The organism is Brevibacillus sp. WF146, from assembly GCF_001673705.2.
Lineage (GTDB): Bacteria > Bacillota > Bacilli > Brevibacillales > Brevibacillaceae > Brevibacillus > Brevibacillus thermoruber.
In genome coordinates this window covers 2,727,217-2,782,027 of the sequence record NZ_CP109943.1, presented here as the reverse complement: position 1 = coordinate 2,782,027, position 54,811 = coordinate 2,727,217, and the positions used below count along the sequence as shown (strand labels likewise).

The 54,811-nt window shown below is 59.3% G+C and carries 63 protein-coding genes and 1 pseudogene (2 of these 64 running past the window's edge); 54 read left to right on the top strand and 10 right to left on the bottom strand.

Translation table 11 applies throughout. The annotated features are described in order from the left end of the window. Positions 1-575, top strand: the final stretch of a protein-coding gene (locus tag A6764_RS13830) for a PAS domain-containing sensor histidine kinase (RefSeq protein WP_065066216.1). It extends 1,426 nt beyond the left edge of the window; 575 of the gene's 2,001 nt are visible here — the last part of the coding sequence; its start codon lies beyond the left edge, outside the window; its stop codon occupies positions 573-575. A 15-nt stretch (positions 576-590) separates the two neighbouring features. On the opposite strand, the gene A6764_RS13825 is transcribed toward A6764_RS13830, so the two are convergent. Beyond that, the gene (locus A6764_RS13825) at positions 591-1,622 is read right to left on the bottom strand and encodes a hypothetical protein (protein WP_029099444.1); all 1,032 of its coding nucleotides are present in this window, start codon (positions 1,620-1,622) and stop codon (positions 591-593) included. A 197-nt stretch (positions 1,623-1,819) separates the two neighbouring features. Between A6764_RS13825 and A6764_RS13820 the strand changes: the two genes are divergently transcribed. From A6764_RS13820 to A6764_RS13810, 3 genes are all read left to right on the top strand, one after another. Further along, positions 1,820-2,377 (top strand): NADPH-dependent FMN reductase, encoded by a 558-nt coding sequence (locus tag A6764_RS13820; protein WP_029099445.1) that lies wholly within the window; start codon positions 1,820-1,822, stop codon positions 2,375-2,377. 123 nt (positions 2,378-2,500) lie between these two features. Further along, positions 2,501-2,929 carry a transcriptional regulator MntR gene (gene mntR, locus A6764_RS13815; RefSeq protein ID WP_029099446.1) on the top strand — a complete coding sequence of 143 codons (429 nt, stop codon included), beginning with the start codon at positions 2,501-2,503 and terminating at the stop codon, positions 2,927-2,929. Positions 2,930-3,042: 113 nt separating this feature from the next. Continuing rightward, the gene (locus A6764_RS13810) at positions 3,043-3,990 is read left to right on the top strand and encodes a patatin-like phospholipase family protein (RefSeq protein WP_065066217.1); all 948 of its coding nucleotides are present in this window, start codon (positions 3,043-3,045) and stop codon (positions 3,988-3,990) included. 62 nt (positions 3,991-4,052) lie between these two features. On the opposite strand, the gene A6764_RS13805 is transcribed toward A6764_RS13810, so the two are convergent. Together A6764_RS13805 and A6764_RS13800 are read right to left on the bottom strand one after the other, a co-directional pair. Further along, positions 4,053-4,391: a hypothetical protein gene (locus A6764_RS13805; RefSeq protein WP_065066218.1), complete on the bottom strand. Its 339-nt coding sequence runs from the start codon at positions 4,389-4,391 to the stop codon at positions 4,053-4,055. A gap of 36 nt (positions 4,392-4,427) precedes the next feature. After that, a complete protein-coding gene (locus A6764_RS13800) occupies positions 4,428-5,363 on the bottom strand; it encodes a DUF1385 domain-containing protein (protein ID WP_065066219.1) in 936 nt (311 codons plus the stop codon). 136 nt (positions 5,364-5,499) lie between these two features. On the opposite strand from A6764_RS13800, the gene A6764_RS13795 reads away from it, so the two are divergent. From A6764_RS13795 to ltrA, 5 genes are all read left to right on the top strand, one after another. After that, the gene (locus A6764_RS13795; RefSeq protein ID WP_082059712.1) at positions 5,500-5,988 is read left to right on the top strand and encodes a YqhR family membrane protein; all 489 of its coding nucleotides are present in this window, start codon (positions 5,500-5,502) and stop codon (positions 5,986-5,988) included. A gap of 101 nt (positions 5,989-6,089) precedes the next feature. Beyond that, complete coding sequence (aroQ, locus tag A6764_RS13790; protein WP_035297963.1) at positions 6,090-6,530, top strand: type II 3-dehydroquinate dehydratase; 441 nt, start codon at positions 6,090-6,092, stop codon at positions 6,528-6,530. A 36-nt stretch (positions 6,531-6,566) separates the two neighbouring features. Continuing rightward, positions 6,567-7,637: a M24 family metallopeptidase gene (locus A6764_RS13785; RefSeq protein ID WP_044900279.1), complete on the top strand. Its 1,071-nt coding sequence runs from the start codon at positions 6,567-6,569 to the stop codon at positions 7,635-7,637. 42 nt (positions 7,638-7,679) lie between these two features. Beyond that, positions 7,680-8,237, top strand: a complete 558-nt coding sequence (gene efp, locus A6764_RS13780; protein ID WP_029099452.1) for an elongation factor P — start codon at positions 7,680-7,682, stop codon at positions 8,235-8,237. Between the two features lie 606 nt (positions 8,238-8,843). Continuing rightward, positions 8,844-10,106 (top strand): group II intron reverse transcriptase/maturase, encoded by a 1,263-nt coding sequence (gene ltrA / locus A6764_RS13775; RefSeq protein ID WP_065068426.1) that lies wholly within the window; start codon positions 8,844-8,846, stop codon positions 10,104-10,106. A 162-nt stretch (positions 10,107-10,268) separates the two neighbouring features. On the opposite strand, the gene A6764_RS13770 is transcribed toward ltrA, so the two are convergent. From A6764_RS13770 to A6764_RS13760, 3 genes are read right to left on the bottom strand one after another with little or no spacing between them, the layout of a single operon-like run. Next, positions 10,269-10,733 carry a DUF441 domain-containing protein gene (locus tag A6764_RS13770; RefSeq protein WP_029099453.1) on the bottom strand — a complete coding sequence of 155 codons (465 nt, stop codon included), beginning with the start codon at positions 10,731-10,733 and terminating at the stop codon, positions 10,269-10,271. Between the two features lie 36 nt (positions 10,734-10,769). Continuing rightward, entirely contained in the window at positions 10,770-11,486 is a 717-nt protein-coding gene (locus A6764_RS13765) for a 2-phosphosulfolactate phosphatase (protein WP_035297960.1), read from the bottom strand. Continuing rightward, positions 11,477-12,298 carry a phosphosulfolactate synthase gene (locus tag A6764_RS13760; protein ID WP_044900281.1) on the bottom strand — a complete coding sequence of 274 codons (822 nt, stop codon included), beginning with the start codon at positions 12,296-12,298 and terminating at the stop codon, positions 11,477-11,479. Before A6764_RS13760 ends, A6764_RS13765 begins: the two co-directional genes overlap by 10 nt. 157 nt (positions 12,299-12,455) lie before the next feature. On the opposite strand from A6764_RS13760, the gene A6764_RS13755 reads away from it, so the two are divergent. The 26 genes from A6764_RS13755 (at position 12,456) to recN (ending at position 33,338) form a co-directional block, all read left to right on the top strand. Beyond that, complete coding sequence (locus A6764_RS13755; RefSeq protein ID WP_029099456.1) at positions 12,456-12,719, top strand: YqhV family protein; 264 nt, start codon at positions 12,456-12,458, stop codon at positions 12,717-12,719. A gap of 84 nt (positions 12,720-12,803) precedes the next feature. Next, entirely contained in the window at positions 12,804-13,298 is a 495-nt protein-coding gene (locus A6764_RS13750) for a CD1247 N-terminal domain-containing protein (RefSeq protein ID WP_035297954.1), read from the top strand. A gap of 218 nt (positions 13,299-13,516) precedes the next feature. Beyond that, complete coding sequence (gene spoIIIAA, locus A6764_RS13745) at positions 13,517-14,479, top strand: stage III sporulation protein AA (protein ID WP_029099458.1); 963 nt, start codon at positions 13,517-13,519, stop codon at positions 14,477-14,479. Next, a complete protein-coding gene (gene spoIIIAB / locus A6764_RS13740; protein ID WP_065066220.1) occupies positions 14,467-14,985 on the top strand; it encodes a stage III sporulation protein SpoIIIAB in 519 nt (172 codons plus the stop codon). The genes spoIIIAA and spoIIIAB overlap by 13 nt, the downstream gene beginning before the upstream one ends. Positions 14,986-15,001: 16 nt before the next feature. Beyond that, positions 15,002-15,205, top strand: coding sequence for a stage III sporulation protein AC (gene spoIIIAC, locus A6764_RS13735; RefSeq protein WP_029099460.1), 204 nt, complete (start codon positions 15,002-15,004; stop codon positions 15,203-15,205). A 14-nt stretch (positions 15,206-15,219) separates the two neighbouring features. Continuing rightward, entirely contained in the window at positions 15,220-15,609 is a 390-nt protein-coding gene (gene spoIIIAD / locus A6764_RS13730; RefSeq protein ID WP_065066221.1) for a stage III sporulation protein AD, read from the top strand. 12 nt (positions 15,610-15,621) lie between these two features. After that, positions 15,622-16,812 (top strand): stage III sporulation protein AE, encoded by a 1,191-nt coding sequence (gene spoIIIAE, locus A6764_RS13725; protein ID WP_065066222.1) that lies wholly within the window; start codon positions 15,622-15,624, stop codon positions 16,810-16,812. A gap of 9 nt (positions 16,813-16,821) precedes the next feature. Then, on the top strand, positions 16,822-17,478 hold the full coding sequence (spoIIIAF, locus tag A6764_RS13720) for a stage III sporulation protein AF (RefSeq protein ID WP_264622256.1): 657 nt from the start codon (positions 16,822-16,824) through the stop codon (positions 17,476-17,478). Between the two features lie 30 nt (positions 17,479-17,508). Then, positions 17,509-18,144, top strand: coding sequence for a stage III sporulation protein AG (gene spoIIIAG, locus A6764_RS13715; RefSeq protein ID WP_065068425.1), 636 nt, complete (start codon positions 17,509-17,511; stop codon positions 18,142-18,144). Positions 18,145-18,156: 12 nt separating this feature from the next. Continuing rightward, entirely contained in the window at positions 18,157-18,837 is a 681-nt protein-coding gene (locus A6764_RS13710; RefSeq protein WP_065068424.1) for a SpoIIIAH-like family protein, read from the top strand. A gap of 232 nt (positions 18,838-19,069) precedes the next feature. Further along, on the top strand, positions 19,070-19,564 hold the full coding sequence (gene accB, locus A6764_RS13705) for an acetyl-CoA carboxylase biotin carboxyl carrier protein (RefSeq protein ID WP_029099466.1): 495 nt from the start codon (positions 19,070-19,072) through the stop codon (positions 19,562-19,564). A 16-nt stretch (positions 19,565-19,580) separates the two neighbouring features. Continuing rightward, complete coding sequence (gene accC / locus A6764_RS13700; RefSeq protein WP_029099467.1) at positions 19,581-20,936, top strand: acetyl-CoA carboxylase biotin carboxylase subunit; 1,356 nt, start codon at positions 19,581-19,583, stop codon at positions 20,934-20,936. Between the two features lie 71 nt (positions 20,937-21,007). Then, on the top strand, positions 21,008-21,418 hold the full coding sequence (locus tag A6764_RS13695; protein WP_029099468.1) for an Asp23/Gls24 family envelope stress response protein: 411 nt from the start codon (positions 21,008-21,010) through the stop codon (positions 21,416-21,418). 92 nt (positions 21,419-21,510) lie between these two features. Continuing rightward, entirely contained in the window at positions 21,511-22,074 is a 564-nt protein-coding gene (gene amaP / locus A6764_RS13690; RefSeq protein ID WP_176703206.1) for an alkaline shock response membrane anchor protein AmaP, read from the top strand. 12 nt (positions 22,075-22,086) lie between these two features. Continuing rightward, the gene (locus tag A6764_RS13685) at positions 22,087-22,299 is read left to right on the top strand and encodes a DUF2273 domain-containing protein (RefSeq protein WP_029099470.1); all 213 of its coding nucleotides are present in this window, start codon (positions 22,087-22,089) and stop codon (positions 22,297-22,299) included. Positions 22,300-22,350: 51 nt separating this feature from the next. Continuing rightward, positions 22,351-22,755: a transcription antitermination factor NusB gene (nusB, locus tag A6764_RS13680; RefSeq protein ID WP_035297949.1), complete on the top strand. Its 405-nt coding sequence runs from the start codon at positions 22,351-22,353 to the stop codon at positions 22,753-22,755. Positions 22,756-22,773: 18 nt separating this feature from the next. Continuing rightward, positions 22,774-23,736 carry a tRNA (adenosine(37)-N6)-threonylcarbamoyltransferase complex transferase subunit TsaD gene (locus tag A6764_RS13675; protein WP_065066225.1) on the top strand — a complete coding sequence of 321 codons (963 nt, stop codon included), beginning with the start codon at positions 22,774-22,776 and terminating at the stop codon, positions 23,734-23,736. A gap of 88 nt (positions 23,737-23,824) precedes the next feature. Then, positions 23,825-24,679 (top strand): bifunctional methylenetetrahydrofolate dehydrogenase/methenyltetrahydrofolate cyclohydrolase FolD, encoded by an 855-nt coding sequence (folD, locus tag A6764_RS13670; RefSeq protein WP_035297945.1) that lies wholly within the window; start codon positions 23,825-23,827, stop codon positions 24,677-24,679. 12 nt (positions 24,680-24,691) lie between these two features. After that, entirely contained in the window at positions 24,692-26,071 is a 1,380-nt protein-coding gene (gene xseA / locus A6764_RS13665; protein WP_264622255.1) for an exodeoxyribonuclease VII large subunit, read from the top strand. Further along, entirely contained in the window at positions 26,040-26,297 is a 258-nt protein-coding gene (locus tag A6764_RS13660; RefSeq protein ID WP_029099475.1) for an exodeoxyribonuclease VII small subunit, read from the top strand. Before xseA ends, A6764_RS13660 begins: the two co-directional genes overlap by 32 nt. After that, positions 26,294-27,190 (top strand): polyprenyl synthetase family protein, encoded by an 897-nt coding sequence (locus tag A6764_RS13655; protein ID WP_035297941.1) that lies wholly within the window; start codon positions 26,294-26,296, stop codon positions 27,188-27,190. Before A6764_RS13660 ends, A6764_RS13655 begins: the two co-directional genes overlap by 4 nt. 282 nt (positions 27,191-27,472) lie before the next feature. Then, the gene (gene dxs / locus A6764_RS13650) at positions 27,473-29,359 is read left to right on the top strand and encodes a 1-deoxy-D-xylulose-5-phosphate synthase (RefSeq protein WP_065066227.1); all 1,887 of its coding nucleotides are present in this window, start codon (positions 27,473-27,475) and stop codon (positions 29,357-29,359) included. Next, positions 29,356-30,168 (top strand): TlyA family RNA methyltransferase, encoded by an 813-nt coding sequence (locus tag A6764_RS13645; RefSeq protein ID WP_065066228.1) that lies wholly within the window; start codon positions 29,356-29,358, stop codon positions 30,166-30,168. The genes dxs and A6764_RS13645 overlap by 4 nt, the downstream gene beginning before the upstream one ends. Positions 30,169-30,279: 111 nt before the next feature. After that, positions 30,280-31,137: an NAD(+)/NADH kinase gene (locus A6764_RS13640; RefSeq protein ID WP_029099479.1), complete on the top strand. Its 858-nt coding sequence runs from the start codon at positions 30,280-30,282 to the stop codon at positions 31,135-31,137. Positions 31,138-31,142: 5 nt separating this feature from the next. After that, positions 31,143-31,592, top strand: coding sequence for a transcriptional regulator AhrC/ArgR (gene ahrC, locus A6764_RS13635; RefSeq protein WP_029099480.1), 450 nt, complete (start codon positions 31,143-31,145; stop codon positions 31,590-31,592). 15 nt (positions 31,593-31,607) lie between these two features. Then, positions 31,608-33,338, top strand: a complete 1,731-nt coding sequence (recN, locus tag A6764_RS13630) for a DNA repair protein RecN (RefSeq protein WP_065066229.1) — start codon at positions 31,608-31,610, stop codon at positions 33,336-33,338. A 114-nt stretch (positions 33,339-33,452) separates the two neighbouring features. On the opposite strand, the pseudogene A6764_RS13625 reads toward recN, so the two are convergent. Further along, positions 33,453-34,790 (bottom strand): annotated as a pseudogene (locus A6764_RS13625) (IS1182 family transposase); the annotation flags it as partial. 263 nt (positions 34,791-35,053) lie between these two features. On the opposite strand from A6764_RS13625, the gene spoIVB reads away from it, so the two are divergent. Further along, positions 35,054-36,385, top strand: a complete 1,332-nt coding sequence (spoIVB, locus tag A6764_RS13620; RefSeq protein WP_065066230.1) for a SpoIVB peptidase — start codon at positions 35,054-35,056, stop codon at positions 36,383-36,385. A gap of 62 nt (positions 36,386-36,447) precedes the next feature. Here spoIVB and A6764_RS13615 read toward each other — a convergent pair whose 3' ends face one another. Beyond that, a complete protein-coding gene (locus A6764_RS13615) occupies positions 36,448-36,792 on the bottom strand; it encodes a hypothetical protein (RefSeq protein ID WP_264622254.1) in 345 nt (114 codons plus the stop codon). 42 nt (positions 36,793-36,834) lie between these two features. On the opposite strand from A6764_RS13615, the gene spo0A reads away from it, so the two are divergent. From spo0A to A6764_RS13585, 6 genes are all read left to right on the top strand, one after another. Continuing rightward, a complete protein-coding gene (gene spo0A, locus A6764_RS13610; protein ID WP_029099484.1) occupies positions 36,835-37,623 on the top strand; it encodes a sporulation transcription factor Spo0A in 789 nt (262 codons plus the stop codon). Between the two features lie 194 nt (positions 37,624-37,817). Further along, on the top strand, positions 37,818-38,321 hold the full coding sequence (locus A6764_RS13605; RefSeq protein ID WP_065066232.1) for a hypothetical protein: 504 nt from the start codon (positions 37,818-37,820) through the stop codon (positions 38,319-38,321). 388 nt (positions 38,322-38,709) lie between these two features. Further along, on the top strand, positions 38,710-39,108 hold the full coding sequence (locus tag A6764_RS13600; RefSeq protein ID WP_029099488.1) for an ATP-binding protein: 399 nt from the start codon (positions 38,710-38,712) through the stop codon (positions 39,106-39,108). Further along, positions 39,077-40,609: an ATP-binding protein gene (locus tag A6764_RS13595; protein ID WP_065066233.1), complete on the top strand. Its 1,533-nt coding sequence runs from the start codon at positions 39,077-39,079 to the stop codon at positions 40,607-40,609. The genes A6764_RS13600 and A6764_RS13595 overlap by 32 nt, the downstream gene beginning before the upstream one ends. A 189-nt stretch (positions 40,610-40,798) precedes the next feature. Next, positions 40,799-41,377 carry a beta-class carbonic anhydrase gene (locus A6764_RS13590; RefSeq protein WP_065066234.1) on the top strand — a complete coding sequence of 193 codons (579 nt, stop codon included), beginning with the start codon at positions 40,799-40,801 and terminating at the stop codon, positions 41,375-41,377. Between the two features lie 34 nt (positions 41,378-41,411). Beyond that, positions 41,412-42,233 carry a metallophosphoesterase gene (locus A6764_RS13585; protein WP_065066235.1) on the top strand — a complete coding sequence of 274 codons (822 nt, stop codon included), beginning with the start codon at positions 41,412-41,414 and terminating at the stop codon, positions 42,231-42,233. Here A6764_RS13585 and A6764_RS13580 read toward each other — a convergent pair. Then, on the bottom strand, positions 42,230-43,096 hold the full coding sequence (locus A6764_RS13580) for a LysR family transcriptional regulator (protein WP_029099492.1): 867 nt from the start codon (positions 43,094-43,096) through the stop codon (positions 42,230-42,232). The two genes, A6764_RS13585 and A6764_RS13580, sit on opposite strands and share 4 nt — an antisense overlap. 120 nt (positions 43,097-43,216) lie before the next feature. Between A6764_RS13580 and A6764_RS13575 the strand changes: the two genes are divergently transcribed. The 8 genes from A6764_RS13575 to A6764_RS13540 all read left to right on the top strand — a co-directional run bounded on the left by A6764_RS13575 (position 43,217) and on the right by A6764_RS13540 (position 48,903). Beyond that, complete coding sequence (locus tag A6764_RS13575) at positions 43,217-44,005, top strand: class I SAM-dependent methyltransferase (protein WP_065066236.1); 789 nt, start codon at positions 43,217-43,219, stop codon at positions 44,003-44,005. A 1-nt stretch (position 44,006) separates the two neighbouring features. Further along, entirely contained in the window at positions 44,007-44,381 is a 375-nt protein-coding gene (locus A6764_RS13570) for a VOC family protein (RefSeq protein ID WP_065066237.1), read from the top strand. Then, positions 44,378-45,154: a class I SAM-dependent methyltransferase gene (locus A6764_RS13565; protein WP_065066238.1), complete on the top strand. Its 777-nt coding sequence runs from the start codon at positions 44,378-44,380 to the stop codon at positions 45,152-45,154. Before A6764_RS13570 ends, A6764_RS13565 begins: the two co-directional genes overlap by 4 nt. A gap of 156 nt (positions 45,155-45,310) precedes the next feature. Beyond that, positions 45,311-45,487: a DUF2759 family protein gene (locus A6764_RS13560; RefSeq protein WP_065066239.1), complete on the top strand. Its 177-nt coding sequence runs from the start codon at positions 45,311-45,313 to the stop codon at positions 45,485-45,487. A 173-nt stretch (positions 45,488-45,660) separates the two neighbouring features. Then, entirely contained in the window at positions 45,661-46,797 is a 1,137-nt protein-coding gene (steA, locus tag A6764_RS13555; protein WP_065066241.1) for a putative cytokinetic ring protein SteA, read from the top strand. Between the two features lie 12 nt (positions 46,798-46,809). Further along, complete coding sequence (locus tag A6764_RS13550) at positions 46,810-47,367, top strand: copper transporter (protein WP_065066240.1); 558 nt, start codon at positions 46,810-46,812, stop codon at positions 47,365-47,367. Next, positions 47,354-48,043: a glycosyltransferase family 2 protein gene (locus tag A6764_RS13545; protein ID WP_044897634.1), complete on the top strand. Its 690-nt coding sequence runs from the start codon at positions 47,354-47,356 to the stop codon at positions 48,041-48,043. The genes A6764_RS13550 and A6764_RS13545 overlap by 14 nt, the downstream gene beginning before the upstream one ends. Then, positions 48,028-48,903 (top strand): hypothetical protein, encoded by an 876-nt coding sequence (locus A6764_RS13540; protein WP_029099499.1) that lies wholly within the window; start codon positions 48,028-48,030, stop codon positions 48,901-48,903. The genes A6764_RS13545 and A6764_RS13540 overlap by 16 nt, the downstream gene beginning before the upstream one ends. Before the next feature lie 10 nt (positions 48,904-48,913). Here the strand turns inward: A6764_RS13540 and A6764_RS13535 are convergent, their stop codons facing one another. Beyond that, on the bottom strand, positions 48,914-49,189 hold the full coding sequence (locus A6764_RS13535; protein ID WP_065066242.1) for a DUF2627 domain-containing protein: 276 nt from the start codon (positions 49,187-49,189) through the stop codon (positions 48,914-48,916). Between the two features lie 150 nt (positions 49,190-49,339). Between A6764_RS13535 and A6764_RS13530 the strand changes: the two genes are divergently transcribed. The 4 genes from A6764_RS13530 to A6764_RS13515 form a co-directional block, all read left to right on the top strand. Continuing rightward, entirely contained in the window at positions 49,340-51,406 is a 2,067-nt protein-coding gene (locus tag A6764_RS13530) for a sigma 54-interacting transcriptional regulator (RefSeq protein ID WP_029099501.1), read from the top strand. Between the two features lie 228 nt (positions 51,407-51,634). Continuing rightward, on the top strand, positions 51,635-52,726 hold the full coding sequence (locus A6764_RS13525; protein ID WP_044897632.1) for a Glu/Leu/Phe/Val dehydrogenase dimerization domain-containing protein: 1,092 nt from the start codon (positions 51,635-51,637) through the stop codon (positions 52,724-52,726). 169 nt (positions 52,727-52,895) lie between these two features. Beyond that, the gene (lpdA, locus tag A6764_RS13520) at positions 52,896-54,317 is read left to right on the top strand and encodes a dihydrolipoyl dehydrogenase (RefSeq protein WP_029099503.1); all 1,422 of its coding nucleotides are present in this window, start codon (positions 52,896-52,898) and stop codon (positions 54,315-54,317) included. Positions 54,318-54,344: 27 nt separating this feature from the next. After that, a protein-coding gene (locus A6764_RS13515; RefSeq protein WP_035297914.1) for a thiamine pyrophosphate-dependent dehydrogenase E1 component subunit alpha crosses the window boundary here: on the top strand, positions 54,345-54,811 show its start. Its footprint extends 526 nt past the window's final position; 467 of the gene's 993 nt are visible here — the first part of the coding sequence; its start codon is at positions 54,345-54,347; its stop codon lies beyond the right edge, outside the window.

The following is a 54,811-nucleotide window of genomic DNA, read 5'->3' as shown; positions in this document are numbered from 1 at the left end:
TTATCCAGCTGATGCAGTCGTCCGCCGAAGACAAGCGGTACTGCGGGATCATGCTCTCCGAACTGGATCGGGTCAACCTGATCGTCAGCGAACTGCTGCTGTTGGCCAAGCCGCAGGCGGTCAAGTATCAGCAGCGCGAAGTGGGCAGTATCCTGAAAAACGTGCTCTCGCTCCTGGACAGCCAGGCCATTCTGAACAACATCCAGATTCACACCCGGATCGCGGAGAAGCTGCCGCCCATCACCTGCGAAGAAAACCAGATGAAGCAGGTCTTCATCAATTTGTGCAAAAATGCCATCGAAGCAATGCCGAATGGGGGACACCTCCGGGTGGAGGCGGAAGCGCTTGACAAAGGCGAGGTGCGGATCAGGATCAAGGATACGGGCTGCGGCATCGACCCGGAACGGATTCCGCGCCTGGGCGAGCCCTTTTACACCACCAAGGAAAAGGGAACCGGACTGGGCCTGATGGTCAGCCGCAGGATCATCGAGGAGCACGGCGGCCGGATCGCGATCACAAGCGAACCGGAACAGGGAACGACGGTCGACGTCATCCTCCCCGCCTTGGCCGGATGATGCGGTGGGTACCGCTCACCCGGGCGGTTCAGGACGCGGCGGCCTGTCTTTCCACAGCAGGCGCCCCAGCAGCAAAAGTCCGCAGTACGTGGCGCTGCTTGCGGCCAGATGGGCAGCCGTGCCGCTCACCAGCGGCAGCAGGGAGAACAGACTGGCCCCGGCCAGCATCGCCAGCAGCAGCGGCCCCATGTGCAGATCGTGGCGCACCGCCACGGGCACGGCCATGGCGTAGACGAGCGCGCCCAGGATGAGGCCGGCGTGTCCGAGCGCCAACAACAGGTGCAGCAGGTCGGCAAACGGCAGCAGGGAAGTCAGAATCTGCTTCAGCGGCAGGGCGGCGGAGTGGACGTCGTGCCAGTAGGCCAGCAGGATCGCCTGTCCCAGCAGGGTGGCGAAGAAAAAGAACAGCGTGCCCGCCATCACGCCCACGCGTATGGTGCTCTCCCGGGGCGCACGGGTGGCAAGCGGCAGGACGACGACCAGACAGACCAGAAAGTGCAGGGAGAGGTACAGCACGGCTTGGATCAGCCACAGGAAGTTGAGCTGGTATCCGAGTGAAGGGATCGGCACGTGGCGCTGTTCGGCAAACACAAACGCGAGCAGCAGCAGTCCGGCGGCGAGCGAGGCGGCTGTACCCCGCAGGATCGCCGTCCACCCCTGGGCGACAAACACCACGGCGAGGAGCAGGGGAGCAAGCACAAACAGCCAGCTCCACGAACCAGCCGCGTGCTGAGCCGCCTGCATGCCCGCTGACGCTCCCGCGTACGCCAAGAGGGAGAGGTGGATCAGCACGGAGAGGACGGGAGCGAGTTGGGGGCCAAACCACTGCCAGAGCAGATCGTGGAGCGTACGAACCCCCTCGCGATGGCAGGTGACCAGCACACGGCAGCCGGTCCACCCCAGTCCGATGCTGGCGGCGACGAGACCAATCGTCCCCCACGAGCCGTAATAGGCAAAAAAGCGCAGCCATTCATAACCGCTGAAATACGAACCGCCGAGCGCGGCTCCAGCGAACAGTACGGCGATTCGCCATGCGCTTCTGTCCATTGCACATCATCCTTTACCCAGCGTGGAAACCAAGAGCAGCTCATGCGTCATGCAATTCGTCATATTGGTACCAATGTATGAGCCAGGGAGGCTTGTTCAGAACAGGGGGATTAATGATACATATGTGTTTACGAACTATCAAAAAATGGATATACTGAAGGTACCCCTGACAACGACTGCCATCCGAGGTGAATGACATGAAAATCGTCGGCATTGCCGGAAGCATGAACCCCCAATCGACAACCAAACTGGCCGTACAGATCGTATTGAAGGCCGCCCGGGAAGCGGGAGCGGAAACGGAACTGATCCACCTGGCCGAATGGCCGATGCCGATCTACGACAATCGCGATGACGCCTCCACGTATCCGGAGACGGTGCACCGTTTTGTGCAAAAGGTCTCGGAAGCGGACGGACTGGTGATTGGCTCGCCGGAGTACCACGGCAGCATCAGCGGCGCCTTGAAAAACGCGCTCGATTTTTTGGAAGGGCGCCATTTGCGCGACAAGCAGGTGGCCATTCTCGGCGTGGCGGGAGGCGGCATGGGCGCGACCAATACGGTAAACACCCTGCAGGTGATCATGCGCAATCTGCACGCCTGGCCCCTGCCGTCCAGCCCGAGTGTCCCCAGCGCCTACAACGCGTTCGCGCCGGACGGGACGCTGAAAGATCCACGCCTGCAGGAACGCATGGAGACGCTCGGCCGGGAACTGGTGCGGTACGTGCGGGTGATGAACGCGGAAAAACAGCCGCAGTAGGCAGGTTTTTCTTGCAACCGTTGCGCGTTCCACGGTATTATGTTTTTACGTGCTTTTGAAAAGCCTTGGCCACAAAAGGTTTTTCTTCTCACCAGAAATACCGTTTGGAAACGAGGGATCCACATGCCAACTCCCAGTATGGAAGACTATTTGGAACGCATTTACAGCTTAATTGAAGAAAAAGGTTACGCCCGTGTCTCCGATATCGCGGAAGCGTTGGAAGTGCATCCCTCATCCGTTACCAAGATGGTCCAAAAGCTGGACAAAGACAAATACCTGGTCTATGAAAAATACCGCGGCCTGGTGCTGACGCCGAAAGGCAAAAAAATCGGCAAGCGTCTGGTGGACCGTCACAGTCTGCTGGAAGAGTTCATGCGTGTCATCGGCGTGGACGAGGAGCACATCTATCAGGACGTGGAAGGGATCGAGCACCATCTCAGCTGGGAGTCGATCACTTGCCTGGAGTATCTTGTCCAGTATTTTCATGCCGACCCGTCGCGTATTGAGGAGCTGCGCCGCATTCGACAGGAAGACGAGCAAAAGGAAGAATAGCCGAATCATAGAGATCGCACTGCACAGACGCAAGCCTGACCGGCTTGCGTTTTTTGTCGTAATCGACAAGCCATCTCCCTATATTTGATAAGGAGGAAAGGGGAGGTGAGGGCATGAAGGCGGACGCGGTGTTTGAGGGCGGCGGGGTGAAAGGGATCGCCTTTATCGGGGCGCTGCAGGTGATGGAGGAGCACGGCTATACGTGGGCGAACCTGGCCGGCACGTCGGCGGGCTCGTTTGTCGCCGCTCTGCTCGGGGCGGGCTACAAGAGCGGGGAGATCAGGCCCGTGTTTGAGCGGCTCGACTATCTGCACTTTCTCGAGCGGCGCGGCATCGGACGGCTGCCGGTCATCGGCCCCCTGTACGAACTGATGGTGCGGCAGGGAATGTACCGGACCAACCGGATTGAGCGGTTTATGGACGAATTGTTGAGGAGAAAAGGCATCCGCACCTTCGGGGACCTGCCGCCGGGCAAGCTCAGGATCATCGCGTCCGACATCACGGCGGGAAAAATGCTGGTCCTGCCGGACGATCTCGTCCAGTTTGACATCGTCCCGGAAGAATTCCCCATCGCCCGGGCCGTCCGCATGTCGTGCTCGCTCCCGTATTTCTTTCAGCCGGTCCGGTTGGAGCAGAACGGGGAACCGCACTATATCGTGGACGGCGGGTTGCTGAGCAACTATCCGGTCTGGTTGTTCGACGTTCCCGGAAAACCGCGCTGGCCGACGATCGGGTTTCGGCTGCACGGCAAACGGGTGGAGCGGGAAGCGTACCGGATCCGGGGACTTTTTTCGTTCACCCGCAGTCTGATCACCACGATGCTGGACGCCCACGACCGGCTGTATGTGGAGAGGGCGCAGGCGGTGCGGACGGTCTTCATTCCCACGCTGGGGGTGCGGACCACGCAGTTTGGCCTCTCGCCCGAGCTGCGCGCGTCCCTGCTTCGTTCGGGGGAGGAGGCGGCCCGGCAGTTTCTGGCCAAATGGAACTTCGAGCAGTACGTCGAAGTGTTTCGCAGCATACCGCCTGCGCCAAACGAAAAAACAGGCTGCCTCGTATAGGCGGCCTGTTTTGACGAAAAACGGTCTGAAAAACGAATATGGTAGGAGTGTTCTGCCTGCTGTTACCGCGAGATGTGGTTCTGCGGGTCGCTCTCGTCCTGCTTATCCTTTGCCCTGCTTTTGGCTCCTTCGATTACACGGAACGGGTGGTTTTTGCGGCCTGCCGGCGACGACTTTTTCATCGACGGGCGCGGCGCGGTTTTCGGCTTCGCCTGTTTGTGCCGGTAGGCGGAGGAGAAAACCGAGCCGCTTCGCAGGTAGTTTCGCACCGCCACAAACAGCAGCACGGACAAGCCGATCACGATCAAGGTGCCGACAGGATTGTCGATGACCTGCCTCAGAAAGCCGTAGGCGGCCAACAGCAGCAACGCGACGATGATGGGGGGAATGCGGCGTAACATAGGGCTTCACCTCAATGGTTTTCAATATGCCTCACGTTATCCGGCGGAGATCAATCGCTCTTCGCCTGCGACCTGATCCCGTTCCCGCATTTTGAGAAACGCGGCGATCGCGACTTCCACCTGGCTGTCGTCCGGTTCGCGGGTTGTGATTTTTTGCAGCCACAGCCCCGGGTAGCCCAAATAGCGGAGGACGGGTGTATCGCGCCATTTGTTGGTCCACTGCAGCACCTCGTACGACACCCCGATCACCAGAGGCAGGAGAACGATGCGCTGCACCACGCGATCCCACAGCGTTTCGTAGGTGAACAGCGAGTAGATGATGATCCCGACGATCACCGTGAAGATCAGAAAGCTGCTGCCGCAGCGGTAGTGCAGGGTGGAAAATTTTTGCACGTTCTCTACTGTCAATTCTACCCCGGATTCAAAGGCGTTAATCACCTTGTGTTCGGCTCCGTGGTATTGAAACAGACGCTTGATCAAGGGAGCCTGCGCGATGGCTGTGATGTAGCCGAGCAAGAGCAGGAGTTTGATCACGCCTTCCGCCAGATTTTGGGGAATCCCCGCCGGCACCCACTGCCCGAGCAAAAACTGGGCGAGAAAGACCGGCACCAGCGTGAAGACGAACTTGCCGAACAAGAACGAGAGTACGCCGACCACCGCCACGCCGAGCACCATTTGCAGCCTGGACGGGCCTTCGTACACGTCGTCGTCCGATTCCATGCTGTACCGTTCGGAGGCGAAGTTCAGATGTTTGGCTCCGTTTGCGCTGGCCTCGATCAAGCCGACGATCCCGCGGACAAAGGGGATTTTTTTCAAGGTGTTTGCCCATGTATATTCCGAGCGCGGAGCTTCGTAATACTCAATCTCCTGATTTTTCCTGCGGATGGCCGTGACGGTCACCCGTCTGCCGCCAAACATGACGCCTTCGATAACGGCCTGCCCGCCGTAACTGGGTACGTTTTGCTGCGCCAATCCTATCACCTTCCTTACCACATATTGTACCGGAAACGGACCGCGCAGGCTACAAGCAGTTCACCCGCTGCCTTTCAAATGTCAACAATTAGTGAAAACCGGGACCGCGGCACATACTACACCTGAGGTGATGCACATGGACGCAACCAAGACGCAAAAGGCGGAACAGCCGGGCGCGGCAGGCTTGTCGGCCGGGCAGCAGGGCGGGACAAAAGCGCTGCCGTTCGCCAAGATGGCGGAAGTCGCTTTCTGGGGTACGGTTCTGTGGGGGCTGGTCCGCGCGGCCGCCCATTATCTGAACTTCACACCATACGGCGTGGAAGCGTTCGCCCGGCCGATTCTCGGCACGGCGAGGGCAAACTCCTGGGCGGGCATCGGACTGGGGACGCTGGTGCTGTTTGTGGAGACGATCATGGCCGTCTTTCTGTATTCGCTTTTGTTCGGCAGGATCCGCTTGTGGTGGATCGGCTTGCTGTACGGCCTGATCCTGCTGGCCGTGGCGGGGTTTTTCTTTCGCATCGGCAATTGGAATCAAGCGACGCTCAGCACCGAACTGGCCTGGTACCTGTCGTTCGGCCTGTTTGTCGGGATGACGATCTCGCTGGAGCGGTCTGACAAAGCCTGACGCTGTTCAAGCCCTTCCTGTGTGTGGTAAAATATCTCTTTAGTAAAAATCTTTTTACAAAAGAGGAGTTCAACTGATTTTATATGGGGGAGGAATGGACGATGGTATCCGTCCTGCTGCTGAACGGCCCGAACCTCAACCTCTTGGGGAAGCGGGAACCTGACGTGTACGGAAGCGAGACACTGGACGACGTGCTGGCTCGGCTGGAAAAAGTGATGGAGGAATTGGGCGGCAGGCTGGAGCACTGCCAGTCCAACCATGAAGGCGTCTTGATCGACGCCATTCACCGGGCCAAAGGGGTGCACGACGGCATCGTGATCAATCCCGGCGCCTTCACCCATTACAGCTACGCGCTGCGGGACGCGCTGGCGGGGGTGGCGCTGCCGGCCATCGAGGTACATATCTCCAACGTGCACGCCCGCGAACCGTTCCGCCATCAGTCTGTCATCGCGCCGGTGGTGCTGGGACAGGTGGTCGGACTGGGAACGGACGGGTACGAATGGGCGCTGCGCGCACTGGTCCGCAAACTGACGCGGGGATAAGGGCACGGAAGAACGAAAAACGAAGGGGAGAGGGTCATGGACCAACGGCTTGAGAGACTTCGCGACGCCTTGTCGCAGCTCGGCGCGGATGCGCTGATTACGGAAAAGAAGGAAAACCGGTTTTATCTGAGCGGCTTTACCGGCTCCACCGGCTGGGTGATCGTGACGGAAAAAGAGGCATTCCTCGTCACCGACTTCCGCTACATCGAACAGGCGCAGGAGCAGGCGCCCCATTTTCGTGTCGTCAACAACGAACGCAAACCGGTGGAAGCGCTCGCCCGGGTGCTGAAGGAAGCGGGCGTAAAGCGGCTTGCCTTTGAAAGCAGCGTGTCGTTCGGCACCTATCAGGAATGGAGCAAGGCGTTTGACGGTGTCGAGCTTGTGCCGACCAGCGGCCTGATGGAAAAACTGCGCATGTACAAGGACGCTTCCGAACTGGCGATCATCCGCGAAGCGGTGCGCATCGCTGACGAGGCGTACCAGCACATTCAGGGCTATATCAAACCGGGCGTCCGCGAGGTGGACGTGGCTCTGGAGCTGGAGTTTTTCATGCGCAAACGGGGTGCGGAGGCCGCCGCGTTTGACATCATTGTGGCTTCCGGCGTGCGCGGGGCGCTGCCGCACGGGCGAGCCAGCGAAAAGGTCATCCAGGCGGGCGAAATGGTCACGCTGGACTTCGGTGCGGCCTACAAAGGGTACAACTCCGACATCACCCGCACCCTTTCCGTCGGGGAACCGGATCCCAAGCTGAAGGAGATTTACGACATCGTCCTGCGCGCCCAGATCGCCGGCGTGGAGGCCTTGAAACCGGGCGTGACAGGCAAAGAGGCGGATGCTGTTACGCGCGAGATCATCACTGCCGCCGGTTATGGAGACGCGTACGGACACAGCGCGGGTCACGGGCTCGGCGTGGAAGTTCACGAACTGCCCAACCTGTCCGCGGTGAGTCCCTTCGTGCTGGAGCCAGGCATGCTGGTCACGATGGAGCCGGGCATCTACATCAGCGGCCTTGGCGGGGTGCGCATCGAGGACGACGTGCTGATCACGGCGGACGGCCATGAGGTACTGACAACCTCGACGAAAGAGTTGCTCATTTTGCCCGTCTAATTTATACTAGTTGTGTTATTGATTGATTTTGGGAGGACTACCATGATCTCTGTGAACGACTTTCGTACTGGTTTGACCATCGAAGTGGATGGCAACATTTATCAGGTGATCGAATTCCAACACGTGAAGCCGGGGAAAGGGGCGGCGTTCGTCCGTTCCAAGCTGCGCAACCTGCGCAACGGCAACATCACGGAAATGACGTTCCGCGGAGGCGAAAAGGTGAACCCGGCCCGCATTGAAACGTCGACCATGCAGTATCTGTACAACAGCGGTGACGAGTACACCTTCATGAATACCGAGACGTACGAGCAGATCACGTTCACGCGTCAGCAAATTGAGCGCGAACTGAAATTCCTCAAGGAAAACATGAACGTACAGATCATGCAGTACAACGGTGAGACCATCGGTATTCAACTGCCGAACACGGTTGAACTGGTGGTGACCGAGTGCGAGCCGGGCGTAAAAGGCGACACCGCGTCCAACGTGACGAAAAAGGCGACGCTGGAAACCGGCTTCGTGGTCAACGTGCCGCTGTTCGTCGAAGAAGGCGACAAGCTGATCATCGACACGCGCACGGAACAATACGTTTCCCGCGCGTAAACGCGCATACACGCAGGCGAGGCTGTACCCGAACAGGGTACAGCCTTTTTGCGGTGCGCCCGGCATGGGCGGTAGCTATAGGGTGAAAGTCCCGAACGGGGGTTGGCTGTACCAACCGTTAGCCTAAGGCAAGGGTGTCCGCCGCGAGGCGGAATCTGAAGGAAGCCGGCGGCAAAGTCCCGACCTGAGGTACACGAACCCGATTTGAGGCTGTTGTACTTGGGCGAGCCTGCCGCACAAGGTGAAGCCCCATACAGCCAAAGGGTACAACAGTAAATTGGGCAGGTACATGGGACGAAGGCTACCGCTCTTACCCGGGGAGGTCTGCATGGTACGCCTACTATCGTTGGCAACCGCCTCCGTGAGGGGGCGTTGAACATGCAGAAGTCAGCAGAGGCCATAGTACCCCAATCGGGGACGCCTGAGGGGGAAGGGCCGAACATCAAGTCAGCATATGTCCCAACCTCTTTCGATACGGTGTGTCGAAGCAGAATTCAGAACTGGAACTTCCTCTGGAGAGTAGGGGTGAAGCCCCGAGGGTACAGAGAAGGGCTGAGCATCGTACGGCAAGCTTGGCGACATGTGCGCGGAGGAAGGAGTATCGTTATGGATCTGCTGGAGAAGGTTCTGTCTCGGGACAACCTCACGGCCGCCCTCAAACGAGTGGAAGCCAACAAAGGCGCTGCGGGAGTCGACGGTGTTTCAACTGAACAACTGCGCGACTACCTTCGCCTGCACTGGGCGACCATCCGGTCGCAAATCGAGACGGAAACCTACAAACCGACTCCTGTTCGCAGGGTCGAAATCCCGAAACCTGACGGGGGAATACGGTTGCTAGGCATCCCTACCGTGGTAGATCGCTTCATCCAGCAGGCCATCCTGCAGGTATTGACTCCCATCTTTGACCCAGAATTCTCCGATTCAAGCCTCGGATTCCGCCCGGGTCGCCGCGCTCACAATGCTGTGCAGAGAGCGCAACAGTACATCAAGGAAGGATTCCGGTATGTGGTCGACATCGACCTGGAGAAGTTCTTCGACCGGGTCAACCATGACATCCTGATGAGCCGGGTAGCCCGCAAGGTGAAGGACAAGCGTCTCCTTAAACTAATCCGCGCTTACCTGCAATCCGGAGTTATGGTCAACGGAGTGTGCGTCTCAACGGAAGAGGGTACACCGCAAGGTGGCCCCCTGAGTCCGTTGTTGGCCAACATTCTGCTGGACGACTTGGACAAGGAACTGGAAAGGAGGGGACACCGTTTCTGCCGCTATGCGGACGACTGCAACATCTATGTCCGCACCAAACGCGCGGGGGAACGGGTAAAGGCGAGCGTGGAGCGATACTTGACCAGGGTGCTCAAACTCAAGATAAACCAACAGAAAAGTGCGGTAGATCGGCCGTGCAATCGAAAGTTCCTCGGCTTTAGCTTTGCTCCGGGAAAAGAGGCACGGATACGCCTGCATCCCAAATCGATCATCCGGTTAAAAGAACGAATTCGCCAACTGACCAACCCGCATTGGAGCATCCCTATACAGGAGCGAATTCAAAAACTCAACCAATACCTCATGGGATGGATCGGATATTTTGCGTTGGCTGAGGCGAAAACCCACCTCCTGCGGATTGAGGAATGGATTCGCCGAAGGCTCCGTCTCTGCCTGTGGACGCAATGGAAACGAATCCGTACGCGATACCGCGAACTTCGTTCCCTCGGTCTTCCCCACAGCAAAGCACTGGAGATTGCAAATACCCGCAAGGGTGCATGGCGAACAACCAAATCTCCGCACATTCACAAAGCCCTTGGTATTACCTACTGGCAACAACAAGGGCTCATGAGTTTGGTGCAGCGATATTTCGCACTTCGTCAAGCTTGATGAACCGCCGTATACCGGACGGTATGTACGGTGGTGTGAGAGGACGGGGGTTAGTCGCCCCCTCCTACTCGATCTGTCGAAGACATGGGCCTGATACACCTGTCACCGTACCGCCGTGCCATCTGCCCCGAGACGATCCGCCCGAACCAAAATAGCGGACGGCTACGACCGTCCGCCAAACCACTCCCACAGCTTGAGAACGAATGCAGTGATGCCCGCCGCCATCAGGGGACCGACAGGGATGCCGCGCAAAAAGACGATGCCGAAAATGGAGCCGATCACCAGGCCGACGATGATGTGCGGCTCGGCGCGCAAAAGGTCGAGGCCCTTGCCGTTCATCCACGTGGCGACGGCGCCGCCCGCCAAGGCGAGCAGGCCCATCACCGTCGTAAACAGCGGCGTCACGTCCCGCCAGGAAATCTTTTCGCTGGCGAACGGCACCAGCACGGAGATGGTCAAAAACAGCAGGCCCAGTTCCAGCCCGCGCCGTTCGACGGTGGGAAAAAATCGCTCCAGCGCGGTCAGTTTCAGCACCAGCAGGATGCTGGCGGCCGTGGCGATAATCGGCGAACGTCCGAGCAACCCAATCACGATCAGGATGACAAGCATCACTTCTCCTGGCATCATCGGCATCAAAACCCCTGTCCCTGTTCTGCTTACACTTTATGAGACAAGGTGGGGGAGTATGCGTCGATCCTTCACCACCGGAACCAGCCGGTAGCGGTCGATCTGGGAGCAGAAGCGGAGGTCCTCCTCGCAGTGGTGCTGGATCAGCCGTTTGCCTGTGGTGGTGCGGGCCATCACCTCATCCAGCCGGCCGCATACGTACAGATAGCCCGCTTTCAGCGCCTCCCCCAGGTCACACACCTGGATGTGGGGGCGCATTTGTTGTGCCGTGTGGATCATCAGGCCGGCCGCCAGTCCGTCCTCCAGGGCGAACTCGGAGCGGGTGCCGGCACAGTACAGGGTGATGTCCAGATTGTGCGACAGGGCGTACTGGATACAGGAGGTGGCGTTTAAAAAACAGCCGATGACAAGAACCTGGGCCCGCTCGGCTTTTTGAATCGCACGGGTGCCGTTGGTCGTGGTGAGAATCAGCTGTCGTCCGGCGTGGGGCTGTCGGGACAGCTCGGTCGGCGAATTGCTGCAGTCGAAATCGGCGATCTTGCGGCAGTGCCGTTCGCCGGCAAGAACGCTGCCAGCCGAGCGCAGCGCGTGGGCCTGGCCGATCGTCTCCACCGGGACGACCGCATGAAATCCGCTGCCCAAAGCGGTAACGATCGTGCTGGAGGCACGCAGCACGTCGATCACCACGACCACGCGGTTGCTGATTTGATCAAAACGAATCTCCTCCACGGTCGGCACCACCGCTATTCGCATGGAGCGGTCCTCCTCCCCTCCAGAAAGCCCGCCGTATCCGCCCGCAGCCCCCGGCGCAGGGTCTCCACGGCGAGAATGTCCGTATAGGCGACGTTTCCCAGATTGACGTCACACCCCAGGGCGCGGATCAAGGCCACCTGCTGTTCCTTGTGCGGCGCTTCCCAGATCAGCCGCCCGGCATGGTCGCCGGCCGCCTGGGCGATCTCCTGCAAAAACGCGTGATCCACCATGCCCTTGCCGTCAAACACGCCGACCGTTCCGCTCTCCCGCGCCTCCACGATCACGTAGCTGGCTCCCGCGCGCACATCCTGTTCCAGCGTGCGCAGCAGATCGTCGCGTTCAGCCCGGAAATGGGCCGCTTTTTTGCCAAACTCCGTGTATACCGTCAACCCCGCGTCTGCCGCAGCGGCGATTGCCCGCCGGCGCATGTCGGCGGAGAGCGGGAAGGTTCCGTCGGAAATCTCCACCGCGTTGAAACCGAGGTCGAGCAGCCGGGCCATGTACGTCTCCGGCGGCGAATGCCGGATGGCGATTTCAAACAGCGTGCCGCCCGGCATGATGTGCAGGTCCAGTGCCTTGGCGAGCGCCACTTTTTGGTACAGGACGCCGGCGGGATAGAGCGTCGAGGTGCCAAACCCCAGTTTGTAAATGTCGATATGCGGCGCGGCCAGTTCCATCAGGTCATGAAAGGTGTTCAGCCCAAGCCCTTTGTCGATGACCATGGTCAATCCGCGGGAGCGCGGCTTGGTTTGCCGCTCGCCGAACGGATCAGCCCAGCTCGCGGGCCAGAATGGGATGTCGCTGTCTAGCATTGGCGTTTTCCTCATTTCTTCTAGGCGTTTGCTTCAGTGTATGTAGGCGGACGAAAAGGAGTGAGCCGACCGCCCATAGGCGATTGCCCAGCCAAAGGTGTGATGAAACCGGCGGGGACGGGCATAGAGTGAGAACGAGGAGGGAGGACGAGGCTGGATGTGGGAAAAAGCGATACTCGGGATGGCTGCGCTCAGGATGATGTCCGGAACGCTTGAACTGTTGGCGGCCCTGCTGATCTTGAAGGTGAACCAGGTGGAAAAGGCCCTGCTGATCAACTCCAGTCTGGCAATCGTCGGACCGCTGGTGATGCTGACGACCACGACCGTCGGGTTGATCGGCATGTCGGACCGGATCAGTTTTGCCAAAATCGCCTGGATCTTCCTCGGCGTCGTCTGCATCTTCATCGGCGTGCGCAGGTAAGCGGACACGGCTGCAGATTGGATTGGTAACCGGACCGTCTTTCGGGAACAATAGGGCAAGCACCGGTAAGGAGGGAACCCCATCATGTTGGAAGCGTTGGAAAACCGCATCGCCTATCTGCGCGGACTGGCGGACGGACTGGACGTTCAGGAGCACAGCCGCGAGGGGAAGATTCTCGCGGAGATGATCGAGCTGGTGGACGACATCTACGGTGCGTTCCGCGAACTGCACGCCCGCGTGGAAGAAGCGGAGCGCTACGCGGAGGCCATCGACGAAGACCTGGAAGACGTGGAGCTGTACCTGTTCGGCGACGATGAGAACCTGTACGAAACCGTAGGGGACTGCGCCGCGGAAGAGCGGGAAGCGTACGAGGCGTTCGCCGATCTCGACGACGATGAGGACGCCTATCTGTACGAGACAGGGGGGCGGGATCACGTGACGTCGTCGCACGCCATTGAGTGTCCCTCTTGCCGGGAGGTCCTCTTTTTTCACGAAGGCGTGGACGACGAGGGGTACCACCACTACATCGTCGAGCCGTACCTCGACGAAGCGGAGTACGAGCCGATCAACCCGACATGAGAACAGCGATCCCGGCAGACATGCGGGCCCCACGGCCGGATTTCCGGCCAGCCAGGCTTGTCATGTCTGCGCGCGCACGCACGTCTGCCGCTCGGCGCTTGCCCCGCGGCAGGCGTTTTTTCTTGGCATAAAACTCGTCCATGGCCGCATAGGATGGAGGTAAGTCAAAGTGGACAAAGGCTGGCGCCACCCGCCGGCCGCAAAAGGAGGGGACGATTGTGAAGGAGATCATGGCGATTTTGCCGGCGTCCGTCCGCAGCATTCTGACAGCGTTGCCCTCCGCCGTCAGAGAGCATCTGGAGGAGATACGCCTGCGGCAAAATCAGCCGATGGAAATACGTTACGGACAGCAGTCCAGCTATGTGACGCCTTCCGGACAGCTAACCGCCAACGCCAGACAGGGGTGGATCTTTTCGGAGGAGCAGTCGGTCAAGCTGCTCAACCAGGTGAGCCATCACTCTCTTTACGCGCTCGAGGAAGAGCTGAAGCGGGGATACATCACCGTCGTTGGCGGCCATCGCATCGGCATCGCCGGCAAAGTGGTGCTGGAGAAGGGAGAAGTGAAAGGCATCCGCGACGTCACCAGCTTCAACATCCGCATCGCCCGCGAGAAAAAAGGGGCGGCGCACAGCGTGCTCCCGTTTCTGTTCGAGAATGGCCGTGTGCACAATACCCTGATCATTTCTCCGCCGCAGTGCGGCAAAACGACGCTGCTGCGCGACATCGCCCGCTCCCTGAGCTACGGCAGCGAATGGTCGTCCAGCCGAAAAGTCGGCATTGTGGACGAGCGTTCCGAACTGGCCGGCTGCCTCAACGGCGTGCCGCAGCGGGACGTCGGACCGCGCACCGACGTGCTGGATGCTTGTCCCAAAGCGGTCGGGATGATGATGCTGATCCGCTCCATGTCGCCCGATGTGCTGATCGTCGACGAAATCGGCCGGACGGAAGACGGGGAGGCGGTGTGGGAGGCAATCCACGCCGGGGTAGCCGTCATCTGCACCGCCCACGGCGCCGACGTCAGCGAAGTGGCTCAGCGCCCGACGCTGGGCAGGTTGATCCAGTACGGCGCGTTTTCCCGCTACATCGTGCTCAGCAGGGCAAACGGCGTGGGGACGGTCGAAGCGGTCTACGACGGCGGCCTGACTCGTGTGGAAAGGGAGAAAATCGCATGGTTAAGCTGATCGGCGCCGTGTTGATCCTGTTCTCCGCTTCCATGGTAGGCTGGCAGATCGGCCGCTATTACGCGTTTCGTCCCGTGCAGCTTCGCGCCCTGCTGGTCGCCCTGCAGATGCTGGAGACGGAAATCGTGTACGGTCTGACCCCCCTGCACCGTGCCTTCGTCAAGATCGGTCATCGCGTACCGGCGGAGGTGGGCCGCCTGTTTTTGACCGCGGCCGAGCTGTTGATCACCGAGCGGGCCCAGACGGCGGAAGAAGCCCTCCAGCAGGCGATCGGCGCACACTGGCCGCAGACAGCGCTGCGCAGGCAGGAACGCGAGGTGTTGAGCAGCCTGGGGCAGGTTCTCGGCTCGTCCGACCGGGAAGACCAGCAGAAACATTTGCTCCTCGCCGTCACCCACCTGCGCGGACTGGAAGAAGAGGCGCGCGCAGAGCAAGGGCGATACGAAAAGATGTACAAAAGCCTCGGCTTCCTGTGCGGCCTGCTGGTCGTCATCCTGATGTTCTAAAGGCGAGGTGTTCACAGTGGATTTTGATTTGACACCTGTTTTTCAGATCGGGGCGGTTGGGTTTATCACGGCCATTCTGCATACGGTGCTGAAGCAGGCGGGCAAGGAAGACATCGCGCACTGGGCGACGCTGGTGGGGTTTATCATCGTGCTGTACATGGTGGCCCACTTTATTGGCGACCTGTTTACCGAGGTAAAACGCGTCTTCCTGTTCAACTGAGGAGGGAAGGCAGGATGGAAATCGTGCAGATCGTCGGGCTGGGCCTGGTGGCCACGATACTCGCGCTGGTCATCAAGGAGCAGAAGCCGATGTTCGCCTTTCTTCTGGCGCTTGCCAGCGGCGTGTTCATCTTCTACTTTCTCATCGGCAAGATCGCCGAAGTGATCCGCATTCTCGAGCGATTGGCCGTGCAGGCCGATCTGAATCTCGTCTTTCTGGAAACGATCCTCAAAATCATCGGAATTGCCTACATCGCCGAATTTGGCGCCCAAATGACGCGGGATGCCGGCCAGGGGGCGATCGCTTCCAAGATCGAGCTGGCGGGCAAAGTGCTGATTCTGGTCATGGCCGTCCCCATCATTCAAATCATCATCGAAACCGTGATGAACCTGCTGCCGGCGTGAGGGAGAGGAGGGATGCGCGTGGCGCGTGCAGGCTGGTCGGTCATCCTTCTGTGGCTGCTGGTGGTGCTGCCGGCCGTTACCGTATCGGCTTCACCCGCTCCCGCCGCCCAGACCGTCAACGATTTGGTCAAGGATCAAGTGGACGGCCTGCAGATGGATCGCGTGGAGCAGTTCTGGCGGCAGCTCCAGCACGAGTACAAGGGCTACCTGCCCGACGTGAAAGCCCCCGGCTTCGTCCAACTGCTGATGCAGCAGGGGGAGCTCAGCATCACCGGGTTTCTCAAGGGCATGGCCAAATTCTTCTTTCACGAGATTCTGATGAACGGCAAACTGCTCAGTTCGATCATCATCATCACCGTGTTCGCGATGATTCTGGAAACGATGCAAAACGCGTTTGAGCGGAACACGGTCACCATCGTCGCCTACTCCATCGCCTATCTGGTGCTGATGGTGCTGGCCATCAACAGCTTTCACGTGGCCATCACGTACGCCAAGGACGCGATCACGGACATGTCCGACTTCATGCTGGCGATGATCCCGCTGGTGCTTGCCCTGCTCGCCTCCGTGGGCAACCTGGCGTCGGCGACGATGTTTCATCCGCTGATTATCTTCATGATCAACACCAGCGGGCTGCTCATCTCCACCATCATTTTCCCGCTGCTGTTTCTCTCCGCCATGCTGTCCATCGCCAGCCTGTTTTCGGAGCGGTACCAGGTGACGCAGTTGGCGGCGCTGCTGCGGAATATCGCGATGGGGGCGCTGGGCTCGTTTCTGACGATGTTCCTCGCCGTCATCTCCATCCAGGGGGCGACATCGGCGGTGGCGGACGGCGTGACGCTGCGGACGGCCAAGTACCTCACCGGCAACTTTATCCCCATCGTGGGACGGATGTTTTCCGATGCCGCCGACACCGTGCTGAACGCTTCGCTCCTGGTGAAAAACGCGGTCGGGCTGGCGGGCGTGCTGATCCTCGTCATCCTGTGCGCGTTTCCGGCCCTCAAGATTCTGGTGCTGGCCTTGATCTACAACCTCTCGTCGGCGGTGCTGCAGCCGCTTGGCAACAGCCCGATCATCAGCGCGCTCGGGACGATCGGCAAAAACCTCCTGTTCGTCTTTGCCGCGCTGGCAACGGTGGGACTGATGTTTTTCCTCGCCATTACCATCATCATCGCGGCCGGCAACATCTCCATGATGGTTCGGTAGGTGAAGCGAATGACATGGCTGACCTTGTGGCTGAAAAAAATCATCCTGCTCGTGCTGCTCGCCGCCTTTCTTGACCTGGTCCTGCCCAATACCAGCCTGCAGCGGTACGTCAAAATGGTGATGGGGTTGCTTCTCTTGCTGACGATCATTTCGCCCGTCTTTTCCCTGTTCAATCTCTCGCAGGAAGAGCTGGCGCTCCGACTTGACCGCTATCAGGAAGAGATGGACCGCCCCGCCGATGCCGAGTGGAAGCGCATCGTCGACAAGCTGGCGGGAGCGCGCGACAAGCAGGTGCAGGCGTACGTGCAAAAGCAGGTGGAGGGGGCGGTCCGCGCCCGCGTAAAAGAGGCGTACGGACTGGAGCTGGCCGCCGTGAACGTGACGCTGGATCAAAACACCGAACAGCCGGGCCTGCGCCGCATCGAACTGGTCGTGGGAGAGGAGAAGGAGACGTCTTTCGGGGCGATCAGGCCGATTGAGCCGGTTCAGCCGGTGCACATCGACCTGAGCGGGCCGCCGTCCACCTCCAGCCCGGCGGAGGTGCCGGCGGCGGGGCAGCGGGACGATCCCCTGTACGGACGGATTGCCCGCGACGTCGCCCAGCAGTGGGGATTGGCGGAGGAGCAGGTGGTCGTCCTGTCCGGCCGGCCGGTTGAACAGCGCTGAAGGAGTTATCGCTAAAGCGAGGTGAAGGACGTGTTTGCCAAGCTGAAAAAGCTGTGGGAGGGGGACGGCGGCGGCAAAAAGCTGAAGCCGATCCATTACTTCATCGTCATCCTGGGCATCGGCGTGGCGGTGATGATTCTGACCGACTTCCTGAAAGTGGAGCGGGATCAGCCGCTCAGCTTCGGAATCGAGGGCAGAGAGCCGACCGGTCCGCCGGACGGTGAAGCGACCGTGCCGGCCATTGGAGGATCGTCCGCTCCCGACATCATCGCCGATTATGAAAACATGTACGAGACCCAACTGCGGGAAATCCTCGGCAATGTGATCGGCGTCGGCGACGTCGAGGTCATGGTCAACCTGGATTCCACCCCGGAGCTGGTCGTGGAGAAAAACCGCAACACACGTTCTTCCACCAATCAGGAGACGGACAAGGAACGGGCTACCCGCAACCAGAGCGAACAATCGCGCGACGAGCAGGTGGTCGTCGTCAGCGGGAAGCAGGATCAGCCGGTTGTGATCAAGACGCTGAAGCCCCGGGTGAGGGGCGTGCTGGTCGTCGCCAAGGGAGCCGACAACATTCAGGTCAAGGCGTGGATCACCGAGGCCGTCCAAAAAGTGCTGGACGTCCCCGCTTACAAGATATCCATATTGCCCAAAAAGGGTTAGGAGGAATGGCAGATGATGCTCAGAAAACAGACGGTATGGTTGTTGACGATGCTGGCGGTGATGGTTGTCCTGTCCGGCTACTACCTGGTGAAGGGACCGCAGGAGCAGGTGCCGGCACTGGGCCAGGAGCAGCAGGCTCCCCAGCAGCAGGACCCGCTGGCCGGCGTGGTCGTGGAGAGCAAGCAGACGGACAAACCGGCGCCGGACGCCGCACCCGTGGAAGGGAAACCCGACGCGTCGGCCGATTCGTCCCAAACGCCGGCCGCTTCGCCGGATGCCGCGCCGCAGGCTGCCGGCAAGAAGGATGAAGGCAGCGTGCAGATGACGGTGGGCGAGACGGCGGCCGAGATCTTCCAAGGCTACAAGATGAAACGGGAAGCGCAGACCCAGCAGCAAAAAGACGAACAACTGGCGATCATGAGCAGCGCCGATGCCACGCCGCAGGCGGTTGCCGAAGCGAAAGCGAAGTACGACGAGCTGTCTAAGATCGAAACAGCCACGATGGGGCTGGAAGAGATGCTGAAGGCGAGCGGCTACAAAGACGCGGTCGTCTTCGTTCAGGACGGCAAGGTGACGGTGATCGTCCAAAAAGACAAACTGAACGCCGATGAAGCCGTTGACATCATCGCCCAGGTGAAGCAGCACCTGAACGTCTCCGCCAGCAACGTGACGGTCAGGTTCCAGGCGTCGTAAGCGTGCGGGCTGTCCGCCCGATTCACGGTCCCATCCTGTTTTCTTCCATACTAAAGGGCGTCCAAAACGGGTATGCTGGTAAGGATTTTCCCTCTTCTCCGGCGGGAGCGGAGGGGAAATCCTTTCTTGACGTTGGGGATGGTGACAGGCTACCATGGGTTTATGACCTGATCCTACATACTCTTGTAATGCTCCCTGGACATCCATCGAAACAAAGGAGTGCGTACGCGTGTTGAAAATTCATGAAATCCGCGAAATCATCAAGTTGATTGATCAATCTTCCATTAACGAATTCGAACTGGAAATGAACGGGACCAAAGTGACCCTGAAAAAATCTGTAGCGGCCGAGACGGTCGTGATTCCGCAGCCGGTCGTGCAGGCTCCCGCCGCTGTACCGGCGGCTCCGGTGGCGGCAGTGGAAGCGCCGGCAGCGCCCGCGCCTGTGGAAGCAGCCAAACCGGCGGCACCGGCACAGGAAGAGGCCAACCTGCACAAGATCGTGTCGCCGATGGTCGGCACCTTCTACCGCGCGTCCGAGCCGGGCAAACCGCCGTACGTGCAGCCGGGCGACAAGGTCACGCCGGACAAGGTGGTCTGTATCGTAGAGGCGATGAAGCTGTTCAACGAAATCACGGCGGAAGTGACCGGGGAAATCGTGAAGGTGCTGGTCGAAGACGGACAGTTGGTGGAATTCGGTCAACCGCTGTTCCTGGTGAAGCCTGAATAAAGTGGAGGAGAGCGGAATGTTCCAGAAAGTGTTGATTGCCAACCGCGGCGAGATTGCCGTGCGGGTCATCCGCGCCTGCCGCGAGTTGGGCATTCGGACGGTTGCCGTCTACTCCGAAGCGGACCGCGACGCGCTTCACGTCAAGATGGCCGATGAAGCGTACTGCATCGGACCGACGGCGTCCAAAGACAGTTACCTCAACATTGCCAACATCATGAGCGTGGCGACCAAGGTGGGCGTCGACGCGATTCATCCGGGGTACGGCTTCCTGGCCGAAAACTCCGACTTCGCCGAAATCTGCACCGCCTGCAACATCACCTTTATCGGCCCGGAACCGGAAGCAATCGTAAAGATGGGGGACAAGTCCACCGCCAAGGAGACGATGAAAGCGGCGGGCGTGCCCACCGTTCCCGGAACGGACGGCCTGATCGAGGATATCGCCGACGCCATCCGTACCGCGAACGACATCGGCTATCCGGTGATGGTCAAGGCGACGGCGGGCGGAGGCGGCCGCGGGATGCGCGTCGCCGTCAACGACGAGGACCTGGAAAAAGCGATCCGCCAGGCGCAAAGCGAAGCGAAAACGGCGTTCGGCAATCCGGGCGTCTACCTGGAGAAGTTCGTGGAAGGACCGCGCCACGTGGAAATTCAGATCATGGCCGACAAGTACGGCAACGTCGTCTACCTGGGCGAGCGCGACTGTTCCATCCAGCGGCGCCATCAGAAGCTGATCGAAGAAGCGCCGTCCCCCGCCCTCAGCGAGGAACTGCGCAAGCGGATGGGGGAAGCCGCCGTCGCTGCCGCCAAGGCGGTCAACTACCACGGTGCCGGCACGGTCGAGTTTTTGCTGGATAAATACGGACAGTTTTACTTTATGGAAATGAACACCCGCATCCAGGTGGAGCATCCGGTGACGGAGCTGGTGACCGGCATCGACCTGATCAAGGAGCAGATCCTGGTTGCCGCCGGCCAACCGCTGTCGTTCTCCCAGGACGACGTCAAGCTGAACGGCTGGGCGATCGAGTGCCGCATCAATGCGGAGAATCCGGCCAGAAACTTCATGCCGTCGCCGGGACGCATCACCAACTACCTGGCGCCGGGCGGTTTCGGCGTGCGCGTCGACAGCGCCGCCTACGCCGGTTACACCATCCCGCCGTATTACGATTCGATGATCGCCAAGCTGATCGTCTGGGGCAAGGACAGACAGGAGGCGATCGAGCGGATGAAGCGGGCGCTGGGAGAATTCGTCGTCGAAGGCATCACCACCACCATCCCGTTCCACTTGAAGGTGATGGATCACGAGGTGTTCATCAGCGGTGAATTTGACACCAAATTCCTGGACACCTATGACCTTCACCTGGATGAAGCCTGAACTTGGCTTGATTTGTAAAATGGGTGGGTGCTTGCTATAATGGAGTACAAAACCGCAGGGAGGTGCGAAGCATGGAAGAGTTTACTCCGGATCTAGAGAGAACAGAGCTTGGCAAAGTCCAGATCGCTCCCGAAGTCTTGGAAGTCATCGCCGGCATGGCCGCCTCGGAAGTGGAGGGCGTGGCCCATATGAGCGGCGGTTTCGTAGGCGAGATTGCCGAACGGCTCGGCCGTAAAAATATTGCTCGCGGCGTTCGCGTCGAAGTGGGATCCCGCGAAGCGGCAGTTGACGTATCGATCATTGTGAAATACGGACACCGCATCCCGGATGTCGCTCGAAATATTCAAGATAATGTGCGCAATGCAATCGAGAGCATGACAGGGCTGTCGGTTGTGGAAGTAAACGTACATATCGTCGATGTAGAGCTGAAGAGCGAAGAAAAAGCCCCGGCCGCCGTAGAAGAGTACCAGCGGGTTCGCTAGACGGCAGCGGAACGAATGCCCCCTGCTAGCCAGGGGGCATTTTCCTCATCATTGCCGTGATGGCCCTCCTGTTCAAACAAGGCGAAAGGAAGATGCATGTGAATTTGTTTGACCGCTTTATCTTGACGCTGTACAGCTTTGCCCTGATTGTCCTGTCCTGCGTTGCCATCGGGGCGACCAGCGGCCTGATCCCCGCTGACTATCTGCGTCCCTATGCGGAACAAATGCTGACCGGCAGCCATCCGGCGTATCTGATCGTCGCCATAATCTTTCTGATCGTCAGCCTGCGTTTCTTTTTCAGTTCGTTCCGCTCCCGCCAACCGAAAAGGGAACGGGGCATCCGGCAGCGCAGCGACCTGGGGGAAGTGAACATCACCCTGCAGACGATCCAGACGATCGCCGAGCGGGCGGCGCGGCGCGTGAAAGGCGTTCGCGATCTGAAAACGGTGGTCAGGGCCCACGAGAGCGGGAACATGATCACGCTGCGCGTCTCTGTGGACGGAGAAACCCCGCTGCCGGAATTGACCCAGCAGCTGCAGGCCGTTGTCAAGGAGCAGGTGGAAGGCATCGCCGGCGTAATGATTTCCGAAGTGGCCGTCGTCGTCACCGAAGTGGCTCAGTCTGAGATCTACGCGGCCCGCAGACGGGTGGAATAGAGGGTGAACGGCATGTTATGGGAGTTGTTGTGGGAGCACAAGGGGAAACTACTGGGTGTGGCGGCCGGTCTTTTTTTCGGCATCATCTACCTTTTTGTCGGTTTTTGGGATACACTGGTGTTTGTCGTGTTTGTCGGAACAGGGTATTACATCGGCCGCAAGCTGGACCAGAAGGAAGATTTGCGGGAAATCCTGGATCGCATCCTGCCCGGCAAGTTTCGTTGATGGTCAGCGGACCATCGGTTTCGAACGGATTCTGAGTAGAAGGTGAACGCGATGAAACGTAGAACAGCACGAGAAAAAGCAGTCCAATGCCTGTTCCAGATCGACATGGCGGACGTGCAGGTGGAAGACGCACTGAACCTCGTCATGGAAGACAGCGAGGAAGATCCGTCGTACCTGCGTTACCTGGTGGAAGGCACCTTGAAGCACCAGCAGGAGGTGGATGCGGAAATCCGCAAGTTCCTGCGCGGATGGCAGTTGGAGCGCATCGCCAATGTGGACCGGGCCATTCTCCGCCTGGCCTTTTTCGAAATCATGTATGAACCGGACGTTCCGGACAAGGTCGTGATGAACGAAGCGATCGAGATCGCCAAATTGTTCAGTGACGAGCAGTCGCACCGTTACATCAACGGCGTGTTGTCCAGCTTTTTGCAGTCGCGCCAGACCGCCCAGGCGTAAACAAGCAGGTGAGACAGCATGACGAAGGTATTGTTGGGAATTGATACGAGCAACTACCGGACATCGCTGTGCTTGGCAGAGGAAGACGGCCGGATTGCGGCAGAAGCGAAGCGCCTTCTCAAGGTGAAGGAAGGAAAGCGCGGCCTGCAGCAATCGGAAGCCGTCTTTCAGCATGTGATGAACCTGCCGGAGCTGAGCGAGCAGTTGAAGTGGAACGACTACAAGATCGTCGCGGTCTGTGCCAGCGAAAAGCCGCGTCCCGTGGACCGTTCGTACATGCCCGTGTTCAAGGTGGGCGAAGGACTGGCCAAGTCTCTGGCCGCCTACCTGCGGGTTCCCTGCCTCCTGACGACGCACCAGGAAGGGCACATTGCGGCAGGCGAGTTCACCGCGGAAAAACGGCCCCAGGGCGACCGCTTTCTCGCCGTTCACCTGTCCGGCGGGACGAGCGAGCTGTTGAAGTGCGAACGGGAGGCGGCCGGCTACCGCATCGAGAAGGTGGGCGGGACGATCGACCTCCACGCCGGACAGTTGGTGGACCGGATCGGGGTGGCGTTGGGACTGCCGTTTCCGGCGGGTCCCTCCCTGGAGAAGCTGGCACGCGAAGCGGCGGGAGATTTCCGCGTGGCGTCCGCGGTCGACGGCATGTCGTTCAGTTTCTCCGGACCGGAGGCGTCGCTGCTGCGGGCGGTGGAAAGCGGGGCGGCCGCTCCGGCGGATATCGCCAGGGCGACGGAACAGTGCATCGCCAACACGCTGGAAAAGGCGCTGCGCCATGCCGTGGAAGCGGGGCTGCCCCGGGAGATTCTGATCGTCGGAGGCGTCGCCGCCAACCGGTACATCCGGGAGCGTCTGATCAAACGGCTGGAGCACCCGGCCGTGAAGGCCACTCTCTATTTTTGCGACCCGGAGTACTCGGGGGACAATGCATACGGCGTGGCAATGCTGGGGTGGATGAAGCTAAAGGCGAACATTAAGTAGAAATTAACTTTTTAAAATTCGCCTTTACACGAACTCCTTGAGTCGCTACACTAAGGGTAGCGATCTTGATAAAGGAGGTTACTTCTCCATGGCAGCGACCATTTTGTACGGGAAGGACATCGCACAGGACATTCGCGCCGAATTGGCGAACGAAGTGGAAGAACTGAAAAAACAGGGCGTAGTGCCGGGCTTGACGGTGATTTTGGTGGGGGATGACCCTGCCTCCCATTCCTACGTTCGCGGCAAGGAGCGGGGGTGTCAGGAGGTGGGCATCCGCTCGGAGGTCATTCGGAAAGACGCTTCGATCAGCGAAGCGGAGCTGTTGGACATGATTCATCAGTTGAATGGGAATCCGAACGTTCACGGCATTTTGGTACAGCTTCCGCTGCCGCCGCACATCTCCGAGAAAGCGGTGATCGAAGCCATTGCGCCGGAAAAGGATGTGGACGGCTTCCATCCGCTCAACGTCGGCAACATGATGATCGGATACGACACGCTGCTTCCCTGCACGCCGCACGGCATCGTGGAATTGATCAAACGGACGGGAACGCCCATCGCAGGCAGGCACGCCGTCGTGATCGGCCGCAGCAACATCGTGGGCAAGCCGGTCTCCTTCCTGCTGCAGCAGGAAAACGCCACGGTGACGATGTGCCACTCCCGCACCGTGGACCTGGCCGCTCACACCCGGCAGGCGGACATTCTCGTCGTGGCGGCGGGCAAGCCTCATCTGATCGGCAGGGAACACGTCAAGCCGGGGGCGGTCGTGATTGACGTCGGCGTCAACCGGATCGAGACCGGCAAGCTGGTCGGGGATGTCAAGTTTGACGAGGTGCGGGAGGTGGCCGGCTTTCTCACGCCCGTTCCCGGCGGTGTCGGCCCGATGACGATCACCATGCTGCTGAAGAACACCGTCGCCGCTGCCAGAAAACAAACCGCCCGGTAAGGGAGGGAGCGCATGGACACGCGACACGTATTCACGGTCAGCGACTTGAACCGATGCATCAAGCAGGTACTGGAGAGGGAACAGCGCCTGCAGGACGTCTGGGTGCGGGGGGAAGTGTCCAATTTTACCCACCACACCAGCGGCCACATGTATTTGACGCTGAAAGACAGCCAGTCCCGCATCAAAGTGGTCATGTTCGCCAGCTACAACCGCTTTTTGCGCTTTTTGCCCAAAGATGGAACCAAGGTGATTGTCCGCGGTTCCATCTCTGCCTATGAGCGGGACGGCACCTATCAACTGTACGCCCGGGAGATGCAGCCGGACGGGCTGGGCTCCCTCTATTTGGCGTTTGAACAGTTGAAGGCGAAGCTGGCCGCCGAAGGCCTGTTTGCCCCGGAACGAAAGCGGCCGCTGCCGCCCTTTCCCAAGCGCGTCGGCGTGGTCACGTCGCCGACGGGCGCGGCCATTCGCGACATCTGCACCACGATTAGACGGCGCTACCCGCAGGCGGAGATCGTCCTGTCTCCGGCGATCGTCCAGGGGGCTGAGGCTCCGGCGTCGATCGTGGCGGCGATTCACATCATCAACCAGCAGCCTGACATCGACGTGCTGATCGTAGGCAGGGGCGGCGGCTCGATCGAAGAGCTGTGGGCCTTCAACGACGAGCAGGTGGCGCGGGCCATCGCCGCATCCCGGATTCCGGTCATCTCCGCGGTGGGGCACGAGACCGACGTGACCATTGCCGATTTTGTCGCGGACGTGCGGGCGGCAACCCCGACCGCGGCCGCCGAGCTGGCCGTGCCGCATTACCTGGAGTGGGTGGAACGGGTCAAGCAGCTCGACGCCCGCATGCACAGGGCGCTGCGCGGGCGGCTGGCCTCCGAGCGAAAACGGCTGGAAACCCTCACGCAATCGTACGCCATGCGCCGGCCCAAGCGGCGGGTGGAAGAAGCGCAGCAGCGCCTGGACGACGTGCAGATTCGCATGCGGCAGGCGATGAAGCAACTGTTGACCCGCCGCAAGGAGCGGTTTGAACTGGTGGCTGCCCAGTTGAAACGGTACCGGCCAACGGAAGCCGTTGCGGAGCGCAGGCGGGCTGTCGCCGCGCATCGGGCTCGCCTGGACGAGCTGGTCCGGCAGCGGGTGACGGAGGTGCGGATGGCGTTTGCCGCCCGGATCGGCCAACTGGATGCGCTCAGCCCGTTGAAAGTGATGCAGCGCGGCTTTTCCCTGGTATACGCCGACGGGCGGTTGATCAAGTCAGTCGACCAGTTTGCCCCCGGAGACGCGCTCGTGGTACGATTAATTGATGGCAGTGCTCAGGCACGCGTGGAACAGATTTACCGGGAGGAGAAGCGTAATGGCGCGGAAGAAGACGGATCAAGAGACTGACATGCAGTTTGAAGAGGCGATGAAGCGGCTGGAGGAAGTCGTCCGTCGTCTGGAAGAGGGGGACATCGCGCTGGAGGAGGCGATCGGCCTCTATCAGGAGGGCGTGACGCTTTCCCGCATCTGCAGTCAGAAGCTGGATGCGATCGAAGCGAAAATCACCCAGTTGGTGGAAGAAGACGGTCAATGGAAGCAAAAGCCGTTCCACGTGGAGGGCGAAGCGCAATGACCGACTCTTTCGCCTCCTACCTGACAGAAAAAACGGCGTTGATCGAAGAACACCTGCTTCCCGGTCTGGAACGGGACGGCGTGCCTCATACGCTGTACGAATCGATGAAATATTCCCTGATGGCGGGCGGCAAGCGGCTGCGTCCGATGCTGGTGCTGGCGGTGCTGGAAGCGCTGGACAAGCCGCTGAAGCGGGGGATTCCCTACGCTGTCGCGCTGGAAATGATCCATACCTACTCGCTGATTCACGACGACCTGCCGGCGATGGACGACGACGACCTGCGCCGCGGCAAACCGACCAATCACAAGGTGTTCGGGGAAGCGACCGCGATTCTGGCCGGGGATGCGCTGCTGACGCGGGCGTTTGGCTACATCGCCGAGGCCTACCTGGAAGATCCCGAGGTCAAGCCGGAGACGACGGTCCGGCTGATCGCCGAACTGGGCAAGCGGGCCGGTTCCGCCGGGATGGTCGGCGGGCAGATGGCTGACATCGAAGGGGAAGGCAAACGCCTCAACCTGGAGGAATTGGAGTACATCCACCGGCACAAGACCGGGGACCTGCTGATCGCCGCGCTGCGCGGCGGCGGGTGGCTGGCCGAGGCCACGCCGGCCCAGATGGACGCGCTGACCCGCTATGGGCTCTGTATCGGACTGGCGTTTCAAATCCAGGATGACATCCTCAACGTGGAGGGGGATGAAGCCCAACTGGGCAAGGCGGTGGGCAGCGACGCCGACCGGCAGAAGGCCACCTATCCCGCGCTGCTCGGCCTGGAGGCGTCCAAAGAGCGGCTCGTCCGGCTGATCGAGGAGGCCAAAGCCGCGCTTGCCGACGCGGGGTTGGAACACTCGGCCTTGACTCCTCTGGCCGATTATGTGATGAACCGGACGAAGTAGACGGGTCGGGCATGCACGTCCTGGTCCTTTTGAACCACCTCCAATCGACAAAAGCTGGCTTTCCGCAGGGGGAAGCCGGTTTTTTTGTTCATCTTCCCCGGAGATGGCAGTCCGTGTGTTGGTGCCAAAAGGTGGGCGGAATGGCGCCTCTGGCAGATGAAAGTGGTGTTTTCGCCGAGAAACCGTTATAATGAATCAAGCTGAACGAAGCGGATGTTTGCGTGTTGATTTGGATTGCAGCATGCCAATTGACGGAGAACGACTGGAAAGTGAGGAATCAAAATGCTGCTGACGACCGTCAACAATCCTCAGGATTTGAAAACGTGTTCGCTGCCCCAGCTTTATACGCTGGCCGGCGAAATTCGCCAGTTTCTCGTGGAAACCTTGTCCAAAACGGGCGGCCACCTCGCTCCTAATCTGGGCGTGGTGGAGCTGACGCTCGCGCTGCACTACGTGTTCAACAGTCCGGAAGACAAATTGATCTGGGACGTAGGCCATCAAGCCTATGTACATAAAATCCTCACCGGCCGCCGCGAACTGTTTCCGACGCTGCGCCAGTACAAGGGATTGTGCGGCTTTCCCAAGATGAGCGAAAGCCCGCATGACGTCTGGGAGACGGGACACAGCAGTACGTCCCTGTCCGCCGCCATGGGTATGGCCACCGCGCGCGATCTGAAAAAGGAAAAGCACCATGTCGTGGCGATCATCGGGGACGGTGCCCTGACCGGGGGGATGGCGTTTGAAGCGCTGAACCACATCGGTCACGAGCGGAAAAACGTGATCGTGGTCTTGAACGACAACGAGATGTCGATCGCCCCCAACGTCGGCGCGCTGCACAACTACCTGGGCAAGCTGCGTTCCGCCGAAAACTACCGGAACGCCAAAAAAGAGCTGGAGCACCTGCTGAAATCGATTCCCGCCGTGGGCGGCAGGCTGGCCCATCTGGCGGAGCGCTTCAAGGACAGCATGAAGTATTTGCTGGTCTCCGGCGTTCTATTCGAAGAACTGGGCTTCACCTACATCGGACCCATCGACGGCCACAACCTGGAACTGCTGCTCGACTCGCTGAAGACGGCCAAGCAGACCAAAGGGCCGGTACTGATTCACGCCATTACCAAAAAAGGAAAGGGCTACGCCCCCGCCGAGGCCGACTCCGTCAAGTGGCACGGCATCGGAACGTACAAGATCGAGTCGGGCGACACGCCGAAGTCGGCTCCGACGTACACGTCCGTTTTTGCCGACACGATGATCCGCCTCGCCGAAGCGGACGAGCGGATTGTCGCCGTGACGCCGGCCATGCCTGCTGGTTCCGGACTGCTTAAGTTCGGTGAGCGGTTCCCGGACCGCCTGTTTGACGTGGGCATTGCCGAGCAGCACGCCTGCACCTTTGCCGCCGGCCTGGCGACGCAGGGGCTGAAGCCGGTGTTTGCGGTCTACTCCACCTTTTTGCAGCGGGCGTACGACCAGTTGATTCACGACGTGGCGCGCCAGAAGCTGAACGTCATCTTCGCCGTCGACCGGGCCGGCCTGGTCGGGGCAGACGGGGAGACGCACCAGGGTATGTACGACATCGCGTTCATGCGGACGATCCCCAACATGGTGATCATGGCGCCGAAGGACGAGAACGAGCTGCGCCACATGATGAACACGGCGGTGGCCTACGAAGACGGCCCCATCTCGTTCCGCTACCCCCGTCTTGCCATTCGCGGCGTAAAAATGGACGAGGAGCTGCAGGTGCTGCCGATCGGGAAAGCGGAAGTGGTCCGTGAAGGGAAGAACGTCGCCATCCTGTCGTTCGGCCACGTCTTCGAACTGGCGGAGGCAGCGGTGGAGCAGCTCAACCGCGAAGGCATCCAGCCGATGCTGGTCAACGCCCGCTTCTGCAAGCCGCTCGATGAGGAACTGCTGTTCCGTCTGGCCCGGGAAGGCTACGACATCGTCACCGTGGAAGAAGGAGCGGCGATGGGCGGTTTTGGCAGCGCCGTTCTGGAATGTCTGGCAAAGGCCGGGTTCCATGGTGTGCGCGTGGACGTGGTGGCGGTGCCCGACTACTTTGTGGAACACGGCAGCGTGAAGGAACAGCGTGAGGAAGTGGGGCTGACGGCAGACGCCATCGCCGCCCGCGTGCGCGCCCTGCTGCCGATGACGAGGGGCGTCGTGGAAGCATGAAAAAAGAACGGGTAGACGTGCTCCTCGTCGAGCGGGGTTTGTTTGAAACCAGGGAAAAGGCCAAGGCCGCCGTGATGGCCGGACTGGTGCTGGTGGGCGGCGAGCGCTGCGACAAGCCGGGGACCAAGATTCCCGAAGACACGCCCATCGCCGTCAAGGGAGAGGTACATCCCTACGTCAGCCGCGGCGGGCTGAAGCTGGAAAAGGCGCTGCGGGTGTTCGGGATCGATCTGAACGGCCGGGTGATGATGGACATCGGCGCGTCGACCGGCGGCTTTACCGACTGTGCGCTGCAGCACGGCGCGCGCCGCGTGTATGCGATTGACGTCGGGTACGGACAGCTCGCATGGAGCCTCCGTCAGGACGAGCGGGTCGTGGTGATGGAGCGCACCAATTTCCGTCATATGGATCCGGACGCGTTCGAACACGAACGGCCGGACGCCGCCTCGATCGACGTTTCCTTCATCTCGCTGAAACTGATCCTGCCCGTTCTGTACCGCTTCCTGCAGCCGGGCGGGGATGTGGTTGCTCTCGTCAAGCCGCAGTTTGAAGCGGGCAAGGAGAACGTCGGCAAAAACGGGATCGTCCGCGACCCGGACATCCATGAAGCGGTGCTGGTCGACATCGGCCAGTTTGCCGTCAGCATCGGGTTCTCGCTGCAGGGGCTGGATTATTCTCCCATTACCGGAGGAGAGGGGAACATCGAATTTCTCATGCACGCGCGAAAAAGCGAGGGCGGCCTGACTCCGGATGCCTGGCTTCGGCGCGCGGCGGAAGTGGTGTCCGCGGCCCATCGCGAATTGAAGTAAGGTATGGGACAAAAAGCCTCGATCGCGGTTGAATCGAGGCTTTTTTTATATGCATGAAAAGTTGTATACTTGTATAAGGATTTCCAACCAACGACGTTTGGGGTGGGCCATATGAAAACGATTGGTATCGTAGCAAACAAAGGGAAGCCGGAAGCCCGCATCGTGGCCAGGGAGCTGATGTACCTGCTGGAAGCCAGAGGGGCCCGCGTTCTGCTTGATGAACATATTGCCTCCGATGTGGGCCGTCCCGAGCTGGCGGCCGCGCTGGAAAAGATCGGCCGGGAAGCGAAGCTGCTGTGCGTCTTGGGCGGCGACGGTACGCTGCTCGGGATTGCCCGCCAGTTGGCCGGCCGTTCCCTGCCGATTCTCGGCATCAATTTGGGGACGCTCGGCTTTTTGTCGGAAGCCGACCCGGACGATTTGCCGGAAGCCGTGGACAACCTGCTCTCCGGCAAGTACGACATCGAGGAGCGGACCATGCTGGAGGCGACGCTGGTGCGAAACGGGGCGGCGCTGGCCAGCTACACCGCGATGAACGACATCGGCATCGCCAAAGGCTCGTTCTGCCGGATTATCCAATGCGCCGTCTACGTGGATGACGACTACGTGGCGACGTTCAGCGGCGACGGCGTGATCGTCTCCAGCCCGACAGGCTCGACCGCCTACTCCCTGTCGGCGGGAGGGCCGATTGTCGCGCCCAATGTGGACATGCTGCTCCTGACACCGGTGGCCCCGCACTCGCTGACCGCCCGTCCGATGGTGCTGTCGGCCAATCAGGTCATCCGGATCGAGGTGGATGCGATCCACCAGGAGATGGGGCTGTCCATCGACGGACAGTTCGGCTACCGGCTGGAAGGCGGCGACCAGATTTTCGTCAAGAAGTCCCCGCATGTCACGCCGCTGATCAAGTGGAAAACAGGCGGCTTTTTTGAAGCGATTCGCACGAAACTACAAGGTGAGTGGGAGTAATGGCAATGAACAAAGGACAACGACACATTCGCATTCGGGAAATCATCAGCAATTACGAGGTGGAGACCCAGGACGAACTGGTGGACCGTCTGCGGGAAGCCGGGTTTAACGTGACCCAGGCGACCGTTTCGCGGGACATCAAAGAGCTGCATCTGGTGAAGGTGCCGCTCCCGGACGGACGGTACAAATATTCGATGCCCGTCGAGCAGAAGTTCAACCCGATCCAAAAGCTGAAGCGGATGCTGGTGGACTCCTACGTGAGCATCGACTACGCCGACCACTTCATTGTGCTGAAAACATTGTCAGGCCACGCCAATGCCGTAGCCGAGCTGATCGACAACCTGTCCTGGGAGGAAATCATGGGCACCATCAGCGGCGACAACACCATTCTCATCATCTGCCGCTCGAAGGAGAACTCCCGGGAAGTCACCCAGCGCTTCCTGGACATGCTGTAAAGGTGGTTGCACACAATGCTGTTGGAACTGTCCATTCGCAATTTTGCCATCATCAAATCGGTCACGATTTCCTTTCAACGGGGACTGAACATCCTCACGGGGGAGACCGGAGCCGGGAAGTCGATCATCATCGACGCGCTCGGCCTGCTCCTGGGCGGACGAGCTTCCGCCGACTTTGTCCGGTACGGGGAGACGCGGGCCGAAGTGGAAGGGCTGTTTGAACTGCCCGCCGGCCACCCGGCGCTGGCGCTGTGCGAGAGCTTCGGCGTCGCCGTGGAGCAGGACGGCACGCTGGTCGTGCGCCGCGACATCTCCAGCCAGGGCAAGAGCATCATCCGCATCAACGGCCAGTTGGTCACCCTGGCGATGCTGCGGGAGCTGGGGCCGTGGCTGGTGACCGTGCACGGCCAGCACGACACCCACATGCTGATGCAGGCGGATAAGCACATCAACTGGCTGGACGCGTACGGCGAAGCGGAGCTGGGCGCGGCCAAGCGGGAGTACGGCCAGCTCTATGCCGCCTACAGCAAGACCAGACAGGACCTGGAGCGGATGGCCCGCAACGAGCGTGAGCTGGTGCAGCGGATCGATTTGCTTCAATACCAGTTGAACGAGATCGAAGCGGCCGCCCTGACGCCGGGTGAAGACGAGAAACTGCTCCAGCAGCGGAAAAAATGGATGAACATCGAAAAGGTGTACGCCGGCATTCAGGATGCCTATCGCGCCCTGTACGGGGATCAGCGCGGATTGGACTGGCTCGGCCACGCGATGAGCGAGCTGGAGCGGATCGCGCCGTACGAGGAGCAGCTCGCGCCGATTGTGGAAGTGGTCCAGAGCGCATACTACCAGATGGAAGACGTGGCGCAGCAGCTTCGTCAGCTCAGCGACCAGCTTGACTTCGAACCGGAGCAGTTGGCGGAAGTGGAGCGGCGGCTTGACCAGATCCAGAACCTGAAGCGCAAGTACGGCAAAAACGTGGACGACATTCTGGAGTACGCCGCCGCGATCCAGGACGAGCTGGACGAGATGCAGCACTACGAGGATCGCCTGCAGCAGTTGGAGCACCGGCTGACCGAGCTGGCGGCCGATCTGGCCGTGGAAGCGCTGGAACTGTCCGTGATCCGCCGCGAATGCGCCGAGCGGCTGGCTCGGGAGATCGAGCAGCAGTTGAAAGATCTGCACATGGAACGGGCCCGTTTCGCCATCGACGTCCGCCGGGTGCCGGATGAGGACGGGATTGAGCTGGAAGGGGCCAAATGGCGCGTCGATGCAAACGGAATCGATCAGGTGGAGTTTCTCATCTCCCCCAACCCGGGCGAGCCGCTCCGGCCGCTGGCCAAGATCGCGTCCGGCGGCGAACTGTCCCGGGTCATGCTGGCGATCAAGACGATCCTGGCCGGTACGGATCAGGTCCAGACGCTGATCTTCGACGAAGTGGACACCGGCGTGAGCGGCAGGGCCGCCCAGGCGATCGCGGAGAAACTGGCCCGCGTGGCACAAAAGCGGCAGGTCCTCTGCATCACCCATCTGCCGCAGGTGGCATCGCTGGCCGACGCGCATTTTCTGATCCGCAAGGAAATGAGCGAGCACGAGACGATGACGGTCGTCCAGCGCCTCTCCGACGAAGAGCGCGTCAAGGAGCTGGCCCGGATGCTGGGCGGCGCCGAAGTCACGGCCAAAACCGAAGAACACGCCCGCGAGATGATTCTGCTCGGGCAACAACGAAAAGCTGTCAACGGAGATTGACAGCTTCAGATTGCAGACAAACTCCCTTGTTGCCATTGGCAGTAGAGGGAGTTTGTCCTGTATGTATTCGAAAGTGAAGCGGAAATGAAGGGCATTGCACCTCCCTTTGCCTGACTTCCATAGCCAATTGGCCAGTTTTTTTAAATTCATACAAGCAAAGACAAGCATCGCCTGCATTGTCACTTTTTTCAGTCCTCGTAAAGTGGTCCAACGCAAACCATGCTTCTCCTTTAAATCCGCAAATACGCGCTCAATGGTTTCTTTTCTGCGTGCGTAAAGGCGTTTATTCACTTCGGTATGTCGCAGATGCTCCACTTCGTCTAGGTAATCCGCCCAAATATGACGACTGACTCGCTTCACAGCCTCCCGGCTCTCTGTACACTGGGGGCGGAATGGGCAATGGTTGCATTCGCCTGGGTCGGAACGGTACATACGGTAGCCGTCACGAGTGGTGGTTTCGTAGGTAAGAACCTGTCCGGCAGGACAGATGTAGCAATCAAAGTATTCATCATACACGTATTCATGCTTTCGAAATAACCCTTCCTTCGTGTGAGGACGGGTGTAAGGCATCACGGGGCGAATTCCTTCATCCAACAGGCACTTGCTAATGTAAGGCGTTTTATATCCGGCATCTACTGCCACGGCATCCGGTTTTCCTACGCGTTCCACGGCTTGTTCGAAAACATCCGAAAAGGCCTGACTGTCATGAACGTTAGCCGCCGTTACCACGGCACTAACGACAAAACCATGTTGGTCGCTTGCTGCATGAAACGAATACGCAAACGTCTGCTCTTTTTCGTTTTTGACAAACCAACCGCTGTCGGGGTCAGTACTGCTTTGTTTCACCTCCTTCCAGGCTGTTTCAGTCTTTTTTGGCAATGGCTTCTTTCCATGCTCCACGCGATCCTGGTTCAATTCTTCTTCAAGGAGTTCCTGATACTTCTTCCGCTCTTCCTGCACAAGTTGTTTGATGTATTTGTTCTTGTTCGCACTGGCTTTTACGTGGGTGGAATCAATATACAAGACCGAGGGATCTACAAATCCGTGATGGCAAGCCTCCTCGAGAATACGGGTAAAAATCTTTTCAAACAGATCGGTTCCTTGAAATCGCCGTACGTAGTTTTTCCCGAACGTCGTGAAGTGGGGAATCGGTTGTGTAAAGTCGTAACCCAGAAACCACCGATAGGCGATGTTTGTTTCGATCTCTTTGATGGTTTGTCGCATGGAACGGATTCCAAACAGGTACTGGATGAGCACCATTTTGATGAGGACGACGGGGTCAATGCTGGGTCTTCCGTTGTCGAGAGAGTACCGGTCTTTCACCAAGTCGTAGATAAAAGAAAAGTCGATGGCATTTTCGATTTTTCGAACAAGATGATCTTGTGGAACCAATTCATCTAATGAGACTACAGATATCTGATAACGGCCTTCGGCCTGTTGCTTGTTCAGCATGCTTCCACCTCTACACAGCGTTGAATGTCATGTTTATTCGACAAAAAAGCGTGTAGACCTTGTACCTTCGGTACTTTGTCTACACGCTGAAGCTGTCAACGGAGATTGACAGCTTTTTTTGTACTGGTGCGGATGGCGTCAGGAAAGCATGCGCGTGGGTGATTTTCCTGACATAATCCGCAAGGGCCCAGGCAACATTATAACTACACAAGGTGGAGGTGTATCAGGTAGGTGTAGGTAGGGAACGGTAGGAGTGATTGCTGGTGATCCGTCACAACAGAAGAAAATGGATGGGAAGTCTCCTTCTCCTCATCACGGCGCTCGTCGTGAGTTCCACCCCGTTCCGCGGCCTGTCTTCTTTCCCCCATGAATTGCGCTTGATGGAAGGTTCACTGCAACAGCTTCGCGTCTCCGTGCCCGTCATGGGGACGTTGATCAACAGCAACCCCGACATTTTGCACGTAAACGGAGCAGAGACGCGGGAAGTCGCCGTCGACCTGAGCAAACCGCTGTCCGTCGAGCCGCGCCGCGCGGGTGAGGCACAGCTCCAGGTCAAGTGGCGCAGCGTTCCACTGACCGCCGTTAAAGTAAACGTGCTGCCCGATTTGCGGGTCATCCCCGGGGGACAATCGATCGGCGTCAAGCTGCAGACGGCGGGCGTGCTCGTCGTCGGACACCATCTCGTGGACACAGGCAAGGAAAAGGTATCGCCCGGGGAACAAGCGGGTATTCACGTCGGGGACATGATCGTCAAGATAAACGACCTGTACATCAACGACATGAATGACCTCAAGAAACTGGTCGGTGAAGCAGGGGCACGCAACACCCCCGTACAACTGCTGGTCGTACGCGGCAAGGAAAAGCTCAACATGACCCTGTACCCGGCAAAAGACAGAAAAGACAACGAGTACCGCATGGGTCTCTACATTCGCGACTCCGCGGCCGGTGTCGGTACGCTGACGTTCTACGACCCCAACTCCAAGGCGTACGGCGCGTTGGGTCACGTGATCTCCGACGTGGATACCGGACAGGCAATCGCCGTGGGAGACGGCCAGATCGTGGCGGCCAGCGTAACCTCCATTGAAAAAGGACAGAGCGGCAACCCGGGGGAGAAGTTCGCCCGCTTTTACAACGAAAGCGAAGTCCTGGGGACGATCACCAAAAACACGCCGTTCGGCATCTTTGGCAAGATGAAAGAGAAGCCGAAGCGCAGTTTGTACAATGAGCCGATGCCGATCGCCCTAGCCGAGCAGGTGCAGGAGGGGCCGGCCAAAATTCTCACGGTGGTGGACGGCCAGAAAGTGGAGGAGTTCGCCATTGAGATCGTCAATGTCGTCAAGCAGCATTTCCCCGCCACGAAGGGCATGATCATCAAAATAACGGACAAGCGCCTGCTGGAGAAAACCGGCGGCATCGTCCAGGGGATGAGCGGCAGTCCGATCATCCAAAACGGAAAAATCGTCGGGGCGGTCACCCACGTGTTTGTCAACGATCCCACCTCGGGGTACGGCTGCTACATCGAGTGGATGCTGCAGGAGGCCGGCATCCCCGTCCGCTCGCCGCAAGCCAAAACGCCGATCGGGAGTGCAGCGTAGCGTCAAGACAGCACAGCATGCTTGGTGGAACCGGCACGAACGCGCGGCTTCGCGAAGCCCAGTCAGCACGCTCCATAGCCGTCAGCGCTCTCCCGTTGGGCGCGGCGGCTCTTCTCTATGGGGGCGTCCCGGAAAGGATGGGCAAACAGGCCAGGTGGAGAATGGCCCGTGCGGCGTGTAGAGGAGAAGGCGTCCTGCCGCATCCGGCCGCGTCTTTCGCGAATGACGGCCGGATGGGAACCATAATCTGGCGAAAAGCGGTTGCGATTTGTCGAAATATCGGAAAAATCATTCAATCTTTCGTCATTGGCAGGAATGAACTGGGGTTTGTCGAATAATTTTTCATGTGAAAAGATGGTTTGGACATATTCCGATCGTTTACATACTTCTGAGATCACCAATTCCACCTTCTTTCCCAAACAGACCGTTGATTGTAAGGAGGAACGACCTTGAACAAGATTGATGTGTTGTTGGCAGATGATAATCGGGAATTTGTGAACCTGCTGGAAGAGTACATCAGCAGCCAGCATGACATGAATGTCATCGGGGTGGCGTACAACGGCAACGATGTCATTCGCCTGCTGCAGGAGCGCGTGCCGGATGTGCTGATTCTCGATATTATCATGCCGCACCTCGACGGCCTGGCGGTGCTGGAGCAGATTCAGGCCATGCGCCTGTCGCCGCAGCCGAAGATCATCATGCTGACTGCGTTCGGTCAGGAAGAAATCACGAAAAAAGCAGTGGAACTGGGGGCCGCCTACTACATTTTGAAGCCGTTTGACATGGAAGTGCTGGCCCAGCGCATCCGCCAGATGACCAGCAGCAAGCCGACCGGTTCGTTTATCACCGCCGTCAAGCCGCAGACGTCGCTGGCGGTGAGAGGGCGCAATCTGGATGCCAGCATTACCAGCATCATTCACGAAATCGGTGTGCCTGCCCACATCAAGGGGTATTTGTACCTGCGCGAAGCAATCACGATGGTGTACAACGACGTGGAACTGCTCGGCTCGATCACCAAAGTGCTGTATCCCGACATCGCCAAAAAGTTCAACACGACGGCCAGCCGCGTGGAACGCGCAATCCGCCACGCCATCGAAGTCGCCTGGTCGCGCGGCAATCTGGATTCCATCTCCAGCCTGTTCGGCTACACCATCTCCAACACCAAGGCCAAGCCGACCAACTCCGAGTTTATTGCCATGGTCGCCGACAAGCTGCGGATTGAAGCAAAGATTAGCTGAGAAGGAAGAAAACAGATGTAGCAAGGGATTTTGAGAATTGGAAACGGATTACATCCAGAACAATTTCGACTTCTAATATCCGAAAATGCCAATAAACTTCTGAACAGCAATACAACGAATACCGCTTGTTTATTGGTTCCGTAAAACCAATGAAGAAGTGGTATTTTTTTATGGCCGAATGAGGGGGGATGCAGATGGATCGTTTAATCATTGAACCAAAGAAAGGGATTGGCATCATACAACTTGGCATGCCCAAAACGGAGGTGGATGAGTGTCTTCAGGTCTATACGGATACATACGAAATCACCTATGAGCAAAATCCTCGCAACTTCCACATGAAAGGTGCGATTCGATCTTGTTTTCAACTAGAATATGACTCCCATGGAAAGGTTACCTTTATTCAAGTTTCCTCTGGTTTAAAGGATGTACTTTCATGCGTATGTATGGATATGGATGTGTTTCATACGAAAGCCGAGGAGCTTATCGCGGAACTGGATAAGATATCAAAATATGATCGTGACCATAAGGAGTTAGGGTGGACGTATGATTTCCCTGAATGGGGGTTGTCTTTTTGGCGATCAAACATATGTAAAGAGGAAGATTTGCAAGAAGAGTGGTGTAAACAACTGCGTCCGGAAATTCAAGAAGATGAAAAGAAATATTTATATTTTGAATGTGTAAGCATTCGATGTGTGTAGTTTACAAAGGGCGGAGTGATCCCCTTTTGGACCGATTCCGCCGAATCGTATCTGATACGACGAAAGACGAAAAAATCAACACTGAACCAAAATTGCCACGGAACCGCAAATACGTAAACAGACGCAGCATACAGTGAAAAGACAAGGAATGGATGACCTTTTCTTAGGCAAACCTGCCCGTAACTATTCATGACGGAATCCGGGAAAGATCCGGTGTCAGCCAATTGCCTATTCATCATGAAAGAACTTCCTGTGAATCTGTTATCCGCCACCGAAGCCCTGCCTGAAGCGATGGAAAGCGCACAATTTCCTATTGATATATTCATAAAGGTCACTATAATCAAGCTAGAATGAAAAAAGTTTGATTCCATGGAGGATTCCTGTGCCGATGACCTACCAAAAAGTGAATATCTCTTCCGAAGACGATATTTATTTTGCGTTAAGTACCGTTCGTCATTTTATGAAGCAGCTCCCTTTTTCCGAGTCAGATCAGCAGAAGATTTTCGTGAGTGTTTCGGAGTTAACCCGAAATATATTGGATCATGCCTACAGCAAGGGACTTTTTTGTTGTGAATTGCTCGATCAGGGAATACGTTTTGTCGTTACCGATGAAGGGCCGGGAATTCTCCATGTAGAGGACGTTGTCAACGGCAAAAAGAAATCGTCGTCGCGAGGATTGGGACTCGGCTTATCCGGCGTGAAGCGATTGATGGATGAATTCCAAATTGAGACTTCGACGAGAGGAACGAAGATCGTTGCGATCAAATGGGCAGGAAAGAAACTATAAAGCACCAAAGACGGATGATACCTTGAGCCGCCTTGCCTCCATCGGTCAAATCGCGGCGGGAATCGCGCATGAAGTGAGAAATCCGTTAACAGCGGTGAAGGGATTCTTGCAGCTTCTCCAAGAAGAGATTTCCCATGGGTATTTGGATATTGCCTGCTCCGAACTGGATCAGGCGATTGCGACGCTGCAGGATTTATTGCAGGTTTCCAAACCTGATTTGGAAGAGGAGTCGTATATTTCGATCAATCTCTGTTCTGAATTGGAGTCGCTGCTCTATTTGTTTCAGGATCAAATCTATCGGGTTCAAATTGTCCGAAACTTTCGCAATAGTGATGAAGTCATCTGCGGAAAACGAAACCAGTTGAAGAAGGCCTTTTTCAATCTCTTGAAAAATGCGTTTGAAGCCATTCCCCATGAAGGCATCATTTCAATCGAACATTACCGAATGGGTGACTTCGTTTTCGTCAGCATTTCGGACACAGGGGTCGGTGTACCGCAGGAAAAGCTTCAACTGTTGGGAACCCCCTTCTTCACAACAAAAGATGAAGGGACGGGAATGGGCCTGACGCAGGTGTTTTCGACCATCTACCAGCATGGAGGCACCATCGATGTAAAGAGTACAGAAGGCATCGGCACGACATTCACCATTCAATTTCCCATTGAAATGATCGAACAAATTGGAGTGATGAATTTGAATATGCAATACGTCGAAGGTCAAAGTTTTCAAGAATATTTTGTGATGAATCAGGATCGTTTTCATGAACTGTTTGCCCACGAAACGAAAGGGACGAATCAGCTCATTGAAGCCTCCATGTACAATATCGATGTACAGGACATTTTTGACAGAATGGCCAAACTCCTGGTCGAAGAGCGGCAGCATGAACTGACCATACTCGCGAAGGAACTCGGAAAGACTGGTGCACGGAATGATGTTCCGCTCGTCATTAAACTGGAATTGATTCAGGCATTTCGCAAGGTGTATTGGAATCTGTTACATAACTATTATCAGCATGTCGGTCTTGACATGGAAGGTGTTTTCCAACTTGGCATCAAAACGAATTTTATATTGGATCATTACATTTTTCACTATTTCTCCAGTTACATCGAGTACAAGGATGAACTGCTTCGTTCCCACCGCGAAACGATTGATGACCTGTCGGTTCCCATTATTCCGTTATCCGCTTCCATGGCGGTGCTGCCCATCGTCGGCACACTGGACACCTATCGGGCGAAAAAAGTGCAGGAGCGGACACTCAATCAAATCGCCAGCCTGAAAATACAAAAAATCATTATCGATTTATCGGGTGTGGCGTTTATGGATACGGCCGTGGTGGGCCATTTGTTTCGCATCGTGGAAGGAATCGGGCTGCTCGGATGCAAGGCGATCATCACCGGGATTCGCCCGGAAATCGCGAACACCATGATCGAATTGGGCATCGTGTTTACGGAAAAGGTTGACACCAAGGCCACGCTGCAGCAGGCCTTGGAGGAATATCAATAAATAAAAGGGAAACGCTTTCCTGAAATCTACCCCTTTCAAACGTGACAAGGGGTTCCTTTTTTCTGAGCCCCCATCCTGCAAGCCAGCACGTTGTGTTGGAGGGCGGTTCTCCCTTCCATGAATGTGTTGATTCGTCCCTTCTTTCTAGTACAATGAAGGAATAACACTTGCTAAGGCTGGTGATCACGAATGACCAAACTGGAAGAGATTCTCACGTTTAACCGCGAGTTTGTCGCTCGTAAGGAATACGAGGCATTCAAGACAACCAAATTCCCGGACAAGCGTCTGGTGATCCTGTCCTGTATGGATACCCGGCTGGAGGAACTGCTGCCCAAGGCGATGAATTTGCGCAACGGGGATTTCAAGCACGTGAAGAGTGCGGGGGCGATCGTCTCCCATCCGTTTGGCAGCGTCATGCGCAGTATTCTCGTCGCGCTGTACGCCTTGAACGCGGAAGAAGTGATGGTGGTGGGCCATTACGACTGCGGGATGAGCATGATCTCCGCCGAAGACATGCTGAACAAAATGAAACAGCAGGGGATTGCGGCCGAGACGATTTCCCTGCTGCAAAACGCCGGGATCAACCTGAAGACCTGGCTGCGCGGCTTTGACAGCGTGGAGGAAAGCGTGAAACGAAGCGTGGAGGTAATCTCGAACCACCCGCTGCTGCCGCGCCGGGTACCGGTGCACGGCCTGTTGATCAATCCGGAAACCGGACAGCTTGACCTGGTCGTCAACGGCTATGAGAGAATCGCTGCAGACGAGTAAGCGGCGTTCGGATGTCATAACCCGGAGGCGTTTCATGACAAAAGGCATTCACTGGCTCCTGGGGCTGCTCGGGGTGGGGGCGCTGTGCGGAGCCTACGGATACGGGTGGGAACGGCACCAACTGGAGGTGGTCTCGCTCCCGGTCTCCCTTCCCGATTGGCCGCAGGCGCTGAAAGGCGTCCGTATGGTCCATTTTAGCGACACGCACCTGGGACCGTACTGGGGAATTGAAGAACTGCGGCGGGTGGTGGACCTGATCAACCGGGAGAAGCCCGATCTGATCTGCTTTACCGGCGACCTGGTGGACAAGAGCACGCGGCTGCTGTCAGCGGCGGTTCCCGTGCTGCGGGCGCTGCAGGCGCCGCTCGGCAAGTTTGCCGTGCTGGGCAATCACGACTGGCGCTACGAACAGCAGGCCGTCATCCACCAGGCGCTCTTGGATGCGGAATTTCAGGTGCTGAACAACCGGCATGTGCGGACGGAACACAAAGGGGCCGGTCTCTATGTGGCCGGCGTGGACGACGTGCTGCACGGCACGCCTGACCTGGCGGGGGCGTTGGCGGGCATTCCCGCAGGCGAACCGGTGATCCTGCTTGTGCACGAGCCGGATTTTGCCGATGAGGCGGCGCGTTTTCCGGTCCATCTGCAGTTGTCCGGCCACAGTCACGGCGGACAGGTGCGGCTCCCGCTCATCGGCCACCTGGCGACTCCCGAGCTGGGCCAAAAATACGTGTCCGGCCTGATGCAAGCGGGCGAGCGCGGGATGCCGGTCTACACCAACAGGGGATTGGGCACGACCATTCTGCCCGTCCGTTTTCTCTGCCGGCCGGAAGTGACCGTCCTCACGCTGGTTTAGTAGGCGTCCTTGATCCACTGGACGAACCGCTGAAACGCGTCGTCCTCCTTTTTGGCATGCAGGTAGGCAATCAAGGTGGGGCGGGTCAGTTCTCCGCCGGCGATGTCCATGGCAATCAGCCGTCCCGCGTCCACCTCTTCCCGGATGGTTCGTTCCGGCAGCATGGTTACACCAAACTGCTGGAGGACCATTTTTTTTACCGCACTGAAACTGTCCAGTTCCATAATCACGTTGGGAAATACGCCGTGCTGCGCCAGGAACCGGTCAACCCGCTGCCGGAACGGCGCGGTGTGGTCGCCGAAGGCTATCACGGGCTCTGCCCCCCAGCGGGAAAAACCGGGGAATCCGCCGGCCCACGGATGCTCGGGAGCGGTCACCAGGAGAATCCGGTCGCTCGGCAAGAACTCCTGATGGATGTGAGGGTGGTACACCTCGTGGCCGAGAAAGGCGATGTCGGCGGCACCGGTCAGGAGGGCGGAAATCGATTCCTCGTAGAGCGTGGAGCGGACGAAACAGGTAAAGTGCGGGTGGGCGCGGCGGTACTCGCCGATCAGGCGGGGCAGCTCGTACGACGCGAACGCTTTGCCGGCGACGATGGTCAGCGCCTGCCGTTTCTCCCTGTGCTGGGAAAATGCACGGAGCTGCTCGACGACGGCGGCCGCGACCGGCAGAAGGCGCCTCCCTTCCCCGGTCAGGCTGACACCTGTAGCGGTGCGGACGAACAGCGGTGTGCCCACTTGCCGTTCCAACTGCTTGAGCCGGTGCGTCACGGTGGATTGGGCGAGAAACATGGCGTGGGCCGCCCGGTTCAGGGAGCCGTGGCGGGCGATCGCCAAAAACACCTCCAGGCTTTGCAAATCCATGGGAACCTCCTGAAACCATGTCGTCTTCGCTGGTTATCGAATTCATTGATGGCTCGTAATCCATATTCTATAACAAAGCTGCGCGTTCATGGAATAGGATGGGAACAGGAGGTGGTCCCGATGAGACGGGAAGACGACGTGAAAACAACGGTTCAACAACAATTCGGCCGGGATGCGGAGGCGTATGTGACCAGCATGACGCACGCCAAGGGGGAGGACTTGCCGCTTTTGGTCGAATGGCTGAAGCCGAACGGCGATTGGGTGGTGCTGGATGTGGCGACCGGCGGCGGCCATGTGGCCAAAACGCTGGCTCCGCACTGCCGCTTCGTGGTGGCGACCGATCTGACTGTACCGATGCTGGAGGCGGCGGCCAGGGCCCACCGGGAGGCCGGATTGACGAATATTGTGCACGTGCAGGCGGACGCGGAACAACTGCCGTTTTTGTCCGAATCGTTTGACGCCGTGTGCTGCCGCATCGCCGCCCACCACTTTCCCGACCCGGCCGCTTTTGTCCGCGAAGCGTGCCGCGTTCTTCGTCCGGGAGGATTGTTTTTGCTGATCGACAACGTGGCGCCGGAGGAACCGGAGCTGGCCGCGATCGTCAACCGGGTGGAGACACTGCGCGACATCAGCCACGTGCGCTGTCTGTCGGTTGCGGAGTGGCAGCGCCTGTTTCAGGAAAACGGCCTGCGGGAACTGCAAGACCGCCTGCGCCGGAAGCGCTTCCCGTTTCCGCAGTGGGTGGCCCGCACCGCCTCATCCAAGGAGCAGGAGGAAGCGGTGGAGCGCTGCCTGCTGGACGCGCCGCAGGCGATGAAAGCGTACTGGAATCTGGACGTACAAGACGGACGCGTCCAATCGCACCAGATCGACGAGTGGATGGTCCTGTGCAAAAAAGGAGGCGAATGAGATGAGCCATCGGTGGATCGGATTGGATCACGTGCAGGTGGCCAAGCCGGCCGGATGCGAAGAGGAGGCCCGCCGCTTTTTCCGCGATGTGCTGGGCATGCCGGAGGTGCCGAAGCCGGAAGCGCTGCGCAGGCGGGGAGGGGTCTGGTTTCAATGCGGTTCGCAGACGGTGCACGTCGGTGTCGAGGCCTCCTTTGCTCCTGCGAAAAAAGCGCATCCCGCGTTTCTCACAAGCGATCTGGAAGCCCTCCGGCAGCGTTTGGAGGCGGCCGGAGTGACGGTCCGGGAAGGGGACGAGATCCCCGGCGTCAAGCGCTTCTTTGCCGACGATCCGTTCGGCAACCGGCTGGAGTTCATGGAGCGGATCGATTCATGAGCATCGATTTCCATGCGGCACAGAATCGCCATGCGTACGCTGGCCGGCGGGCGGACGAGAGCTGGACGGAGGCGATCCGCGGATGGCTGGACCCGTCCGGCAAGCGCGTGGCGGACATCGGATGCGGCGGCGGGATATACACCAGAGCATGGGCGGAAATGGGAGCGTCAGCGGTGGTCGGCGTTGATTTTTCCGAAGTCATGCTGGAGGCAGCCAAAGAGACCTGTCGCGACTGCCAAAACGTGACATTTCTTCGCGGCGACGCCCTGCGGACGGGGATGGCGGGGGAAAGCACCGACGTGGTGTTTGCCAGAGCGTTGATTCATCATCTGGACGAGCTGGACGGGTTCTTTGCCGAAGTCGCCCGTCTGCTCGTTCCCGGCGGTCTGGCGATCGTGCAGGATCGGACGATGGAGGACGTGGCCCTGCCGGGTTCCCCCACACATCTGCGCGGGTACTTTTTCGCCCGGTTTCCGCGTCTGCTGGAGCTGGAAAAGGGGCGCCGCCCCGCCGATGCCGATGTGCGGGAAGCGATGCGGACAGCCGGGTTTCGAACGATTCGCACGCATGTGCTGTGGGAGACTCGGCGCGTCTATCCGGGATGGGAGGAACTGACGCAGGATTTGCTCCAGCGGACCGGGCGATCGATTCTGCACGCCCTCTCTGACGAAGAGCTGCGCGCGCTGGTCGATACCATGAAGGAGCCGCTCGCTTCAGGCGGGGCCATCGTGGAACGGGATCGCTGGACCATCTGGATAGGAGCGAAACAATGAGACACACTACCAGTATCCACCCTTCCCCAGTGGCCCCACAATTGTGAAATCGTTTGTCACAATTCCGATACGACTTGTATACCCGTGGGCGATTCTATATAATGAAAGTGCCATTCTATTCCTGCGCGTCATTTTTTTAAAGGAGTTGTCTTTCGGATGAAAATTACGCTGTTCGATATCCTGATGTTCGTGTTCACGTTCTTCATCGCACTGGGCGTGTTCCGTTCCATGAAAGCCAAAAACAAGTTTGCGGTCGGATTCGGATTGCTGTCCCTGGCTGTTTTCCTGTTCGCAGACGGACTGATTATCTACTACGCGACAAAAGGTGTATAGGGGGCCATCCTCGCGTTCACGGGGTCATTCGCGAGGGGGACGAAAGCGGTTGCATGCGGAGGCTGCGCAAATTGCGCGGCCTCCTTTTCTTTTCCCGAATTGCATGGCCGACGGAAATCATTAGCATACTAGGGATGGAGGTGGGACAGGTGGGCAAGCGCAGTGCTACCGGCATGTTTGCGTGCGCGGCCACGATCGCGGCCGACCGCAAAACCAAACAGCTTTGCAAACGGCTTCAGCCCCGGCAAATCGCCCTGGTGGATCACGCCGATGTCGATGAGGTGGCGGCCCGTTCGCTGCTGGAAGCCAACGTGCAGGCCGTGATCAACCTCTCCCCGTTCATGACCGGCACCTACCCCGCGGAAGGGGCGATCAGACTCCTGGAAGCGGGGATTCCCATGTACGAAGTCGTCGGCGGCCACAGCGGCCTGGTGGAAGAGCTGGATGGCAGGCGGGCGGCGGTGTCGGGCGATGCGCTGCTGGTGCACACCGACGGGCAGTGGCGTCCGGTCGCCGCCGTTCGGGCCGTCACCGCCGATGGGATCGCGGCGAAGCGGAGGGAGGCGGACGAACGCTTGGACGACGTGCTGTCCGAGTTTATCGACAACACCCTGCAGTTCGCCGGACGGGAAAAAGAACTGTTTCTCCATCCGCTGCGCAAGCTACCCTTGGTCACGCGGATGGCGGACCGGCATGTGGTGGTGGTCGTGCGCGGCAGACATTATCGGGAGGATTTGCGGATGCTCTCATCCTACATCCGCGAGTGCCGGCCGGTGCTGATCGCCGTGGACGGCGGGGCGGACGCGTTGATGGAGTGCGGATACACGCCCGACCTGATCGTTGGGGACATGGACAGCATTTCCGACCGCGCCCTGTGCTGCGGGGCGGAGGTGGTGGTCCACGCCTTTCCCGACGGCAGCGCGCCCGGACGGGGGAGGGTCGAGGCGCTGGGTCTGCGCTATCACCTGCTGCCCGCGCCGGGGACCAGCGAAGACGTCGCGATGCTGCTCGCCTACGAGGAACAGGCGAAGCTGATCGTCACGATCGGCTCGCATTCCAATATGATTGACTTTTTGGAGAAAGGACGCAAAGGCATGGCCAGCACCCTGCTGGTACGCACCAAAATCGGGCCCAAGCTGATCGACGCCAAGGGCGTCAGCCAGCTCTACCAGCCGCGCTGGTCGTGGAACTGGTGGGCGCTGATGATCGCCGCCACACTGGTTCCGGTTGCGGCCGCTCTGGCGGTCAACCCGGTCGCGCGCCACGCCGTGCAGATGTGGTGGGTGCAGTGGCGCAGTTGGGCATTTTAGGAGGCGACGGAATTGATTCACTTTCGTCATCACCTGATTTCGCTGGCCGCAGTGTTTCTCGCGTTGGGTATCGGGATCCTGCTGGGGGGAACGGCCGGACAATCGTGGTTTGCGATGAAGGAACAGGAAGTCCTGAAGAACATGGAAGTCAAATACGACCAGGCGCTGCGCAGCAACAGCGAGCTGAAGCAGCAGCTAAACCGGATCTTGGTGGAAATGGAGCGGAGCCACGAAGAAGTGGAGCGGCTGTTGGCCACCCGGTATGCCGATGAGCTGAGGGGAAGCAGCGTGTACGTCTGGCATGCGGATCAGCAGCGAATGGGGCGGCTCAAGCAGATGTTCCGCTCCGTCGGGGTAAACGTGCTGTCCTACCGGGAGGGAAGCGTGCCGCTGGACGGGCCGCTTCTGGTCTTTGGCCCCGTGCAGCCGGACTGGTTGGCGAAGCTGCCGCGCGACTGCCGCTGGCTGTACGCGGAAGAGGTGCCCGATTCGCCGGCCAAACAGTGGGGGTTGTTGGAAAACGTGCAAAAGCTGCTGACGGAAATGAGGGAGGCGCGTGAAAACAGTTAGCGTGGTTATTCCCGCCTACAACGAGGCCGACTCCATCGTTCCCACGCTGCGGGCTGTCCGCGAGCGCGTCACCTGCGACGAACTGATCGTCGTCGACGACGGCAGTACGGACGGGACGGGCGAACTGGCGGACGGCTGGGCCGATCTGGTGATCCGACTGCCGCGCAACCAGGGCAAAGGGGGGGCGCTGCAGACGGGCTGGCGGCGTGCCGGCGGTGACATCGTGCTGCTCTTGGACGGCGATCTGCGGGAAAGTGCGGCGGAAGCGAACGACCTGCTCGCTCCCGTCCTCGCCGGCGCCTGCGACATGGCAGTGGCCGTACTTCCCGCTCCGGCGAGAAAGGCGGGCGTGGGATTGGCAAAAGGGCTGGCGCATCACGGCATCCGGCTGCTGACCGGGTATCGGGCACGGGCGCCGCTGTCGGGGCAGCGGGCCGTTCGCCGCCAGGTGCTGGAACACACGGGGCGTTTGGACACGGGCTTTGGCATCGAAGTCGGGCTGACCATCGATGCGCTTCGAGCCGGGTACCGGGTGCTGGAGGTGCCGGTCGCCTTTTCCCACCGGCAGACCGGAAATGATTGGGCCGGTTGCTGTCACCGGGGAAAAGAATTTTTGGCGATCGGCCGGGCGCTCGGGCGCAAATGGTGGGAGGGAGGCATGTGGACGCGAAACTGATGGCGCTGCTGTCGCTCGGCGTCGGCGTCCCCGCGGTCGGGCATTGGCTGCTGTTTTCCGCCTTTCTGGAGAAGCTGCGCCAGCGGGGCATGATCCGCAAGAATTACAGGGGCGAAGACGTGGTGACGGGAGGCGGCGTGGCGGTCTTTTGCCATGCAGCCGCCGCGCAGGCGGCCATGCTGCTCGTCTGCCTGATTGCCGCCGAAGAGCCTGCCATGCTGCGCGTGGGCGTTTTGTTCCTGGCCGGCTCGGCGTCGATGGCGTTTTGGGGCTGGCTGGACGACTGCAGTTCCGACAAAGCGGTAAAAGGCTTCCGCGGCCACCTCGGCGCGCTCTGGAAGGAACGGCGCATGACCGGCGGCATGTGGAAAGCGTGGGGAGGAGGGAGCACGGCCCTGTTGGTCAGTCTCGCCCTTTACGGGGAGACGCTGCCGGCGCTTGCAGCCGCCGGCCTGCTGGCGCTGTCGCCCAACGTATTGAACATGTTTGACCTGCGGCCGGCGCGCGCGCTCAAGGTGTTCGCGCTGCTTGCGGCCGTGGCCGTGGGGGGCGGGGCGTTTGCGGCAGGGGCCGCGCCCTGCTGGGTATGGATGGTTCCCGTTGCGGCTGCGGCTGCGCTGGTGTTTCGGCATGACGCCGCAGGCCGCTTGATGCTGGGCGACACGGGAGCCAACTACCTGGGGTTCGCGGCTGGGTTCGGCCTCGCGACCAACCTGCCGCTCGCCGTGCAGATTGCCATCCTGCTCGTGTTTGCGGGCCTCCACCTGCTGGCGGAATTCGTTTCCTTTTCCCGCGTGATCCAATCCGTCGGCTGGCTGAACCGGCTGGACCAGTGGGGCCGTCCGGCCGAAACGAAATAGAACCAGGTCGTCACGCCTGGTTCTTGTCTTCGTCGTCCTCCGGATCGCGTTTCATGAAGCGGGGCTGTACGCGGTTCCGCTTCCGGTCGTGGTGCAGGATGAACCCGCCGATAAAGCTGACGGGACCCACGAACAGCAAAAGGCCCAGCAGCAGCTTTCCCCAGAGAAAGTCCACGTCGGGGGTTACGGAGTAAAAAAGCGCATCGCGGATCAGTTTGATTCCGTACATGGCGAGCGCTGCAGGAATCACCATGATCAGGAGCGCGATCAGTTTTTGGCCGATCAAGGGCGTTTTCACCCCTTTCCAACTTGCTCCCTTCCCATCATAATGGATGGGTCGCCCCTTGTCCAACGGAACATGCGCCTGTCCAACCGGACGCGCATGGGGTACAATGGTAACAGTCTGATTTCTGATTGATGGAAAGAGGGATCGCGCATGCACAAGCTGCTCATCGTCGGGGCCGGCCGGGGCGGAACGGCGCTCCTGCGGCTGCTGAGCAACATGGAGGAGATGACGATCATCGCCGTGGTGGATGAGCGGAGCGACGCGCCGGGCCTGGAACTGGCCCGTTCGCTGGGAATCGAGGTCGGCACCGATTTTCGGCCGTATCTGTCCCGGGACGTGGACGTGATTCTGGAGGCGACCGGCAACCAGGCGGCCTATGAAGAGATCCTGCGCCTCAAACAGGAAAAGACGGCGCTGATTCCGGGGACGTTTACCGGCATCATCATGAAGCTGATCAGCGAGCGGGAGGCGCTGATCGCCGCTTTGACGCAGAACCAGCGGGAGCGGGAGACCATGCTGAACTCCACCCATGACGCGATCATCGCCGTCAACCGGCAGGGGGTGATCACCCTGTTCAACAAGGCGGCGGAACGGCTGATGGGCCTCGAGGCAGCGGATGTGCTGGGGACGGTAGCAGCGGAGAAGATCCCCAACACGCGCTTACATATTGTATTGGAGACGGGGCAGCCGGAGCTCAACCAGGAGCAGGTGCTGCCCAATCAGACGCGCATCATCACCAACCGCGTTCCCGTACGCAACGAACAAGGCGAGGTGGTGGGCGCCGTCGCCATCTTCCGCGACATCACGGAAATCATGGCGCTGGCGGAAGAAGTGACCGACCTGAAAGAACTGAAAAGCATGCTGCAGGCGATCATTCATTCGTCCGACGAGGCCATCTCGGTCGTCGACGCCAAGGGAAACGGCCTGTTAATCAATCCCGCGTACACCCGGCTGACCGGCCTGCAGCCTGACGACATCATCGGCAAGCCGGCAACGGTGGACATCTCCGAAGGGGACAGCATGCACATGCGTGTCCTGAAGACAAAAAAGCCGGTTCGCGGCGTACATATGAAGTTGGGACCGAAACGCAAGGACGTCGTCGTCAACGTGGCTCCGGTCATGGTGGACGGGGAGCTGAAAGGCAGCGTCGGGGTGATCCACGACGTGTCGGAGATCAAACGGCTGACGGAAGAACTGGAGCGGGCCCACCAGATTATCCGCACCCTCGAAGCCAAGTACACCTTCGCCGACATCATCGGTTTCAGCGAGCCGATGCGGGCGGCAATCGAACAGGCGCAAAAGGCCGCCTTGACCCGGGCGACCGTGCTCTTGCGCGGCGAATCGGGGACGGGCAAGGAACTGTTTGCCCACGCCATCCACAACGCCAGCGAACGCAAGTACAAGCAGTTCATCCGCGTCAACTGCGCCGCGATTTCGGAGCATCTGCTGGAGAGCGAACTGTTCGGATACGAGGAGGGAGCGTTCACGGGCGCGAGGCGCGGCGGCAAGCGGGGTTTGTTCGAGGAAGCCAGCGGCGGCACCATTTTTCTCGATGAAATCGGCGAACTGTCGATGAGCATGCAGGTAAAACTGCTTCGCGTCCTGCAGGAGCGGGAGGTGGTGCGCGTCGGCGGCACCAAGGCGATCGACGTCGACGTCCGCGTCATTGCCGCCACCCACGTCAACCTGGAATCGGCGATCCAGGCGGGCCGCTTTCGGGAAGACTTGTACTACCGGCTCCTCGTGGTGCCGATCTACATCCCGCCGCTGCGGCAGCGGCTGGAGGACATACAGCCGCTCGCCCTGCACCTGCTGCGCAAGTACAATCAGGAGTACGGGCGCAGCGTCGAGGAGATCGCCCCGGAGACGCTGCGGATCCTGCTCTCCTACCACTGGCCGGGCAATGTGCGGGAGCTGGAAAACGTGCTGGGCCGGGCGATGATCCACATGCGGATCAGCGAGCGGGTCATCCTGCCGGAGCATCTGCCGCCGCTGGAACGAAAAAGCGGAAACCTCGGCGGACCGGGACAGCCGTTTGCCGCCTCCACGGGCAAGACGCTGAAAGAGGCGGTGGAAGAAGCGGAGCGGCAGCACATCATCCGCGAACTGGCCGCCGCTCGCGGCAACCGGACGCTGGCGGCCAAACGCCTGGGCATTTCGATCCGCAGCCTTTATTACAAGCTGGAAAAGCTGGGGATCGCCGAGGAGCAGAGCTGAGCGAGACGACCATGCAATTTTTTGCATGCAACCTTTTGCCTATCCGTGCAAAATCATGCACAGGGCAGAGGCAAGCCCGAGCGGGTCCTTCGCAAAAATGAAGCGCTTTCATTCCCTTTCTTTTATGGCACGACTATTGCATAATATACCAATCGGGGAGCAGGCAGAAGGGCCTTCTCCGCACGACTGCCGGATTGCGAAGACGAATCATACTAGGGAGGTTTCATCATGAACATCTTTGATTACATGCAAAAGTACGACTATGAGCAGCTTGTCTTCTGTCAAGACGAAAACTCCGGTTTGAAAGCGATCATCTGCATTCACGATACGACACTGGGACCGGCCCTGGGCGGCACGCGCATGTGGCCGTACAAATCCGAGGAAGAAGCAATTGTTGACGTGCTCAGGCTCGCCCGCGGGATGACCTACAAAAACGCGGCGGCCGGCCTGAATATCGGCGGCGGAAAAGCCGTGATCATCGGCGATCCGCGCAAAGACAAGAGCGAGGAACTGTTCCGGGCCTTTGGCCGCTACATCCAGGGATTGAACGGCCGCTACATCACGGCCGAGGACGTGGGAACGACCGTGGCCGACATGGACATGATCCATCTGGAAACAGACTTTGTCACCGGCGTCTCTCCGGCGTTCGGCTCCAGCGGCAACCCCTCGCCGGTAACCGCCTACGGCGTATACCGCGGCATGAAGGCAGCCGCTAAGCTGGCGTTTGGCAGTGACGACCTGTCGGGCCGCGTGGTGGCGGTGCAGGGCGTGGGCAACGTGGCGTACAACCTCTGCCGCCACCTGCATGAAGAAGGTGCCCATCTGATTGTGACCGACATCAACGAGGAGAACGTCAACCGTGCCGTTGAGGACTTTGGCGCGAAAGCGGTCGGCGTCAACGAGATTTTCAGCGTCGACTGCGACATTTTCTCGCCGTGCGCGCTCGGGGCGATCATCAACGACGACACGATTCCGCTGCTGAAGGCGAAGGTGATCGCCGGCGCGGCCAACAACCAGTTGAAAGAAGAACGGCATGGCGATATGATTCATGAGATGGGCATCATCTACGCGCCGGACTACGTGATCAACGCGGGCGGCGTGATCAACGTGGCGGATGAGCTGCAGGGCTACAACCGGGAGCGGGCGCTGAAAAAGGTGGAGACGATCTACGACAACATCCTGAAGGTGTTCGAGATCGCTGAACGTGACGGCGTACCGTCCTACAAGGCGGCCGACCGCATGGCGGAAGAGCGCATCGCCAGCGTCGCCAAGTCCCGCAACACATTCCTGCGGAACGGCAAGACTGTTTATCACCGCTAATACCGCCGTCTGACCGGCGGCTTGTCCGGGGAGCGCCCGCGGCAGCGCTGCGGACGCCCCGATACATAACCAGCCGAGTGAATGTTCATATTCGCCGGACGCGAAAGCAGATCCCGGACGGTGGAGTCGGCCCCAGCCGCTCCCCCACGGACGAAAGGAGATGGAACGCATGTCACAGGAATTTGATCTCGTCGTGTTGGGAGGCGGGACAGGCGGTTACGTCGCGGCGATCCGCGCCTCCCAGTTGGGGATGAAAGTGGCGATCGTCGAAAAGGAGAAGCTGGGCGGCACCTGCCTGCACCGCGGCTGCATCCCCTCCAAGGCGCTGCTGCGCAGTGCCGAGGTGTACGCGACCCTGAAGGAAAGCGACAAGTACGGCGTCTTGGCCGACAGCGTGGGCTACGACTTCCGCAAGGTGCAGTCGCGCAAGCAGGGGATCGTCGAGCAGCTGCACAAGGGCGTTCAGTACCTGATGAAAAAAGGGAACATTGCGGTTTTTGAAGGGGTTGGCCGCGTCATGGGGCCGTCGATTTTTTCGCCGCAGGCAGGGGCCGTGCGGGTGGAAAAGCCGAACGGGGACCAGGAGATGATCGTCCCCCGCTTTTTGCTCATTGCCACCGGTTCCCGCCCCCGGACGCTGCCGGGCTTGACGATTGACGGCACAGATGTGGTGACGAGCGACGAAGCGCTTCAATGGGAAGAACTGCCGTCGTCCGTCACGATTGTCGGCGGCGGCGTGATCGGCATTGAGTGGGCCTCCATGCTGAACGACTTCGGCGTCGAGGTGACGGTGGTGGAGTACGCCGACCGGATCCTGCCGCTGGAAGACGAGGAGATCAGCAAGGAGATGGCCCGCCTGCTGAAAAAGCGCAAGGTGAACATCGTCACCGGCGCAAAGGTGCTGCCGGACACCCTGGAGAAATCGGACGGCCGCGTCTCGATTCAGGCGGAGACGGCCGGCGGCGTGCAGACGTTTGCGGCCGAGAAGCTGCTGGTATCCGTAGGACGGCAGGCCAACGTGGAAAACATCGGCCTGGAGGCGACGGAGATCAAGGTGGAGCGCGGCGTGATCGCCGTCAACCAGCACTATCAGACGGCGGAGTCACACATCTACGCCATCGGCGACGTCATCGGCGGACTGCAGCTTGCCCACGTGGCCTCGCACGAAGGCATCCTGGCCGTGGAACACATGGCCGGCCTCAATCCGGAGCCGCTGGACTACAGCAAAGTGCCGAAGTGCACGTACAGCCGGCCGGAGGTGGCCAATGTCGGCCTGACGGAAGCGGAAGCGCGCCAGCAGGGCTACGAGGTAAAGGTCGGCAAATTCAGTTTCAAACCGTTGGGGAAAGCGCTCGTCCACGGCGAAAACGACGGCTTTGTCAAGGTGGTGGCCGATGCGAAGACCAACGACCTTTTGGGCGTGCACATGATCGGCCCCCACGTGACGGACATGATTTCCGAAGCGGGACTGGCCCGCGTCCTGGACGCCGCTCCGTGGGAAATCGGCCATGCCATACACCCGCATCCGACCCTGTCCGAAGCGCTCATGGAAGCGGCGCTGGCAGTGGACGGCAAGGCGATTCACATTTAGCGCGAATAGCAAGGAGGGTATCCGACGATGACAACCAAGCGTCATGAACAAGTGGGCTTGACGGACGCGCAGGTGCTGGACATGTACTATTACATGCTCCTGGCGCGCAAGATTGACGAGCGCCAATGGCTGCTGAACCGGGCGGGCAAGGTGCCGTTCGTCATTTCCTGCCAGGGGCAGGAAGCGGCGCAGGTGGGAGCGGCCTTTGCCCTGCAGAAGGGAAAGGACTACCTCTGCCCGTATTACCGCGACCTCGGCGTGGTGCTGGTCTTTGGACAGACGGCGCGCGACTGCATGCTGTCGGCGTTCGCCAAGGCGGAAGACCCGAACAGCGGCGGCCGGCAGATGCCCGGTCACTTCGGCGGTAAGAAGTGGAACATCCTGACCGGATCCAGCCCGGTGACGACGCAGGTGCCGCACGCAGTGGGCATCGCGCTGGCCGGCAAAATGCAGAAAAAGGACTTCGTCGTCTACACGTCGTTCGGCGAAGGCTC

What these genes read in the sequence shown, in the direction of transcription:
- A6764_RS13765 (WP_035297960.1), bottom strand. Translation starts at nt 11,486, where the DNA reads ATGCGAATAGCGGTGGTGCCGACCGTGGAGGAGATTCGTTTTGATCAA.
- A6764_RS13810 (WP_065066217.1), top strand. Translation starts at nt 3,043, where the DNA reads ATGAAGGCGGACGCGGTGTTTGAGGGCGGCGGGGTGAAAGGGATCGCC.
- A6764_RS13820 (WP_029099445.1), top strand. Translation starts at nt 1,820, where the DNA reads ATGAAAATCGTCGGCATTGCCGGAAGCATGAACCCCCAATCGACAACC.
- A6764_RS13640 (WP_029099479.1), top strand. Translation starts at nt 30,280, where the DNA reads ATGAAAACGATTGGTATCGTAGCAAACAAAGGGAAGCCGGAAGCCCGC.
- mntR (WP_029099446.1), top strand. Translation starts at nt 2,501, where the DNA reads ATGCCAACTCCCAGTATGGAAGACTATTTGGAACGCATTTACAGCTTA.
- A6764_RS13600 (WP_029099488.1), top strand. Translation starts at nt 38,710, where the DNA reads ATGACCTACCAAAAAGTGAATATCTCTTCCGAAGACGATATTTATTTT.
- recN (WP_065066229.1), top strand. Translation starts at nt 31,608, where the DNA reads ATGCTGTTGGAACTGTCCATTCGCAATTTTGCCATCATCAAATCGGTC.
- ahrC (WP_029099480.1), top strand. Translation starts at nt 31,143, where the DNA reads ATGAACAAAGGACAACGACACATTCGCATTCGGGAAATCATCAGCAAT.
- A6764_RS13585 (WP_065066235.1), top strand. Translation starts at nt 41,412, where the DNA reads ATGACAAAAGGCATTCACTGGCTCCTGGGGCTGCTCGGGGTGGGGGCG.
- nusB (WP_035297949.1), top strand. Translation starts at nt 22,351, where the DNA reads ATGAAACGTAGAACAGCACGAGAAAAAGCAGTCCAATGCCTGTTCCAG.
- A6764_RS13770 (WP_029099453.1), bottom strand. Translation starts at nt 10,733, where the DNA reads ATGATGCCAGGAGAAGTGATGCTTGTCATCCTGATCGTGATTGGGTTG.
- A6764_RS13785 (WP_044900279.1), top strand. Translation starts at nt 6,567, where the DNA reads ATGGACCAACGGCTTGAGAGACTTCGCGACGCCTTGTCGCAGCTCGGC.
- accC (WP_029099467.1), top strand. Translation starts at nt 19,581, where the DNA reads ATGTTCCAGAAAGTGTTGATTGCCAACCGCGGCGAGATTGCCGTGCGG.
- spoIIIAF (WP_264622256.1), top strand. Translation starts at nt 16,822, where the DNA reads ATGACATGGCTGACCTTGTGGCTGAAAAAAATCATCCTGCTCGTGCTG.
- A6764_RS13605 (WP_065066232.1), top strand. Translation starts at nt 37,818, where the DNA reads ATGGATCGTTTAATCATTGAACCAAAGAAAGGGATTGGCATCATACAA.
- A6764_RS13755 (WP_029099456.1), top strand. Translation starts at nt 12,456, where the DNA reads ATGTGGGAAAAAGCGATACTCGGGATGGCTGCGCTCAGGATGATGTCC.
- A6764_RS13645 (WP_065066228.1), top strand. Translation starts at nt 29,356, where the DNA reads ATGAAAAAAGAACGGGTAGACGTGCTCCTCGTCGAGCGGGGTTTGTTT.
- ltrA (WP_065068426.1), top strand. Translation starts at nt 8,844, where the DNA reads ATGGATCTGCTGGAGAAGGTTCTGTCTCGGGACAACCTCACGGCCGCC.
- A6764_RS13590 (WP_065066234.1), top strand. Translation starts at nt 40,799, where the DNA reads ATGACCAAACTGGAAGAGATTCTCACGTTTAACCGCGAGTTTGTCGCT.
- A6764_RS13805 (WP_065066218.1), bottom strand. Translation starts at nt 4,391, where the DNA reads ATGTTACGCCGCATTCCCCCCATCATCGTCGCGTTGCTGCTGTTGGCC.
- A6764_RS13675 (WP_065066225.1), top strand. Translation starts at nt 22,774, where the DNA reads ATGACGAAGGTATTGTTGGGAATTGATACGAGCAACTACCGGACATCG.
- aroQ (WP_035297963.1), top strand. Translation starts at nt 6,090, where the DNA reads ATGGTATCCGTCCTGCTGCTGAACGGCCCGAACCTCAACCTCTTGGGG.
- A6764_RS13760 (WP_044900281.1), bottom strand. Translation starts at nt 12,298, where the DNA reads ATGCTAGACAGCGACATCCCATTCTGGCCCGCGAGCTGGGCTGATCCG.
- A6764_RS13655 (WP_035297941.1), top strand. Translation starts at nt 26,294, where the DNA reads ATGACCGACTCTTTCGCCTCCTACCTGACAGAAAAAACGGCGTTGATC.
- folD (WP_035297945.1), top strand. Translation starts at nt 23,825, where the DNA reads ATGGCAGCGACCATTTTGTACGGGAAGGACATCGCACAGGACATTCGC.
- A6764_RS13825 (WP_029099444.1), bottom strand. Translation starts at nt 1,622, where the DNA reads ATGGACAGAAGCGCATGGCGAATCGCCGTACTGTTCGCTGGAGCCGCG.
- A6764_RS13695 (WP_029099468.1), top strand. Translation starts at nt 21,008, where the DNA reads ATGGAAGAGTTTACTCCGGATCTAGAGAGAACAGAGCTTGGCAAAGTC.
- A6764_RS13750 (WP_035297954.1), top strand. Translation starts at nt 12,804, where the DNA reads ATGTTGGAAGCGTTGGAAAACCGCATCGCCTATCTGCGCGGACTGGCG.
- A6764_RS13565 (WP_065066238.1), top strand. Translation starts at nt 44,378, where the DNA reads ATGAGCATCGATTTCCATGCGGCACAGAATCGCCATGCGTACGCTGGC.
- spoIIIAB (WP_065066220.1), top strand. Translation starts at nt 14,467, where the DNA reads ATGGTTAAGCTGATCGGCGCCGTGTTGATCCTGTTCTCCGCTTCCATG.
- A6764_RS13685 (WP_029099470.1), top strand. Translation starts at nt 22,087, where the DNA reads ATGTTATGGGAGTTGTTGTGGGAGCACAAGGGGAAACTACTGGGTGTG.
- steA (WP_065066241.1), top strand. Translation starts at nt 45,661, where the DNA reads ATGTTTGCGTGCGCGGCCACGATCGCGGCCGACCGCAAAACCAAACAG.
- lpdA (WP_029099503.1), top strand. Translation starts at nt 52,896, where the DNA reads ATGTCACAGGAATTTGATCTCGTCGTGTTGGGAGGCGGGACAGGCGGT.
- A6764_RS13530 (WP_029099501.1), top strand. Translation starts at nt 49,340, where the DNA reads ATGCACAAGCTGCTCATCGTCGGGGCCGGCCGGGGCGGAACGGCGCTC.
- A6764_RS13525 (WP_044897632.1), top strand. Translation starts at nt 51,635, where the DNA reads ATGAACATCTTTGATTACATGCAAAAGTACGACTATGAGCAGCTTGTC.
- xseA (WP_264622255.1), top strand. Translation starts at nt 24,692, where the DNA reads ATGGACACGCGACACGTATTCACGGTCAGCGACTTGAACCGATGCATC.
- spoIIIAE (WP_065066222.1), top strand. Translation starts at nt 15,622, where the DNA reads ATGCGCGTGGCGCGTGCAGGCTGGTCGGTCATCCTTCTGTGGCTGCTG.
- A6764_RS13660 (WP_029099475.1), top strand. Translation starts at nt 26,040, where the DNA reads ATGGCGCGGAAGAAGACGGATCAAGAGACTGACATGCAGTTTGAAGAG.
- A6764_RS13560 (WP_065066239.1), top strand. Translation starts at nt 45,311, where the DNA reads ATGAAAATTACGCTGTTCGATATCCTGATGTTCGTGTTCACGTTCTTC.
- A6764_RS13710 (WP_065068424.1), top strand. Translation starts at nt 18,157, where the DNA reads ATGATGCTCAGAAAACAGACGGTATGGTTGTTGACGATGCTGGCGGTG.
- A6764_RS13580 (WP_029099492.1), bottom strand. Translation starts at nt 43,096, where the DNA reads ATGGATTTGCAAAGCCTGGAGGTGTTTTTGGCGATCGCCCGCCACGGC.
- dxs (WP_065066227.1), top strand. Translation starts at nt 27,473, where the DNA reads ATGCTGCTGACGACCGTCAACAATCCTCAGGATTTGAAAACGTGTTCG.
- A6764_RS13795 (WP_082059712.1), top strand. Translation starts at nt 5,500, where the DNA reads ATGGACGCAACCAAGACGCAAAAGGCGGAACAGCCGGGCGCGGCAGGC.
- A6764_RS13575 (WP_065066236.1), top strand. Translation starts at nt 43,217, where the DNA reads ATGAGACGGGAAGACGACGTGAAAACAACGGTTCAACAACAATTCGGC.
- amaP (WP_176703206.1), top strand. Translation starts at nt 21,511, where the DNA reads ATGCATGTGAATTTGTTTGACCGCTTTATCTTGACGCTGTACAGCTTT.
- A6764_RS13570 (WP_065066237.1), top strand. Translation starts at nt 44,007, where the DNA reads ATGAGCCATCGGTGGATCGGATTGGATCACGTGCAGGTGGCCAAGCCG.
- spoIIIAD (WP_065066221.1), top strand. Translation starts at nt 15,220, where the DNA reads ATGGAAATCGTGCAGATCGTCGGGCTGGGCCTGGTGGCCACGATACTC.
- efp (WP_029099452.1), top strand. Translation starts at nt 7,680, where the DNA reads ATGATCTCTGTGAACGACTTTCGTACTGGTTTGACCATCGAAGTGGAT.